The 57,255-nt window shown below is 47.1% G+C and carries 51 protein-coding genes; 28 read left to right on the top strand and 23 right to left on the bottom strand.

Translation table 11 applies throughout. The features are described 5' to 3' along the window. Positions 1-47: 47 nt before the first annotated feature. On the top strand, positions 48-914 hold the full coding sequence (locus ACJJIE_RS08065) for a NosD domain-containing protein (protein ID WP_444894237.1): 867 nt from the start codon (positions 48-50) through the stop codon (positions 912-914). Positions 915-1,093: 179 nt separating this feature from the next. On the opposite strand, the gene pgmB is transcribed toward ACJJIE_RS08065, so the two are convergent. The 3 genes from pgmB to ACJJIE_RS08050 all read right to left on the bottom strand — a co-directional run bounded on the left by pgmB (position 1,094) and on the right by ACJJIE_RS08050 (position 4,470). After that, positions 1,094-1,792: a beta-phosphoglucomutase gene (gene pgmB, locus ACJJIE_RS08060; protein WP_444894236.1), complete on the bottom strand. Its 699-nt coding sequence runs from the start codon at positions 1,790-1,792 to the stop codon at positions 1,094-1,096. Next, positions 1,792-4,209, bottom strand: coding sequence for a glycoside hydrolase family 65 protein (locus ACJJIE_RS08055; RefSeq protein ID WP_444894235.1), 2,418 nt, complete (start codon positions 4,207-4,209; stop codon positions 1,792-1,794). Before ACJJIE_RS08055 ends, pgmB begins: the two co-directional genes overlap by 1 nt. Before the next feature lie 63 nt (positions 4,210-4,272). Next, entirely contained in the window at positions 4,273-4,470 is a 198-nt protein-coding gene (locus ACJJIE_RS08050) for a hypothetical protein (RefSeq protein ID WP_444894234.1), read from the bottom strand. Positions 4,471-4,571: 101 nt separating this feature from the next. Here ACJJIE_RS08050 and ACJJIE_RS08045 point away from each other — a divergent pair, with 101 nt between their 5' ends. The 3 genes from ACJJIE_RS08045 (at position 4,572) to ACJJIE_RS08035 (ending at position 8,495) form a co-directional block, all read left to right on the top strand. Further along, positions 4,572-5,831, top strand: coding sequence for an MFS transporter (locus tag ACJJIE_RS08045; RefSeq protein WP_444894233.1), 1,260 nt, complete (start codon positions 4,572-4,574; stop codon positions 5,829-5,831). 71 nt (positions 5,832-5,902) lie between these two features. Then, the gene (locus ACJJIE_RS08040; RefSeq protein WP_444894232.1) at positions 5,903-6,982 is read left to right on the top strand and encodes a LacI family DNA-binding transcriptional regulator; all 1,080 of its coding nucleotides are present in this window, start codon (positions 5,903-5,905) and stop codon (positions 6,980-6,982) included. Between the two features lie 115 nt (positions 6,983-7,097). Then, a complete protein-coding gene (locus tag ACJJIE_RS08035; RefSeq protein ID WP_444894231.1) occupies positions 7,098-8,495 on the top strand; it encodes an MFS transporter in 1,398 nt (465 codons plus the stop codon). 1 nt (position 8,496) lies between these two features. On the opposite strand, the gene ACJJIE_RS08030 is transcribed toward ACJJIE_RS08035, so the two are convergent. The 8 genes from ACJJIE_RS08030 to ACJJIE_RS07995 all read right to left on the bottom strand — a co-directional run bounded on the left by ACJJIE_RS08030 (position 8,497) and on the right by ACJJIE_RS07995 (position 15,178). After that, a complete protein-coding gene (locus ACJJIE_RS08030; protein ID WP_282933290.1) occupies positions 8,497-9,096 on the bottom strand; it encodes a hypothetical protein in 600 nt (199 codons plus the stop codon). 252 nt (positions 9,097-9,348) lie between these two features. Beyond that, entirely contained in the window at positions 9,349-10,110 is a 762-nt protein-coding gene (locus tag ACJJIE_RS08025; protein ID WP_444894230.1) for an amidohydrolase family protein, read from the bottom strand. Between the two features lie 21 nt (positions 10,111-10,131). Further along, complete coding sequence (locus ACJJIE_RS08020; protein ID WP_282933288.1) at positions 10,132-11,082, bottom strand: alpha/beta hydrolase; 951 nt, start codon at positions 11,080-11,082, stop codon at positions 10,132-10,134. A 99-nt stretch (positions 11,083-11,181) separates the two neighbouring features. Continuing rightward, the gene (arsH, locus tag ACJJIE_RS08015; protein WP_444894229.1) at positions 11,182-11,904 is read right to left on the bottom strand and encodes an arsenical resistance protein ArsH; all 723 of its coding nucleotides are present in this window, start codon (positions 11,902-11,904) and stop codon (positions 11,182-11,184) included. Between the two features lie 239 nt (positions 11,905-12,143). Then, entirely contained in the window at positions 12,144-12,734 is a 591-nt protein-coding gene (locus ACJJIE_RS08010; protein ID WP_444894228.1) for an SMI1/KNR4 family protein, read from the bottom strand. A gap of 124 nt (positions 12,735-12,858) precedes the next feature. Further along, the gene (locus tag ACJJIE_RS08005) at positions 12,859-13,365 is read right to left on the bottom strand and encodes a P-loop nucleotide/nucleoside kinase family protein (RefSeq protein ID WP_444894227.1); all 507 of its coding nucleotides are present in this window, start codon (positions 13,363-13,365) and stop codon (positions 12,859-12,861) included. 247 nt (positions 13,366-13,612) lie between these two features. Then, entirely contained in the window at positions 13,613-14,176 is a 564-nt protein-coding gene (locus ACJJIE_RS08000) for a hypothetical protein (RefSeq protein WP_444894226.1), read from the bottom strand. Positions 14,177-14,494: 318 nt separating this feature from the next. Next, on the bottom strand, positions 14,495-15,178 hold the full coding sequence (locus ACJJIE_RS07995) for a ribbon-helix-helix domain-containing protein (RefSeq protein WP_444894225.1): 684 nt from the start codon (positions 15,176-15,178) through the stop codon (positions 14,495-14,497). 841 nt (positions 15,179-16,019) lie between these two features. On the opposite strand from ACJJIE_RS07995, the gene ACJJIE_RS07990 reads away from it, so the two are divergent. Together ACJJIE_RS07990 and ACJJIE_RS07985 are read left to right on the top strand one after the other, a co-directional pair. Further along, a complete protein-coding gene (locus ACJJIE_RS07990; protein WP_444894224.1) occupies positions 16,020-18,194 on the top strand; it encodes a jacalin-like lectin in 2,175 nt (724 codons plus the stop codon). Positions 18,195-18,340: 146 nt separating this feature from the next. Continuing rightward, positions 18,341-18,790, top strand: a complete 450-nt coding sequence (locus ACJJIE_RS07985) for a phosphate-starvation-inducible PsiE family protein (protein ID WP_413665304.1) — start codon at positions 18,341-18,343, stop codon at positions 18,788-18,790. Between the two features lie 125 nt (positions 18,791-18,915). Here the strand turns inward: ACJJIE_RS07985 and ACJJIE_RS07980 are convergent, their stop codons facing one another. Next, positions 18,916-20,001 (bottom strand): NAD(P)/FAD-dependent oxidoreductase, encoded by a 1,086-nt coding sequence (locus tag ACJJIE_RS07980; protein ID WP_444894223.1) that lies wholly within the window; start codon positions 19,999-20,001, stop codon positions 18,916-18,918. Between the two features lie 135 nt (positions 20,002-20,136). Between ACJJIE_RS07980 and ACJJIE_RS07975 the strand changes: the two genes are divergently transcribed. Then, positions 20,137-20,997 (top strand): LysR family transcriptional regulator, encoded by an 861-nt coding sequence (locus ACJJIE_RS07975; RefSeq protein WP_444894222.1) that lies wholly within the window; start codon positions 20,137-20,139, stop codon positions 20,995-20,997. On the opposite strand, the gene ACJJIE_RS07970 is transcribed toward ACJJIE_RS07975, so the two are convergent. Next, a complete protein-coding gene (locus tag ACJJIE_RS07970) occupies positions 20,928-21,839 on the bottom strand; it encodes an EamA family transporter (RefSeq protein WP_444894221.1) in 912 nt (303 codons plus the stop codon). The genes ACJJIE_RS07975 and ACJJIE_RS07970 overlap by 70 nt on opposite strands. A 119-nt stretch (positions 21,840-21,958) precedes the next feature. Here ACJJIE_RS07970 and ACJJIE_RS07965 point away from each other — a divergent pair, with 119 nt between their 5' ends. Both ACJJIE_RS07965 and ACJJIE_RS07960 read left to right on the top strand, forming a co-directional pair. Continuing rightward, positions 21,959-23,359 carry an aminotransferase-like domain-containing protein gene (locus ACJJIE_RS07965; protein WP_444894220.1) on the top strand — a complete coding sequence of 467 codons (1,401 nt, stop codon included), beginning with the start codon at positions 21,959-21,961 and terminating at the stop codon, positions 23,357-23,359. Positions 23,360-23,494: 135 nt separating this feature from the next. Continuing rightward, a complete protein-coding gene (locus ACJJIE_RS07960) occupies positions 23,495-24,265 on the top strand; it encodes a hypothetical protein (protein ID WP_444894219.1) in 771 nt (256 codons plus the stop codon). Positions 24,266-24,330: 65 nt separating this feature from the next. Here ACJJIE_RS07960 and ACJJIE_RS07955 read toward each other — a convergent pair whose 3' ends face one another. Then, positions 24,331-24,711: a VOC family protein gene (locus tag ACJJIE_RS07955; protein ID WP_444894218.1), complete on the bottom strand. Its 381-nt coding sequence runs from the start codon at positions 24,709-24,711 to the stop codon at positions 24,331-24,333. Between the two features lie 561 nt (positions 24,712-25,272). Here ACJJIE_RS07955 and ACJJIE_RS07950 point away from each other — a divergent pair. After that, complete coding sequence (locus ACJJIE_RS07950; protein ID WP_444894217.1) at positions 25,273-27,141, top strand: carotenoid oxygenase family protein; 1,869 nt, start codon at positions 25,273-25,275, stop codon at positions 27,139-27,141. A 121-nt stretch (positions 27,142-27,262) separates the two neighbouring features. Beyond that, positions 27,263-28,846, top strand: coding sequence for a D-arabinono-1,4-lactone oxidase (locus ACJJIE_RS07945; protein WP_444894216.1), 1,584 nt, complete (start codon positions 27,263-27,265; stop codon positions 28,844-28,846). A 155-nt stretch (positions 28,847-29,001) separates the two neighbouring features. On the opposite strand, the gene ACJJIE_RS07940 is transcribed toward ACJJIE_RS07945, so the two are convergent. Beyond that, complete coding sequence (locus ACJJIE_RS07940; protein ID WP_444894215.1) at positions 29,002-29,850, bottom strand: alpha/beta fold hydrolase; 849 nt, start codon at positions 29,848-29,850, stop codon at positions 29,002-29,004. A gap of 204 nt (positions 29,851-30,054) precedes the next feature. Between ACJJIE_RS07940 and ACJJIE_RS07935 the strand changes: the two genes are divergently transcribed. Beyond that, the gene (locus ACJJIE_RS07935) at positions 30,055-30,846 is read left to right on the top strand and encodes a nucleotidyltransferase domain-containing protein (RefSeq protein ID WP_444894214.1); all 792 of its coding nucleotides are present in this window, start codon (positions 30,055-30,057) and stop codon (positions 30,844-30,846) included. A gap of 181 nt (positions 30,847-31,027) precedes the next feature. After that, positions 31,028-31,747: a hypothetical protein gene (locus ACJJIE_RS07930; protein WP_444894213.1), complete on the top strand. Its 720-nt coding sequence runs from the start codon at positions 31,028-31,030 to the stop codon at positions 31,745-31,747. Positions 31,748-31,816: 69 nt separating this feature from the next. Here ACJJIE_RS07930 and ACJJIE_RS07925 read toward each other — a convergent pair whose 3' ends face one another. Then, on the bottom strand, positions 31,817-32,026 hold the full coding sequence (locus ACJJIE_RS07925; RefSeq protein ID WP_444894212.1) for a helix-turn-helix domain-containing protein: 210 nt from the start codon (positions 32,024-32,026) through the stop codon (positions 31,817-31,819). Between the two features lie 240 nt (positions 32,027-32,266). Here ACJJIE_RS07925 and ACJJIE_RS07920 point away from each other — a divergent pair, with 240 nt between their 5' ends. Then, positions 32,267-32,968 carry an SIMPL domain-containing protein gene (locus tag ACJJIE_RS07920; protein ID WP_444894211.1) on the top strand — a complete coding sequence of 234 codons (702 nt, stop codon included), beginning with the start codon at positions 32,267-32,269 and terminating at the stop codon, positions 32,966-32,968. A 176-nt stretch (positions 32,969-33,144) separates the two neighbouring features. On the opposite strand, the gene ACJJIE_RS07915 is transcribed toward ACJJIE_RS07920, so the two are convergent. Continuing rightward, positions 33,145-33,633, bottom strand: a complete 489-nt coding sequence (locus tag ACJJIE_RS07915) for an Lrp/AsnC family transcriptional regulator (RefSeq protein ID WP_282933267.1) — start codon at positions 33,631-33,633, stop codon at positions 33,145-33,147. A 637-nt stretch (positions 33,634-34,270) separates the two neighbouring features. Here ACJJIE_RS07915 and ACJJIE_RS07910 point away from each other — a divergent pair. Beyond that, a complete protein-coding gene (locus ACJJIE_RS07910) occupies positions 34,271-37,783 on the top strand; it encodes an indolepyruvate ferredoxin oxidoreductase family protein (protein ID WP_444894210.1) in 3,513 nt (1,170 codons plus the stop codon). Positions 37,784-37,807: 24 nt separating this feature from the next. On the opposite strand, the gene ACJJIE_RS07905 is transcribed toward ACJJIE_RS07910, so the two are convergent. Both ACJJIE_RS07905 and ACJJIE_RS07900 read right to left on the bottom strand, forming a co-directional pair. Further along, entirely contained in the window at positions 37,808-38,479 is a 672-nt protein-coding gene (locus ACJJIE_RS07905) for a ChrR family anti-sigma-E factor (protein ID WP_444894209.1), read from the bottom strand. Positions 38,480-38,486: 7 nt separating this feature from the next. Further along, the gene (locus ACJJIE_RS07900) at positions 38,487-39,101 is read right to left on the bottom strand and encodes a sigma-70 family RNA polymerase sigma factor (RefSeq protein ID WP_444894208.1); all 615 of its coding nucleotides are present in this window, start codon (positions 39,099-39,101) and stop codon (positions 38,487-38,489) included. 254 nt (positions 39,102-39,355) lie between these two features. On the opposite strand from ACJJIE_RS07900, the gene ACJJIE_RS07895 reads away from it, so the two are divergent. The 11 genes from ACJJIE_RS07895 to ACJJIE_RS07845 all read left to right on the top strand — a co-directional run bounded on the left by ACJJIE_RS07895 (position 39,356) and on the right by ACJJIE_RS07845 (position 50,116). After that, entirely contained in the window at positions 39,356-39,784 is a 429-nt protein-coding gene (locus ACJJIE_RS07895; protein WP_413665319.1) for a nuclear transport factor 2 family protein, read from the top strand. Further along, positions 39,785-40,564 (top strand): SDR family NAD(P)-dependent oxidoreductase, encoded by a 780-nt coding sequence (locus tag ACJJIE_RS07890; protein WP_444894207.1) that lies wholly within the window; start codon positions 39,785-39,787, stop codon positions 40,562-40,564. Then, on the top strand, positions 40,564-41,814 hold the full coding sequence (locus ACJJIE_RS07885) for an NAD(P)/FAD-dependent oxidoreductase (RefSeq protein ID WP_444894206.1): 1,251 nt from the start codon (positions 40,564-40,566) through the stop codon (positions 41,812-41,814). The genes ACJJIE_RS07890 and ACJJIE_RS07885 overlap by 1 nt, the downstream gene beginning before the upstream one ends. A gap of 13 nt (positions 41,815-41,827) precedes the next feature. After that, the gene (locus ACJJIE_RS07880) at positions 41,828-42,625 is read left to right on the top strand and encodes a DUF1365 domain-containing protein (RefSeq protein ID WP_444894205.1); all 798 of its coding nucleotides are present in this window, start codon (positions 41,828-41,830) and stop codon (positions 42,623-42,625) included. Next, entirely contained in the window at positions 42,622-43,890 is a 1,269-nt protein-coding gene (locus ACJJIE_RS07875) for a class I SAM-dependent methyltransferase (RefSeq protein WP_444894204.1), read from the top strand. The genes ACJJIE_RS07880 and ACJJIE_RS07875 overlap by 4 nt, the downstream gene beginning before the upstream one ends. Positions 43,891-44,688: 798 nt before the next feature. Beyond that, positions 44,689-45,147 (top strand): BP74-related protein, encoded by a 459-nt coding sequence (locus ACJJIE_RS07870; RefSeq protein WP_444894203.1) that lies wholly within the window; start codon positions 44,689-44,691, stop codon positions 45,145-45,147. A gap of 221 nt (positions 45,148-45,368) precedes the next feature. Then, positions 45,369-45,884: a DUF2878 domain-containing protein gene (locus ACJJIE_RS07865; RefSeq protein WP_444894202.1), complete on the top strand. Its 516-nt coding sequence runs from the start codon at positions 45,369-45,371 to the stop codon at positions 45,882-45,884. Further along, positions 45,877-46,611, top strand: coding sequence for a hypothetical protein (locus tag ACJJIE_RS07860; protein WP_444894201.1), 735 nt, complete (start codon positions 45,877-45,879; stop codon positions 46,609-46,611). The genes ACJJIE_RS07865 and ACJJIE_RS07860 overlap by 8 nt, the downstream gene beginning before the upstream one ends. Positions 46,612-46,778: 167 nt before the next feature. Further along, positions 46,779-47,174 carry a YMGG-like glycine zipper-containing protein gene (locus tag ACJJIE_RS07855; RefSeq protein ID WP_444894200.1) on the top strand — a complete coding sequence of 132 codons (396 nt, stop codon included), beginning with the start codon at positions 46,779-46,781 and terminating at the stop codon, positions 47,172-47,174. A gap of 472 nt (positions 47,175-47,646) precedes the next feature. Beyond that, positions 47,647-48,666: an NADPH-dependent aldehyde reductase Ahr gene (ahr, locus tag ACJJIE_RS07850; RefSeq protein WP_444894199.1), complete on the top strand. Its 1,020-nt coding sequence runs from the start codon at positions 47,647-47,649 to the stop codon at positions 48,664-48,666. Positions 48,667-49,738: 1,072 nt separating this feature from the next. Continuing rightward, positions 49,739-50,116, top strand: coding sequence for a hypothetical protein (locus ACJJIE_RS07845; protein ID WP_444894198.1), 378 nt, complete (start codon positions 49,739-49,741; stop codon positions 50,114-50,116). Between the two features lie 1,240 nt (positions 50,117-51,356). On the opposite strand, the gene ACJJIE_RS07840 is transcribed toward ACJJIE_RS07845, so the two are convergent. Next, complete coding sequence (locus ACJJIE_RS07840) at positions 51,357-51,938, bottom strand: TetR/AcrR family transcriptional regulator (RefSeq protein ID WP_444894197.1); 582 nt, start codon at positions 51,936-51,938, stop codon at positions 51,357-51,359. A 120-nt stretch (positions 51,939-52,058) separates the two neighbouring features. Between ACJJIE_RS07840 and ACJJIE_RS07835 the strand changes: the two genes are divergently transcribed. Further along, entirely contained in the window at positions 52,059-52,808 is a 750-nt protein-coding gene (locus ACJJIE_RS07835; RefSeq protein WP_444894196.1) for an SDR family NAD(P)-dependent oxidoreductase, read from the top strand. Positions 52,809-52,901: 93 nt separating this feature from the next. Continuing rightward, a complete protein-coding gene (locus ACJJIE_RS07830; protein ID WP_444894195.1) occupies positions 52,902-53,849 on the top strand; it encodes an alpha/beta hydrolase family protein in 948 nt (315 codons plus the stop codon). 170 nt (positions 53,850-54,019) lie between these two features. Here the strand turns inward: ACJJIE_RS07830 and ACJJIE_RS07825 are convergent, their stop codons facing one another. The 3 genes from ACJJIE_RS07825 to csrA all read right to left on the bottom strand — a co-directional run bounded on the left by ACJJIE_RS07825 (position 54,020) and on the right by csrA (position 57,082). Beyond that, positions 54,020-54,523 carry a TlpA family protein disulfide reductase gene (locus tag ACJJIE_RS07825; RefSeq protein ID WP_444894194.1) on the bottom strand — a complete coding sequence of 168 codons (504 nt, stop codon included), beginning with the start codon at positions 54,521-54,523 and terminating at the stop codon, positions 54,020-54,022. After that, positions 54,523-56,631: a TonB-dependent receptor plug domain-containing protein gene (locus tag ACJJIE_RS07820; protein WP_444894193.1), complete on the bottom strand. Its 2,109-nt coding sequence runs from the start codon at positions 56,629-56,631 to the stop codon at positions 54,523-54,525. Before ACJJIE_RS07820 ends, ACJJIE_RS07825 begins: the two co-directional genes overlap by 1 nt. Before the next feature lie 262 nt (positions 56,632-56,893). Then, positions 56,894-57,082 carry a carbon storage regulator CsrA gene (csrA, locus tag ACJJIE_RS07815; protein WP_444894192.1) on the bottom strand — a complete coding sequence of 63 codons (189 nt, stop codon included), beginning with the start codon at positions 57,080-57,082 and terminating at the stop codon, positions 56,894-56,896. Positions 57,083-57,255: the final 173 nt, after the last annotated feature.

The raw sequence follows: 57,255 nt of genomic DNA, 5'->3' as shown, positions 1-57,255 counted from the left end.
GGTCTACTTTATAGGTGGGCGTTTATAATTTCGTTTGAGGAGATTTTATGAAAGATAGATACATCAAACGGCCTTCAGGTTTGATTCGTATGTTGTTTGCAGGATGTGTATTGATTACATCCTACGGCGCAAAGGCTGATGTCTCCTGCGGTGATATCATTACTACAGCTGAAGTTCTCACGGAGGATTTGTCTTGTTCATCAGCGTTTGACCTTGCACTGACGGTCGTTGGACCTGGCGGTTATCTTGATTTAAATGGATTTACTATTGAGTGTGATTTTGATGTTGATGGGATATTTCTAGATGGCACTGGAGTTGTTGTCACTGGGGGAGCTTTATCAAATGGTAAGGTGCAAGGTTGTGGGTTCGGTGTAGAGGCAATCGGAAACGGGGCGCATACGGTGACAGGTATAGCCTTTGAGGGCAATGCCGTTTCAGTTGCTTTTGTGTCAGACAATAATACATTGTCTAACTCGGTAATCTCTGAAACTACGGAAATTGGAGTAGCTATAAACGGCAGTAATTCTACACTTATTGCAAATGAAGTCTCTACATCTACCAGTGCTAGTGGAGCTTGGGGGGTGATTCTTCAAGTGGGTGCGGACAGCTCTTATCTTTTGTCGAATATGGTATCTGGTTTTGATCAGTATGGAGTGATTGTTTGTAGTGATAGGAATGTTATCTCGCAAACTGTTGTAGAAGGCAATGGAGTGGAAATTACTAATACTGCAACTGGTGTTTATTTACCGGGAGATACTTTTGTTTGCGATGACGGTCAAGAAGGCAATACCATTGTTAGTAATGAAGCGACTAACAATAATAATGCGGACCTTGGCGATAATAACTTCCCATGTGTGAACTCTTGGGTTGGGAATACGGCTGATGCTGTTGAGGGCGCTTGCTTTGAAAATTAGAGGTTGAATGTCTCTAATAAGCATGGCTGCTACTTTTTACATCTCCAAAGCAATATGTAAGTTGTAGAGGAGTAGCAGCCTTTAGCTATTAATAATGGAATAGCAATTTGGTAGAAAGACTCTATCTGAGCTAAATGCTTGCTCTATAAATAGGCTTTCACTCTTGTGCTTATCTCACTTCATTCGTTAACAGCCAAGCCTTTATTTTGGCGCATACCCGATTCTGCTAGTACTGATAGAAAGAAATCATTTGGCACAAATTGTTCCAGACTGTCCAGCGTATAGTCTGCGTCCTTTAACGAATCTGGATTACCTATGCCTACAGCCGTCATGCCATTTGCGAACTTAATTGCACTGACTCCAGCGGGCGCATCTTCAAAAGCAATGCAAAACTCTGGATCAATTCCGAGGCCTTTGGCGGCGGCTAGGAATATATCTGGTGCAGGTTTAGGTGCAGATTTTTCTGGGTCTGCAATAACAGAAAAGCAACGGGATATTCCCAGGGCTTCCAATACCGCCGGTGCGTTTTTACTCGCTGAGGCGAGGCCGACCGGAATATGCTGAGAATTTAACCATGCGAGCAGTTCACCGGCGCCCGGTAACAGGTCTGCGGGGGATAGGCTGCGGATTAATTCCTGGTAGCGGCTGTTTTTCCTTGCAGCCAGTGCAATTTTTGCTTCTTCAGTGTAATTGCTGCTTTTTTCCCCGAGAATCACCTCAAGGGAAGCCATTCTTTCCAGGCCCTTTAAGCGCTCTTCAGTATCCGCTGTCCAGGAAAGGTTGAGCCCTTCAGCCAGCTGTTGCCATGCGATCAGGTGGAGACGTGCGGTGTCTGCAATAACGCCGTCGAGATCAAAGATTGCTGCACGATAGATCATCAGGATACCTCCTCCATCGGTGCTATTTGAATGGTTTCTGTTTGCCCTGGTGTCTCCAGGAATAGAATTTTCTTGCCGTGATGAAGGCTGAGCGCTTCACCTTTCACCAAGGTGTACCTGGCGCTGTAAGAATCGACATCGATTGCGATCGTGCGGCCACGGAATTGCAACCGGAAACGATAGCCGTCCATTCCATTGGGCAGGTATGGATTGAAGTTGAGTTCATTGCCGTGCAGGCGCATTCCTGCAAATCCCTGGACCATACACATCCAGGTACCTCCCATGCAGGCAGTGTGTATGCCGTGCTGGGTATTGTTGTGGTGGTTATCCAGATCCATTCGCGCAACTTGCTGGAAGTAATTCAGCGCTTTATCCGGATACCCAACTTCACTGGCAATAATGCTGTGAATACAAGCGGACAAAGTGGAGTCGTGTGTGGTGAGCGGTTCGTAGAAGTCGAAATCCCGCCGCTTCTGCTCAATTGAAAATTCTGAACTCTCCAGTAACAGGCCAAGAACGACATCCGCCTGCTTACAAACTTGGTGTCGATAGATCACCAGGGGGTGATAGTGAAGTAACAGCGGGAATTGATCGGCAGGCGTTTCGGCAATATTCCAGCGGGGTTTGTTTAGAAAACTATCGTCTTGAGAATGTATACCCTGCTTTTCATTGTAGGGCAGATACATGCTTTCTGCGGCCTTGGCCCAGTTATCAATTTCCTGTTTGTCGAGTTGAATACGCTGGGTTAACTCATCGCATGCTGCAGGATCGAATGATTTTAACCACTGTAATACTTCAACAGCATATTCAAGATGGGCCTTGGCCATCAGGTTTGTGTAGAAATTATTGTCAACCAGGGCAGTGTACTCGTCTGGTCCGGTAACCTCATTAATGCAGAACTGGTTGTCGCGAAGTGCGTTGAAGTGGCCAATCTCCAACCACATACGCGCGCCCTCTATCACGACTTCTGCGCCCTTGTTGCGCAGAAAATCGACATCACCGGTAACCCGGCAGTAATGTCGCACGGCGTAGGCAATATCCGCATTGATATGGTATTGCGCAGTGCCTGCCGGGTAATAGGCTGAGCACTCCTCACCGCCGATGGTGCGCCAGGGAAACAGTGCTCCCTTTTGAATCGACATTTCCCTCGCCCTTTTTCGTGCGGCATCGAGGATTGAGTAGCGGTATTCCAGTAGACCGCGCGCTAATTCGGGTTGGGTGTAGAGGAAAAACGGTAGTACATAGATTTCTGTATCCCAGAAATAGTGACCGTCATAGCCGTCACCGGAAAGTCCTTTGGCTGCAATATTGGTATTGCCATCCCGACCTAGGGATTGGAACAAGTGGTACTGGTTGAAACGTATTCCCTGCTGCAGGGCATCATTTCCACTGACCTGAATATCGGACTCAAGCCAGAAGTTGTCCATTTGGGCACGCTGGGTTTCGATATGGTCCGCAAAACTTTTAGCCGCACAGCGCTCCAGGTAATGATGCAATTCGCCAGCTGATATCGGCTCAGCATTTTGCTGTGCAAAGTAAGCGACGTACTTGGTTAGGCGAATAGGGGTGTTGCGGCGGGCAGCAAAGCGATAGTCAACCGAGACGCAGTCTTCACTGCGGAGGTTATTGGACGTGTAATCGCTGTCACTCTCACAAAGGTGCAGGGCTGCGCATCGTATAGAGAAGCCACTGCTCTTAACGGATAGAGGCAGGGCTAAATAACCATCTTCAGCTGTATTTTCCAGCCATTCGATATCTCCCCGGTCAATAGGGGAGGCAAGGCGTGGGTCCTCACTGCGTTCTGCCTGGGCAAGGTCACCATCAAGGCAGGATTGCAGGTGTACCTCTCCGTCAAAATCGATGGGAGTGAGTTCCAGTTGCAGAGCTAATAGGTTTTTCTCACTGAGGGAAACCAGGCGCTGCACTTTGAGTTCAATGGTTTTTCCTTTTGGGGAGCACCAAGTGAGTTTTCTCTCGCTGAACCCCGCGGCCATGTCCAGCCGGCGCTCGTAATTGAGTAGCTCGCCTTGGGCGAGACTAAAACGTTCTCCATCCAAGCTGATATAAATGGTCTTGCCGTCGGGAACCGTCAACATCCTCTGGTTGTTGCGCGCGTAGCCATAAGCAGACTCACCATAGGTGATAGGTTCGCTGGCGTAGACTCCATTCAGGTAACAACCATCCGTAAAGGGTTCTGGATCGAAACCCTCCTCAAAGGTACCGCGCAAGCCGATATAGCCATTACCGAGGGAGAATAGGGTGGCATTGAGGCTGTAATCTTCGGGCTGGAAGGTGTCCTCCACCAAGTCCCAGGGGTGGATCTTGTGTTTGATTTGTTGTTTTTGCTTCATACCACTTTCACTGGATTGGAGATTGGGTTCTAGGGCCGGGTCTGCTGGGCCTCCGGCTACTGGCATTCAGTCTATCCGTAGTTGATGTCTTTTTGCAATCGATTGCAAGATTGAGATTGAGCCTGGCTGTTACTGGAAGATGGACCTGATTTTCATCTCCGAAAAGTCTGTAACCTGCTGAAAAATAGAGGTTATTTTCTTTTTCTGGGTCAATTGCCAGTTGTTTTGTGACTGATCGGCATAAGGCATTCCCAAATTTTCATTGATTTTTATGCAAACGATTGCAAATTTTTGCCAGACTGATACATACTGGGTCTCTTCAGGCATTGGGGCGAAGTCGCCTTTCTCCACAAAGTCTGGGTAAAAATTGTACAATAACAGGTTGGTACGGCTGACTGCCTAAACCACAGAGCCAGATAGAATCCACTATGAAGAATCAGCGCATACTCTTATCTCTATTCGCTATCTACTTTGTCTTTGCCATTTTGTTGAACAGCGTGGGTACTGTGATCCTGCAGGTAATCAATACCTATGGGGTGAGTAAGTCTGCTGCGAGTGTGCTGGAGGGATTCAAGGATATCCCCATCGGTATTGTGTCTTTCCTGATTGCCTCCCAGCTTCCCCGACTGGGGTTTAAGCGGGCGATGCTGACGGGACTGGTAATCGTCACCCTGGCTTGTATAGCTATGCCCCTGTTACCCGGGTTTTGGACGGCGAAGTTATTGTTCTTGTCGGTGGGTGTTGCGTTCGCATTGGTAAAGGTTGCCGCATACTCCACCGTGGGATTACTAGCGCAGGGCCGCAGCGCACATGCGAGCCTTCTAAACACCCTGGAGGGGGTGTTTATGGTGGGGGTTCTCAGTGGTTACTGGCTGTTTAGCGCTTTTATTGATTCATCGAACCAAGGGTCGACTGCCTGGCTCAATGTCTATTGGGTGTTGGCGGTGGTCTGTGTGATTGCATTTGTATTGCTCTGGTGCACAGAGCTGGATGAATCCGGGGCGCGAATCGAAGAGGCTAGCCCGAAACAGGACTTTATCGCGATGATAAAGTTGATGGCCAAACCCCTGGTATACATCTACGTGATCTCAGTATTTTTCTATGTATTGATTGAGCAGGGGATAGGAAGTTGGTTGCCGACCTTTAATAATGAAATTCTCAAGCTGCCGGCTGCAATGAGTGTTCAGGCTGCAAGTATCTTTGCCGCAGGGCTGGCGTTGGGGCGACTTGGTGCCGGTGTGATGATGCGCAAAGTACACTGGTACCCGATGCTGAATGTCTGCTTAGTTGCGATGGGATTACTGGTGGTCGTTAGCTTGCCTCTGGCGAGTAATATTGTGGCGAATCCCGATGTAAACTGGCTTAGTGCCCCAGTGGCGGCTTTTGTTTTACCACTGATTGGCTTGTTTATGGCACCTGTATACCCAGCTATCAATTCTGTGATGCTCAGTTCATTGCCCACCCACCAGCACTCTGCAATGACAGGTTTACTGGTGATTTTTTCTGCGCTGGGCGGTACAACGGGCTCACTGATTACCGGGTCGGTTTTCGAGGCTTTTGATGGCCAGGTGGCTTTCTACTTATCCCTGGTACCCATCACAGTAATTCTGATTACCCTGTTCTTTTTCCGTCGCGCCGTAGAGCGGGGGGATGAGACGCTTGAGGCCTCAGCCCCCCTGGCTGGGTAACAGGGTGGTTTTACAAACTTGGGCGACGGGCCTAAGATGGCATTTTTCCCGCGAACAAGGTGAAGTACGCCATGCCCAAGGGGTCCTCCTCTCCCGTTTCCATGTCCGATATTGCTCGGTTGGCGGGAGTTTCTGAATCTACTGTTTCGCGAGCGCTGAACGATAATCCATTGATTAACGAAAAGACTCGCGAACGTATTCAAAAAATCGCGAGCTCCATGAATTACAAAATCAATGAGAGCGCGCGAAACTTACGCCTGCAACGCAGCCATACAATTTCGGTTGTGATTAATACGGGGCGCAGTGGCGGCCAGACATTTTCTGATCCATTTATGATCGATATGATTGGTTCAATTGCTGATCGCCTTGCGGTGCATAAATACGATTTACTGTTTTCCAGCAGTATCGCCAGCCGCTCGGATTGGCATTCTTATCTGATGAGTTCCAGGCGGGCTGATGGCGTTATTGTGATTGGCCAGGGGGTGGACGATACCCCTCTTCGAGATCTGCAGCAGCAGGGGGACCCTCTTGTTGTCTGGGGAGGGACCTCAAGGCAGGGGGCCGAATATTGTATCGTCAGTAGTGACAATCAAATGGGTGGACGTCAGGCCACAGAACATCTTCTGAATTTGGGGCGGCAGCGTATTCTCTTTCTGGGCGATACCGCGCACCCTGAGGTTAATGGGCGCTATGAGGGGTACTGTGTGGCCCTCGATGGGGCCGGTCTGTCGGGTTCTATCAGGCAGTTGGCAGCAGGCTTTTCCAGCGGAAGTGGTTATCAATCCATTGTCGAGTTGGTTGAACGGGAAGGGCGTAGTTTCGATGGCATCTTTGCTGCCAGCGACAGTATTGCCATGGGGGCGATCAAAGCGTTGCAGGCCAGTGGCTACAAGGTACCTGAAGATGTTGGCATCGTTGGCTTTGATGATATTCCGATTGCTCCATTTTATACCCCTCCGTTGACCACCATACGCCAGAGTATCCACCGGGGGGGGGAACTGATGGTGGAGAAGATGATGCAACTTCTCTCCGGGCAATCGGCGGAGCCTGCTGTGCTGCCCACAGAGTTGGTAGTGCGAGGTTCTTGTGGCGCCAATCCGGATTACCAGCCTGTAGAGGAATTCTTTCAGGATGGGCAGGGCGACGGCTAGGTAGCTCCCTCGCACCTCTGTTCTTGTTCGCCATGAGGAGCAAAGCTAGTGTCCCTGCCGTTCACTGAGATTGAGCCACAATTGTAAAACTGATCTCTGTGGCTGGACTCAAAGCATGGCAGGCGAAAAAACTAAACTGACCAGAACCCAGGTATTGGGGTTATTTGCCCTGAGTTTGGCAATATTTCTGATCGGGAATGATCTCACGGCATTTTCTGTGGCAATTCCTGCCATTGAAAAAGACTTCAACTCCGACATCACCACTACCCAGTGGATTATTAATGGTTATACCTTGGCTTTTGGCGTGCTGCTAATCTCAGGTGGGCGCCTGGCGGATATGCTTGGCCGGCGTAAGATTTTCTTTATTGGCATGGCCGCGTTTGCATTTTTTTCCCTTCTCGGTGGTATAGCCACCAATATCCCAATGCTGCTGGCAGCGAGGGGGCTAATGGGCATCGGCAGCGCCCTTATGTGGCCGGCAATCCTGGGGTTGATTTACGGTATGTTGCCGGAAGACCGCTCGGGATTTGCGGGAGGTTTGGTGATGGGTATGTGCGCCGCTGCAAATGCGATTGGCCCGGTATTGGGGGGCATTCTTACGGATTTACTAAGCTGGCGTTGGATATTCTTCATTAACTTACCGGTGGCTGCATTGGCATTTTTTGTCTGCTGGAAAGTTATCCCGGATGATACGCCGGAGAATGTCACAGAGCGTATTGACTACGGTGGTGTAATTACCCTTACTTCATCGCTGTTTTGTTTACTGTTGGCTCTGGATTTAGTCGTGGATATCGGCTTTAAAAACCCGATGATTATTGCCTTAGCCTTGGCCACCTTTCTCTTTATGGGGGCATTTATCCTGGTGGAGCGCCATGTGGGCAGGGATGCATTAATTCCCGTAGATGTTGCTACAAATCATGGTTTTTTTGCTGCAGGAATTGCCACTTTATTACTGTCTGTCGTGTTCTTTGCTGCATTGGTATACGTTCCTCAGTATTTGAGTAAGGTTCACAATCATTCGGCGATGTTTTCGGGGATGGGTCTGCTTCCTATGATGGTCTCATTTGGTTTGGTGTCTTTTATTGCCGGTGGGCTATACGAAACTGTAGGGGCAAAAACCATCGTCTCATCAGGTACTATTGCCATGTGCATCGGTATGTTTATGCTTTCTCACCTGCATAAAGAAACAACTTTTGTACAGATGATACCGGGGCTGGTGGTTCTCGGGGCGGGCATTGGTCTTTTTTACTCTGCCATCACCACCGCTGCGATTACGGTTGTTGCGCCAGAGCGAGCGAGCTTGGCAGGAGCAATTCTCTATATGTTCCAGATTGGTGGGGGGGCAATAGGCTTGGGTATGAATACAACAATTGTGGCAATGGCTCCCAATATTTCTACGGGGATCGATCGTGCTTTTACGGTAAATGCCTATCTAGCTATGGTGGGGTTGGTAGTGTGTCTGTTATTTGTTTCAGGGAAGCCTGAGGATAAGCCCCCCCTGTCGGAAAAGTAGTTTACTGCTCGCTTAAATCTTTATTGCCTATTTCTGCAAAATTCACATTCGTGATGATGCCATTTGTGTTGTAACTAAGAATTAGTACTTTTTGATAAGAAGCCGGTTGGAAAATAGCCTTATTGGTCTGGCTATACATATAAACTTTGGCTTTCTCGGACTTATTGCTGATCAAAGGGTACTGGTACTCACCGGAAGGTTTACCCAGTAGATCCAGCGCTTCGAGAATACTGGTTTGGCCTTCACTGATAAGTGGTACTTTTGACTCATCAAAGTCAGTAGAATCTTCGGCGAGAGAGCTGACAAAATCCTGTCCGACTAATTTATCATTGTAAAAGTAGAAGCCCTGATTGCGGGTACCGCTAATATTTTCGCTAACCGCCTTTTTACCAGTAGTGGGGTAGGCATAAGCGAGTGTTAAAACTTGTTGATTGTTTTTTACAAATACGCCTTTTTCATAGGGTTTGCCGAGCTTTTCTTTAATTGTCTGCTCAGTATCTACACCGAGTGTTACATCGTTTTCCCCCAGGGGCTTGGTGCCAATACCGGTACACCCGGATAGCATTAATAGGAAAAAAATAACCGTTACCAGTCCTTTCACTACAACCTCCTGCACTGTATTTCCCAGGTTTTTGGCGACCTCGAATTTTCGGCGCATCCTACAATCGGCATGTATTAATTACCAGTAATTTGTAAAGCAAATCGATGTCCCGAGATTACAGCGCTATGACAGGAATCGAGCGGGCGCGGAGAAGTGCACTGATTAAGTCACATTGTACGCTTCTAAAAAATTACAGCGTAATGAGTGACATCTGTATTAGAACTCAGTTCCTGAAATTGCCTCATTACGCTATTACTTTTTTAAGTAAAACTGAAAAGCGTTTTTCACCAGGACTTTTTCTGCTAGTGACTCATCGAGACTGTCGTGAATTAACAAAATGTCTTCAGGCTTGAAAGGGCGGGGTGCTCGAGTGGAGGGAAGATCAGAGCCGAACATCAGACAGCTGGGGTTGGCTTGGCAGAGTTCGAGTACTGCCACTGCTGGATCGAAGTCCAGGCGGCCGAAGCCGCTCGCTTTTACCTTAACCCCTTTTTCTGCCAACTTGAGTATGGTGGGAAAGCCACGCTTACTGAGCCCCATATGATCTATAGAGAGTGCCGGCAGCGCGATTAGCTTGTTATAGAGACGGTCCAGCGCAGATGACTCAATGTAAAGCTCGACGTGCCAACCGGCCAGTTCAAATACACGTCGAGCCAAGCTGTCGAGGCAATCCACTTGCTCCGAGCTGCCCCGTACCAGATTAAAGCGCAAAGCTCTAACCCCGTGTTTGTGAAGTGACAAAATGACGGTGTCGGGAGTATTTGCGGATAGCTGGGTTACCCCAACATAGTGTTCGCCCAGCTTCGCCAGGGCATCAATAAGGTAGGCTTGGTCTTGCCTTTGGAATGAGCCGGAAACCACTGCGCCACCCACAAGCTGGTAATTTTGTAACTCGCGCCGGTAGTCGTCCAAGGTAAATGCTGGCGGCAAGTAACCGTGATTTGGGAACAAGGGGAATTGGGGGTTAATGATGTGGAAGTGGCTATCAAAAATTTGCAGCTTCTGCGCTCTCATGGTCTGGCCCGCCAGGCTGGTTTAGATTTCCTGTATGATCCGTATACGATCTGTAAAAGCTCGCTGTGAGACAGGAATATCTGGGGCAAAAAGTTCCCAAGAGTGAATCACGCCGGGCCGAACATGTAGCTCTGTACTCACACCGGCATCGGTAAGTAGGCGCGCGTATTGAATATCTTCATCGCGAAAAATATCCAGTTCGCCAACGTCGATAAATGCGGGGGGCAACCCTTTGGCATCTAACAGGCGCGCCGGAGCCGCGTGAGGACTGACGGTGGGACTACCTACCTGGTTGCCCAGGTAAGCGGTCCAGCCTGTGAGGTTGTCTTCGTAGGTCCAAGTAATAAATGGCAATAATAAGGGGTCGGGAGTAACCGTCCTGTCATCCAGCATTGGGTATAACAATATTTGTCGTGCCAGAGGCGGACCTTTCTTGTCGCGAGCCATAATTGTCAGGGCTGCGGCCAGCCCACCTCCAGCACTATCTCCCATAATGCCAATTCGCACTGGATCAACGGAGAGCTCCTGTGCGTGTTGTACAAGCCAGATAAATGCTCGATAACAATCATCAATCGGTTTAGGGTAGGGGAATTCTGGGGCTTTCCGGTAGTTTACTGAGAGGAAGGGGACACCACTGGCGGCCACATAATTAGCAACAACCAACTCGTAGCGCGAGATATCGTGGCAGATAAGCCCGCCCCCATGAATATAGAAAATAGCTGACCCTGGATTGCTATTCGTCTTTTGATACCAGCGCAACTGTATCTCATCTTGATCCGCGCTTTTGATTGCGAAGTCCCGGAAGGACACACCTGGGGGAAAGCTGTGTCCCAGAAATAGTGCCTGGGTGACTACTTCGCCATTCCTGCGGCGAGTTTCCACGTCCCCAATAGGTGCTGCAGCAAGGGTATCCAGCAAGTCACCGAATTTGCTGAGGGCGGTAGAAAAGTCTGGGTCCAGGGAGAAGCTCATTGATGAGTATCCTTATCAGAGTTCCTATCAGATCTGGGCCCTCAGCCAAGCGTGGGCCCTTGCTAAATGTGGACCTTTAAAGGGGAAATGTCAGCATCCTCAGCAGGGTTCGGCGACACCGCTTTCCGTCATTAAAGTCTCAATTGAGGCCATTGTGGATGCCGGTTGCTGCGCTTTGTTCTCGCTATACCGCTCGGTCAGGTAGTCACCTTGGTTACGCATCAGCACAGTAGTCTTAACAAGCTCTTCCAGAACGTCGATCACTCGGTCTCTAAATGGAGAGTCCTTAAGTTGCCCCCGGTTATCAAATTCCTGCCATGCCTTGGCAATAGAGGATTGATTGGGAATCGTGAACATACGCATCCAGCGGCCGAGAACCCTCAGGCTGTTGACTGTATTAAATGATTGGGAGCCGCCGGAAATTTGCATGACTGCCAGGGTTTTCCCCTGGGTTGCCCGGCTCGCTGATTGGTCTAGCGGCAACCAGTCGATCTGGTTTTTGAAAACGGCAGAAAAATTTCCGTGTATTTCTGGGCTGACCCACACTTGACCTTGGCTCCAGGCAGACCATTCACGAAGCTGTTGAACCTTTGGGTGATCCTGGCTGACGCCGTCATATAGGGGCAGGTCAACGGGGTCAAATAAGCGTACATCTGCACCAAAATGCTGCAATATTTCAACAGCTTGGTTGGCTAGTAAGCGGGAATAGGAATTGGGCCTTAAGGATCCGTACAACACTAGAATCTTGGTGGGTTCACTACTGGGAGGAGAGTCCGCCAGGTGATTAAGAATATTGCTGGGGGTGTGGTTCGGTAGCATCATGAGTTACCTCAAAATTTCTATATTTCTATAATAGTCGAAATAATTGATTTGGCAACACTTTGCTCTTGCAGCTTGACCTAGCGCAAAGAGAGTCATTCACCTCCTCTTAGGAGAAAGAACTGGGCAGTCGAAAAATGTGGGGCGGTAAGAAGTTCTGGAAGCCAAGGGGGGGTGACTGGCTTCCATCTTTGTAAATCCAGTAGTAGGTTGCAGGGGTATAAGGTGCCCCTGCTACGATCTTAGTTAGGCTCTTTTTTCATTTCGAGAAAATCAATCCCATCCTCTTTGGCACCTTCCTCAAGAGCATATTTACCTGACTCAAGGTCACTAGCAAATTGAGAATACATATTAGTGATGGATGGACTGCGTAAGAAAGCTGATTTGGAGTCGTACTCAAGCAGAACAATTTGCCCATTGCTACCATTCTTATCTGCTTCTAGGTCAACATAGAGCGTACATGTACTGCAATCATCACCAATCGGTATTCGTTTAGTGCTGAAATCAAAAGAGTCTGACTTAATTCCGGGGTCTGCATGTTTTAATGGCAGCTTTCCATAGTGAAGCTGTAGTTCAATATTGGTAATTACATCAGAGATAGGAAGAAATTGAAGCCCATAGACTAAGTTAGCAATAGCACTTGATTTTATGCCATTATGAATTTTATAAAGCTCATATAAATCGCGGGGTAGTTTATAACCAATAACGGACTCTAGCTTTTCTATTTCGGTCCCAGTAGCGGGCAGATTTAAAGCATCATAGATTTGTGGGGCATTCTTTTTTAACCAGATATGAATACGGGACCATGATTTTGATAGTGTTTCTGATGACATAAATTCTTTGTATCATAAGGTAAAAACAGCATAAAAAGGATAACATATTTTCTTTGTTTAAAGTCGGATTCAATAGAGACTTTCTTTTTAAGTGTACTCAAGTGTGCTCATACTCAGAGAATAGTTACTTACTTATTTCTCTTTGCTCGATCACCTCAATATTGAACCTCTCTGATAAGGTTGGTTCTTCAAAGTACTGATTAACTTGTTTGAAGGTCTCTGGATTATCAAAGGTGGCTCTTTCAGTGTGTGATTTTTGTCTTTGGGTGATACGCTGTAAGCATAATTCATCCTCTGCTTTCAAGTAAATTAATTGATGGGGAAAGAAATTATCCTGAAGTATCTCTTTGAACCAGGATCGTTGTCTTCTTGTATTACCTGGAAAGTCCAGTATTACAGAGGTGCCATGCTTTAAAATATTCTGGATATGAGGCTTGATTATTGATTTTAACCTTGAAGAATATTCTATGTAGTTTGAGAGTGAGCAAATTTCACGAGGGTATAAATTTGAAAGCCACTCATTTTCGGAGATAAGGATAGCTCCCGTATTTTGTGCCACTTCTACCGCCTTGGTACTTTTTCCTGCCCCCATCTTTTCACAAAATAAAATAAGAGTTCCGTTCTCTTTCATCGCTCTTTCTGTTTGATCTGTAAGGTGAGTTTTTTCTTGATAAGAATCACGCCTGAAATTTAAAATTTGGTAAATAATGGGAGCAGTTGAGGGGGTGAGTACGGTGCTTCGGAGGGAGGATGGATTTCCAATACCTGAGTGCGACTATAAATTTAAAGTAATTGTGCGGATTTAGAGTGAAGGTCCAATGTCTTAGGTGCTCACACCAAACTCAATGACGAGTTTGATATAAGCACCTTGTCTTTGACTAGCTACGGCACTTGATAAAGACCATGGATTTTGACCAGCTTTCGGTAGCATCGAATTCTTTTATCAGAGGATCTTCAGTAGCTCCCGTGAATTTTCTTAACCCATGGGAAATCATATAGATAGGTATATAGGATGGGGGCTCTGAATCTGTTAAGTATGTACACACTTCGAGCTTCCTTGCGCCTCCTTTATCAAGAGAGTTGATGCTGGAGAATAGTTTGGTACGATCCTGGTCAGGCAGAGAGCCAAATTCCCTATTAAAAATTACTCTTAGTACATTATGCCCAGTTTTGTCACTTACTCTCTGTGTATCGAAGTAGGCAAAGGCACTCGCAATCATTAAGAGCTCAGCAGCATTATCAAATTTGGCCTCTTCTGCGCATGTTTTGGCGGCAGCAGTAATGTCTGTCGGTGTGTGAGTGGATTTTACTGATGTTGCACTGATGCACCCAAGAGGAGGCGCTGTGGTTTGACTGTCCTTGGTAACATAATTGTTGGCCTGCACGCCGTGAGTAAATACGAAGAGCAGTAGAGACAGGATTAGAGGCAGCGTTTTTCTCATGTGTCGAGATTCCTTAACTGGATGCCTCCTTAATCATAGACTCGGAAGTGCCAGCAGTATCTCAACCCCTAGAAAATTTAGTCAATAAGTGGTGTGTGATCTGAATGAAACCTGCCGTCTGGATGTGAATTTATACATTTCAGGGGCTACGGAAGAAAAGGTTCAGGCAGATATGGCACTGGAAACGTTAATTGAGGGAGTGTCGCTTTAGCCGTAAAGGTTTAGTACCTGCGAGGCTTGGCGACACATCAATATCTTCAATGTTGTCGAAAATTTTGTTTTAAAGGTTTGAAGTTAACCTTGTTGAGGTTTTGAAGCCTATTCTGTATTTGATTTCGTAACGTTTGAACCCTGAAATAGCAGTTTTATCAGGTCCTGCGTGATAGCTTCCTGGTGTTCGGTCCTCAAGTCTTTCATATATTCAGACTCTCCTGGGACTACTATTTCCGGCAATATTTCTTTAACGGCAGCGTCGCCGTTCCACTCTATGGTAGCTTGGCTATCGAAGCTGGTTCTAAATTTTATGTATTTGTCTTTATCAATAAAAACATAGCTGTTTGAGAAGTACTCAATATCGTATTTGTTAATTAGGGTGAACGAAGATTTCTTTCCTGTGAAAACCTTTTGTCCAGTATTAAAGCTAAAGTTTTCGATGGTCTCGTCGGATCTGGATTTGTAGTGTCCTTGCTCTATAGCCATGTCAATTTCATCTATAATGTCGCCCATTTCAATGGAGATTGTTTCGTCTGTATCGTCCCATGAAATACTGTCGATTGGGTATATATAGACATTAATAATATCGGTAGGGTATTGCTTGTTGTCGTATTTTAGTGCGATGCCTAGCATGGGTTCATCGAAGATACTACTTTCAGTGAGAACAAAGCTCTTTGTCTCCTCCGGGGTAATAAGGTCCTGTTGGTAATTGCTTGCGTTGTTCGGACGTATCGATCCACATGAGGCTATAACGAGGCTAATTATTACAAAAAGTGCTTTGGTTTTCATTCTCTCTCCCTGATAAGGCTGACTATTTGATTTGAGGCGTTTAGTTCTGTTTATGCAATACCTGAATAAGATGGCCACTCCCTGAGCGTGCGGATCAATACTGTATTTGACTTATGACAATACAGAAAGGCGTATTTTTCATTGCCTGCTTACTGTTAAGCTCTGTTTTATGGCGATTAATTCCTAATTACGACTTATTTTTTTAAACGCCAGAATTGATTCTGACAAATCCCTGATTTGATTGCACGGATTTTTGAGGGGCTCGTCTATACCCTTGTTATCGTTGAATGCGGAAAGTAAATATCCCTCGCTATTAAGGACCTGGGAGCAGAAGGTATTTATTAATGATTTCTAATAATGAAATAAGTGCTTGGTTAGTGGAATGTTGTTTGTGAGTTGGCGGGGGAAGCATCTGGCTTAATTTTTTAGACTTGGCGGTCGTAGTTGGCGGTTAAGGCTTTTTGCTTGAATGTGGGGATGGTTGGTTTTTGGGGACTTTATTAATGGCGCATTTTTCACAAAAGAATAGAAAATTACAAAGTTGCCTTATGTTCTTAACTGACTAGTCACAATCTGTATTTACTATTTGTATCTTCTGTAAGTAAGTCTTATTTCGCAGGTTTAAGTTGGAAATAGATATTTGTCAGAATTGAGAAATACGTAAATTATGAAAGTGTAAAGTAGGGTAAATGACCGAAATTGACTGACTGGTACTGTTGTAATTTAACTATTCGTGACAGGTGTGCACGCTTGTTCTAATTGATCAATTCAACTGGGGGGAAATAGTTACTGGATTTTTATTTGTGAGGTAATTATTAAGATACTTATCAGGAAAAAAATAATGAATAAAATAGTTGGTTTGGTATCAAGTTTAATTTTGGGATTATCTCTGTCGATGTCCGTCATGGGTGAGATTGATTCCGGCGATGATAAAGTGAAGCGCTTGGATTTACAGGGGCAGATTGATACAAAGGCTCCTTTATCAAAGACCTTGTGGGCTGGGGCGCATAATGCCTACGCATCCTATCAGTGGGATCAGGGTGTTTATACCGATGTAAACCAGTGGTACGCGCCGGAGAAATTGTTCAGTCGCGGAATACGCCTGGTCGAATATGATACTTATCCTGCTTCGAGTGTCAGCTCAACACCGCACCTGTGTCATATGGGCCTGGAAGAGGCCACTATGTGTATTTATATGTTTGGCACAGCTGCAACCTTGGGGGATGGGCTGGATGAGATTAAGGATTTTCTTGAAGATAATAATGATGAGGTCATATTCCTAAAGTTTGAGGCCTACGATTCTGATTACCACCAGAACTTCCGCAATAAGATTGGTGAGAAAATTGAAAGCAGGTTGGGGGATCTGGTATTTAAGCCTACCGACTGGGGCTATACAGAAGATGATTGCGCCTCCCTGCCGGCGCAAACACTGACTAAACAGGATGTGTTGGATGCGGGACGCAACGTTATCCTATTTATTCAGGTGCCCAGAGAGTATCCGCACACTGGTGATAACAATCTGTGTGATTACCATGACGAGTCAAACACATCGAAATTCAGACGCAATGTCTGGATCGGTGTGGATGAGATGGATGCATCTGGAAACCTCACTTCCAATGAGCCACTTGCACAAAATTCCAGCCAGTTAACAGCAGATATCGACGGTAATGCTAGCGCAACCAGCCACTACAACAATGGGAATTTAAGTGTCGCCCTGGATGCAACAACGGAATATAACAAGGATGACATCAAGTATTCAGGCAGTGAGATCCTGGAGAAAGCAGTATCTGGGTATAACATGCTTGAGTTGGCGCTGGTGGAGGCCAATGCGACCACTATAGGTGCTTCTAAAGCACCCCAGATTGAAGATTTTACGTGGTCTTGGCGGAATGACTCTCCCAGTGGTAACAATAGTTGCGCCTGGTTAAGTAATGACGGTGAAATTCGCGACTATAGCTGTAGTACGGAGCGAGTGTTTGCCTGTGTAGACGATGAGCGAAACTGGCACATCAGCAGTGCATCGGGAGCCTGGAGTGAAGGTTATTCCGCCTGTGAAGCCGATGGCTATCGCTATGGAATGCCTTATAACGCTTTGGAAAATGCCGCTCTCTATGCCAAGAGGAATTCAGAAGGTGTAACTACCTCGGTTTGGGTGAATTACTACGAACCATTTGATGGGTTCTGGATCGCCAACCAAGACAGCTACTCGGATTTTGGCTACATCAAAAAAGATGTTGTGGGTGGTACCGGAGGTGATGCGTTTGATTCAATCGACCTGGTAAAACGTAAGCTACTCGGCAGCGGTACTATGAATCTGAAATCTGTCCAGATTCGTTCCGGTGGTCGAATTGACGGTTTTAGAGCTTGCTATGAATTTAAGCAATCCCTAAGCCATGCCACAGCCAGTGATCATGAATATTGTATTGAATACGGTGATGGAGATGGTGGCTCGATGGGGAGTGTGCTGAGTTTTAACTCCGCCAGCAGCGAGTATCTGGATGACGTTAAAATTTGTGTCGACGATGAAAAGCATGAAACAGGTAGTGTTTACTACCTTAAATTGACTTCGAGCAATGGCTCATCTATTTCCGGGGGGACTCAGCAGGGGACTTGTACAACTTATTCTTCCACTTCATCCCAGCAAATTTTTGCTTTCCACGGGCGCCACGGTGATGAAATCAATGCTTTGGGCGTGCACAAGTTGTCCAACAGCTTGGTAAATCCAGGGTACTACGCAACCGAGTGGCTGGACCTGGATGATCCCTCCTCAGGTGGCATTGATTATGAGAGCTTTAACGAACACAAGTCAGCGGGAAATATAAGCAATAGCTGTGCTGTCAGTGATGTTGCTGGTATTGAGGCAAGGGTTGTTGATACGAAGTTGGATTATTCCTTAACCGGCGAAAGCATGCATATAGGCGATATCGGCACTAATTACCGCTTCTTTTGTGCAACAGAGGATTGTAGTGACTACGAAGTAAAGTATTTCTTCACTAACGCAGCCTGCCTACCTTAACGACTCACAATATCCCGGCGGTGAATATGCTGCCGGGATTCCTGTTACTACTCACTCACTAAAGGAAGCTCTCTCGGCTGAATACGGGGATTTCGCCTATAGTCGAACTCAAGCAATGTGCGGTATCAATCGGCAGAGCGAAGCCCATGAAATATGACGAGATACATGAGGATCATGCTGATCCCCTGATCAACCAATTACATCGAGCAATAAAATATGCCGTTAAATTTCTCGCCATTCTTATGGTGTTGGTCATATTCTGGACCATTGCGGATGTCGTCTATGTACTTTATGAAAGGCTAATGGAGACGCCATTCCTATTGCTGGATATGGAAGATATCCTCGAGACTTTTGGGGCCTTTCTCGCCGTTCTTATTGCCATTGAAATTTTCACTAATATCCGACTCTACCTGGGTACTAATGTGATACCGGTGCAATTGGTATTGGCTACAGCCTTAATGGCTGTAGCTCGGAAGGTTATTGTGCTCGACTTAAAATTTGTTAATGCGGAGCAAATAGTTGGAATTGCCCTGGTGACTATCGCCCTGGGAGTTTCCTACTGGCTGGTGAGGGAGAAAAGTAATAAACCTGGTTAGTACTTGTGATTTTTTGTCCTTGATAATGCTCACTTTATGATTTTATTTTTTGTATTTATACAGTTGGCTAAAATAGAATCATATCGTTAACTGCATTAATAGCTACTTACAATAGTTAGCCCGAACTAAGAGAGCCGGGCATTTGGCTGAGTGCCAAACCCACGATAAACCTTATTAATGAATAAGTCTTTCTGCTTCAATCGCACGAGGTGGTTGCAGGTTGTTACTGCGAAAGGTAGCTGCACTAATCCTTGCTTCTGGCCAATGGGAACTAGTGCCATTAGTGGGTTTCGTTTATAGCTTTTGGTACTTTTTCCTTTTCTATTTCTGGCGATGGCCTTTGCCAGGTATTCACCTTGCTGAGAGGCGAGGTAGCCCAGTTTGGCCTCACCAATATCGGCAATGTCTCCGAGTGCATACAAGCTTGGTTCGTCAATAACTTGAAGTCTGTTATCGACTTTCACAAATCCCTGCTCATTAAGGATATGCGCTAAGTGCGGTTTTAGGTAATCATTGTTGGGCAGCGCACCAATTGCTTCAAAAACCAGGTCTGCATCGCTGGCTTGGCCATTGTTGAGATTTATATAGCGGCCATTTTGATTTTGGTAGCGGCTGTTAAACTGAATTTCTACACCTAAATTCTCTAATTGTCTCTGGGCTTTGATCTGTGCTTTAGGCTTGAAGTTGTCCAATAAGACCTCTTTATTGTGTGTCAGAATTACGTGAGTGCTCGGCATAGCGTGCGCGATCTCTCCTGCCAATTCGACACCAACGACCCCTCCACCTATCACCATGACTTTCCTTGCTTGTTTCAGTCGCTGATGCTCGTTCAACAGTTCTTGGTTTCTGGATTGAATATCCATTGCGCAAAGGGATTTGGCCATTGGCATACTCGGATATCGGGTGCCGGAGGCGAGTATGGCACTGTTGAAATGTAACTCTGTTCCATCTGCCAAACGCGCTGATTTCGCAGACATTTCCATTACATCTCCCTGAATGAAGCGGCCATAGAAAAAGTCCCTGTAGTACTTGCGCGCTTGATTCCCGGTACTGGATGGATCGGTTACATTGCGCAAGGTGGCAAAAGTGACTTCAAAATAATCTTTTTTGTCTACCAGAATGGTATGGAGCCCATGTCTTTCCAGTGCTTGCGCGACAGACACACCGGCGAAACCACCGCCTACTATCAATACTTCCGCTTTAATTACCATATTTTTCAACCATTAGAGGGTGTACAGGTCATTTGAATCCATTTTATGGTGTAGCGAATATGCTGTGAATGTGTGATTGTGAGACTCTGATGTGCATATTTGCACATGCTGAGCATTGGGGGCTTGAGGTAAATAATGGATAAATGGACTGAGTTAAGGACCGCTTACAAGCTGGCCAAACTGGGCACTCTGAGTGCAACGGCCCAAGAGATTGGTATTCATAGGTCCACTGTGATGCGCCATATTAATGTATTGGAGGAAAGCCTTGGGGTTGTACTATTTCAGCGTAATGACAAAGGCTATATTCCAACGGAGGCGGGGCTGGAGGTTATGCGCCTGGGAGCGGTGACGGACAGCCATTTTTCTCAGTTGTCATCGCGGTTGCAAAGCAAAGAGCAGAATTTGCAAGGCAACCTCACCATCACTTCTGTCGGCGAAATGGTAGACCTGTTGATGCCGATAATTAAACAGTACCAGACGCAGCACCCAGGTATGCTTGTCAATTTAATCGGGGATCTGCGCAATTTTAACCTGGAGTACGGTGAAGCTGATATTGCGATTCGTGTCGGCGAGAAACCAACGACACCCGATAATATCGTGCTGCCATTTTTCACTACAGAATTCGTTTTCTATGCACACAAATCCTATATTGAAGAGTATGGGCTTCCCGATAAAAGTAATCTCCAAGAGCACAGGTTTCTGGCTTTAGGTGATCGCCCGTTACACTTTGGCTGGAATGAATGGATTTATAATCATATTCACGATCAAAATATTGTGCTGACCGCTTCCAGTCAGCAAATTCTTAACCAGGCAATGCTTTCTGGCTGTGGCATTGGTGCCATGCCGAGAATCCTGGCTAAAAAATTTGAAGACATTATTGAGATTCCTACGCCTGAAAGCTGGCAAGTCTCAACTTGGATACTTGTTCATCGCGATATGTTTAACATGCCAAAAATCCGTGAGTTTCTTAGCATCTTAAAGCTCTGGCGAAAATGAACAATACCAAGTGCCAGCCCAGAGAAAATCATAATAGCGGCCATTAACTTTTCTGAACCAATCGATTCTCCAGTTAATAACCAACTGAAAAAAAGTCCAAAAACGGGGCAGAGTAAACCTAAAGGCGCAACAGTAGACAGCGGGTACTTAACGATTAACCGGTTCCAGAACCAGTATCCCAGCAGGGTGGTTGGGTAGGCCTGAAACAATATGGAGAAAATCAACTTTCCACTAAGGTTGTTTTGAATTTCATAAAATACAGCCGCACCATTTTGAATATAGGTAGCAGCGAACAGTGGCAACGGTGCAAAAAATAGCCCCCAGACAATAAAGCTAAATACTTGCTGTGTGCCACTGGCCTTTACAATGAGCCCACTGATGCTCCAGCTGGTAGCCGCTATTAGGATAAGTGCAATACTAATAAGGGGCACAGTGCCATCTTCAACCATCAAACTTAGTAACAGCCCTCCTAAGGCAAGTAGAGCCCCAAGAGCTTTCTGCGGGATAATCTTTTCTTTCAGGAATACCCAGCCGAATAGTAAGCTAATCGCAACATTTACTTGCAAAAGAAGTGAGGCCATTCCCGCAGAGAGTCCGCTAGAGATTGCCCAGGTGGCCATCCCCCAAACCCCACAGCCAAAAGTCAGGCTGTAGGCCAGAACGTACTTCCAGCTGACTGTCGGCCTGGAAACGAAAAGCACTGCCGGAAAGGCGGCCAAAGAAAAGCGTAAAGCCACCAGAAGGAGTGGGTCCAGATCTTCCGTTCCCATCTGAATAACAATGAAGTTGAAGCCCCACATTGCCATTAGTAGCACACCAAGTAATAAATCCGAGTACCGCATCAGCCCCTCCAATTTGTCTCGGGGCTAACTATCCAAGAAATGAAAAAAGGTATACAGATGCAATTTCTGTATAAAATAGGTATACAGTTTGGGTGGAGACGGAATCGGAGAGGGGATAGGTGCGGTATAAAGAGCTTGCCGAACGCTGTATAGAGGATATTCAGTCAGGGAGAATACCAAGCGGTCATAAACTACCGTCCCTCAGGCGGTTCGCTGCACAAAACGAAGTGAGCCTGACAACAGCCCAAAGCACCTACTACTTGCTGGAGGAGCTCGGCTGGGCGAAGGTTCGACCGCAATCTGGATTCTTTGCCTCAGTTCCTCCCAGCAGTAACCCGCCTCCCATAATGCCCGCATTCACCTGCCGAACAACAGATCCAGTAAATCACGATTGCTATTTCCGTGGGTTGGGAACAGGGCCATTGGGTGTTGCGTCTTTATCTCCAGAGCTATTGCCGTTAGATTCCCTGGAGCGCAGTATGCGGCGGGCAACCCGAGAGGCTGGCGCCAGTATGCATGGCTATCCGGTTTCCTCAGGGGAGCCGCTTTTGCGCAGTGCGCTTAGTGCACACTTTGCCAGTTATGATTTGCATTTCTCTGCCAATGAATTAGTAGTGACGAATGGTTGTATGGATGCCGTCCGCACAGCGATTGCCATTACGACTAAGCCCGGTGATGCGGTTGCGATCAGTTCTCCTTGTTACAACGGTCTTCTTAATCTGTTGGCGTTGATGGGGCGAAAAGTTGTTGAGATACCGACTGTTGAAAACGGTTTAGACCTCGCACAGCTAGAGCGCTATATGCAGCAGGGATTGGTCCAAGCGGGTCTTTTTAGTAGCAGTCATATGAATCCTACGGGTGTGTCCCTGAGCTCGGAGCAGAAAGAGAACCTGGCCGCACTGGCTGGTAAATATCGGGTTCCAATTGTCGAGGATGATGTGTATTTGGAGCTCGGATTTCAAAGAAGTCTGCCCATGCCCGTGCGCTACTGGGACCGGAGCGGGTATGTGCTTTGGTGTGGCTCTATCTCCAAGACATTGAGCGCAGGCTATCGCCTGGGGTGGTGCTTACCAGGAAGGTATCGAAAACAATATGAACGCTATCGATTTACCGAAAGTTTCGGTGTGAACTTGCCCGTCCAATTAGCGGTAGCCGATTTCATCGGTACCAATCAATACTCCCGTCATGTACAAGGGCTCAGGCAAAAGCTTGCCTTCCAGGTCGCATCCTATCGCAACTACTTAAGTTCATCCTTGCCCGATGAATCGCGTATCAGTGACCCCCATGGAGGAATGGTGATTTGGTTGCAGATCCCAGGGTTGGACAGCCGGAGTCTTTGCCGTATGGCTTCCGAAGAAAATATAGCCTTGTTGGGCGGTGCAGATTTTAGCTCGCTTGATCTCTACGGTGATTGTGTGCGGGTGAATTGTGGTTGGCCGCTTGAAAGTAAAGATGGAGGGAAGACTGAGGCCGGATTTCAGCTGGAACGTTTTATCGAGTTAACTCACTCATGCCGATAATTAATATTATTCAGATATTCACAACCTTGGAAGAAGGTACCTGAACTTTCATATCGTTACACTGCTTTTGATAGTTTTTTTTCCTCTGCTAGAATCCGCGTCCCTTTTAGGATGATTGTTCACGGAGGACATCTAATGGAAACTCTTGCCACTTTTACAGCAGCGATTGCTATTGCCGGTGCGGTTCCCGCTCAAGCAGAACAGACTTTTGAACTGCCTAAGTTTAGTCAGTGTTCTGTAGCAGCTTCTGCAAGTAATACTAATGATCGCGAGGTTTATCGCATCTTTTCAGACTTCTATTATGAAATAGAAGACTCTCGAGAGTATGCAGTTAAGGCTGTGCAATACTGGGCTGAAAGCTTTGCAGAAGACTGTGCCGGGGAGACAACTCAAGTCAGCCTGGATATGGTTCAGTGTGATAATTTTATTGGCGGTGCGCCGGTTTGTAGAATAGAAAGTGATGAAGGTGATTACGTCATTGTGAAAGACTATGTTGATTCAACCAACGTAGTACTCTCTCAACATGATCAACAGAATTGGCCAGGAATACATTCTTCGAATGATCAGGAAACTCTGTGGATGGCCAGACCTGAACTCTGCTATAGCGAGCTTCTGGAAGGGGGTATTGATTCACAGGCATATTACCTGGATGCCTATAACTATCGCTACTTTGGTGATTACCGCTATGTATTGGCAAGGAGCAGCCGCGATTTAGTGCAAACTCTTGACAGCCAATACAGTCAGTGTGAATACGATGCTTCGGGAATTGAAGCCTACAAAATGCAGTGTTCTGAGACCTCCCAGGGGACGAAGGTGTGCGCAACTGCACATACTGGCGCCGGCTATTTCGTATTCGTGAGTGACGATCATCACGGCATGCACGTTATTTTCAACCGCTGGGACTGATTACTCTATTAGTCCACTTATACAGCGCCTCCCTGTAAAGGGAGGCACCTGATTGCGAACCCTAATTAGCTTGCTCTATACAGTGCGCAGAGCTTATTGCCAGCAGGGTCTCGTAAGTAGGCGAGGTATATTGGGCCTACGGCGCTATCCCGTACGCCTGGAGGCTCTTCGCAGCTGGTACCACCGTTGGCAATACCTGCAGCATGCCAGGCATCAACCTCTTCAGAACTGTTTACTGTAAAGCCAATAGTGCTGCCGTTGCCATGGCTTGCGGGCTCCCCATTGATGGGTTTGGTGATGGCAAAAATACCGTTGTCATTAAAATAAAAGTAGCGGCCACGATCATCAATAGTGCCGGGTTTGTAACCCAATATTCCAAAAGTGGAATCGTAAAATACCTTTGATTCCTCGATATCGTTGGCCCCGACCATAATATGACTAAACATTAATGTCACCTTAAATTAATTTTAGGGTAGTTGTGCATAAAATATTGTATACCAATACAATTAAACATCAATGAATAATCATTTTCTCAATGTCTAATAGAATTGTCATATATCCACTGCTTCCTAGCTGTACCTCTTAGGGGGGCTGATGCAGCTTTCGATCTGTTGGCGCATATATATGAGGTGCCTCATGGATATATTAAATATTGTGCGATTCAATGAGTGTTAATATTTATTTTAAATTCTGTTGTTGATATTAGTCTGGTGGTTGTTTTGGGCGATATCGGATTTCTTATCGATATTTTTTTGTTTGACTGATTGGTATTTTTTATTGTCCTGTTTGATAGGTTTTGTTTTCTAGTTTGGTTTGTTTTTATTGTTGTATAAAGGTTGATGGTGTGAATTTTAAGGGGTTAAAATTCTAAAGGGTTGATTTGATAAGAATAATAAGTGGTTTTCGCCTAAAGGTTTATTTTGGGCGTGAATTGCGCCAATTATTTAATTAAAAATTTAATTTTATGGTCAGATTAAGCTGCCGACCGTATTTTTTAGGGATAAAAAATGAAGCGTCGAGATCTATTGAAGGCCGCAGGTGTAATGTCTGCATCACCGCTTATGGGAGTGGCATCAGTTAAGGCTGGGGCAGGCCATACTTTGGATGGCTATAGTTTCCCAGAGTCAATAATGGTTGGTGATTTGTCAGATTCCTCCGGAGTGCTCAGTGTAATACAGGGAATCTTACCCGATGATGTTATTGGCCATCTTCTTATGGCTGAGGGTATTCCACTGGCGTCCAACCATCTTACACCTAATGGAAAGGGAGCTTTGACCCGGCTCGACTTTACTGGGCGGAGCAATAACAGTGAAGTTCCCTATACCCGAAAAATGATACGTACCGCGTCTGCGATAATGCAGGAGCAGGATTTAACAGGTTTTGATAAATTCAATTTGTTAGGTGGGACAATATACTCAAGCCCGAATCTGGGATTTATGAACTACTGCAATACGGCCCCCAACTACATGGGAGATAACCGTTTTGCAATGAGTTATGAAGGGGGTATGCCCTATGAGTTTGATGCTACAACTCTAGAGATGGTAACCCCTATTGGAGAAGTGGATGAATGGAAATCGAGCTTACCTCCGCTGCTTGAAAATCTAACCCCAGAAAAGTGGCTATTTCCCCAGGTTCGGACCACCGGTCACCCTTTCTTTGATCTGGAAACAGGTAACTGTATCACCATCAACTATGGTGGAAATATTGGTGATTCTGGTAGCTCAGGATTTATTCGATTAATTCGCTGGGATCGAGAGGGTGCATTTGAAAGTTGGAACATTCGGGATCGTCAGGGTAACAACGCCTATATTGCTGCAAGCTCACACTCTCTTGGAGTAACGCGAAATCATATCATTGTCTTTGAAACTGCAGCGAGAGTTGAATCTACCCGAATTATTGGAACAAGAATAGTTCTGCCTCAAGAACACCGGACCCGGTGTTGGGTTATTCGGAAGGCCGATATGGTGCCGGGTGCTGATACTATTATCGCAGATTACCTGGAGCTCGGCTTTGATACTTCGGACATTGTCTGCAACTACGATGACAATGCGGGTGAGATTACCCTGTATGGCCAATATATGGGGGCAATGGATAAATCTGAGCAGTTATTCCGCTTTGAAATCCTGCAGAAGGGAGGTTTGGTACCCAAGTGGTTGTCCGGATACCCTGCAGCACCGCTGGATGTTGGAGGTTTGGTACGTGCCCGGATTCGAGTTAACTCAAATTCAGCTATTGAGATAAAAGAAGATTACCGGGTTATTCGGGATGATGCGCTTTCCTGGGATATGAATGATCCGGCTTACCGTGGGCACTTCCAGTTCCCTGAAACCTTTGAGCACCTTTATTGGGCTGCTGTGGGTTACAGGCCTGACCATATATCTATGCGGGTTTCCTGGGCATATCGCGATTATCCTGAGCGCCACTACGGCTATTGGAATATGCCTGAAGAAAGTCGCCCTTCCGCCTTGATTCATATGGACTGCGTCAATATGAAGATTGCGGATGCCTTTCAGTTCCCAGAAGATTGCGTAATGCGTACCCCGCAATTTATGGCCCGCCCGGGCTCCACGGCCCAGAACGACGGTTATGTGATTGCAGCAGTTGTACGCAAATATCCAACGACATCCGATTCCAATGGTAAAGAGTTTTGGATTTTTGATGCGGCACGTCTCAGCGGTGGGCCAATTTGTATCCTAGCTAACCGATCACTGGAATTTGCAACCACGAATCATGCACTGTGGGTGCCATCCATTGGTCGTCGCCCTTTATCAGCCTACCGGTCAAATTATGCTGATTTTCTTCGCAGTAAGGCGCCTGATCACAGCAGTAATGTTCGGGACATTATCGATGGGGAGCTGCTTCCCCGTTTTGGTTGATTTATCCACCAGTCTACGTTAATGCAATAAAGGGAGTTTAGGTATGTGTGCAGAAATAATAACCAAATCCAAACATTTATTGAGGTGGTGTAAAAAAGCTCTTTGTATAGTGGGCGTTTTCATGGCTGCTACAAGTGTTGCAGAGCAGCTACCGCCACCAATTGAAGTGCCTGAGGTATTAAAAAACTACCAGGATACTCAGGATTGTTTCCCTGGTGTTATCCATGATCCGACCAGTATTGATGAAGTTCAGCAGATAGTACGTGATGCAGCGGATCAAGGCCGTAAAGTGATGACCGGGAGTCGCCGATTCAATAGTCAGATTGATGCGGCCTGTGCAGGAAATGGAGAGGTGCAAATCACTCTGGAAAATATGGATCAGGTCGTTAGCCTGGACAAAGATAACCTGTTGGTTACTGTCCAGGCTGGTATGAGATTCCGGGATTTTACCGCTTATCTTCGAGAGCATGAACTAAGCGTGCCCATGGTGACAGAGCTGGCCATATTCACGATAGGCGGTATGCTGGGAAGCGGTACTCACGGTTCAACTTTTACACAAAAAAGCAGCATGATCTCTGATTATGTCACCGAATTGAAGTTGGTTGATGGCAATGGGGACTTACGAGTAATCAATGGTGAGATGCTCAATGCCGCCAGGGTAAACCTAGGTGTTTTAGGCGTAGTTGTTGAAGTGACCATAGAGGTTGAACCTGGCTATAAGGTACAAGCAAAAGTAAAGGGGTATCACAGCGATGATGAGCTGGAGGATGTTGTTCTTGATTTGGCTCGAGATAATCATTCAGCAAATGTTGCCTGGTTCCCGGGATTAGGGCGTTATACCGTAACAACTTACAACAAGGTACCTTTGTCTACTAAGGGTAATGCCTACAACGCCCAGGCTGATGTGTCAGACTTTTCCGAATATTTATTTGGATTGATATTCGATAGCCTTCATGAAGCCGACAGTGCCACACTGCAGTGTTTTGCAGCCTCCCTTCGCCATACTGCACGCTCCAGTTCCTATTTCAGGGATGTTGATTCAGGCCTGAAGAAGTTGATCAAACCCACTGGGCATGCGGATCTGATGCAGCACTTTGCATGTAAAGAGCCCGACAAATGTGTCTGGGACAACCTTCCAATTGCACTTCAGGAGGTCGCGATTCCCTTTGAAGAGCTGCCCAACTGGATTGGAGATGTCCGCCAGATTATTGCAAATAGTGAAAAAACCTGTTTCCCACTGAATGGTATTTATTTTCGTTTTGGCAAGGCTTCCGATAGTTATTTAGGGATGACAGCAGGCCGTGATACAGCGTTTGTAGGAATTGAATATACCTTGCGTCAACGAGGTGAAGCTGTGCCCAAGAACTACTTTGTCAATTTGGAAATTGAGCAGATGTCTCTCAGGAAGTATGGAGCCAGGCCTCATTGGGGTAAGAATTCAGTCGCTATCTTTGAGGATATGGCCGCGCGCTTCCCTAAATGGTCCCAGTTTATGGATGTGAAAGAAGAGTTGGACCCAAATAATATGTTTTCCAACCCCTTCTGGGATCGGGTAAGTGGGGCTGATCCGTTGGAGAATTATTTAACCCCTGGCTGCAATCCCGATGGTCAGTGCTATTGTCAAACAGATGAACACTGTGAAGAGGGTTCCAGCTGCCAAGCGGGAGTTTGGTATTCAGACGCAAGGATTTGTAAAGCTGATTAGAGCGCCTTAGGGGGGGATAATTCCACCCCCTATATTTAATTGATAGTGAGTAATAATAAGAGGCTTTTAACTGCTGAGCGGGAAAGAATACTCGAGAGACTAAGCCTACAATCGGTTTTCATGCCTTATAGGTATTCTTTCCCTGCTCTTTATAATTAAGTTACAATTTGCTGGTCACAGCAATTGGTAATGTGCTCCCTCACAAGTTGGCAGAAGCGTGCAGGATTTTCGAGAGGTAGCATATGATTTGCTGAGCTTACCTCTTGTGGATGGGTGCCTGGGATTAATGTTCCCGCCGCAAGCGATACAGTTTTAAATAGCTGGCGAGTATTGTTGCCGTAGGCCACGGAAACTGGAATAGATATGCCTGATAGGCTACTAGAGTTCAGTGCGGGTTGTTCAGTTTGATTAAGCTGTAGAGGCAGGGTGTAGGCATTATCCAGCTGCTGTACACGATATTTAAGGGGCTGCTGAGAGAAGTAGCCTGCTTGATTCCCAGAGCCGTTGATTAGTAGCTTAACGGCAGTATCCAGCCCACCCTCAGCTGTTGTTTTGAAAATTTCTGCAAACATAGTTTCAGCATCTCGGCGATACTCTTCCATGTTATTGCTTTCAATGTATCCCGGATATCCAGGCTCATAAAGGTACAGACTTTTGATTAATTTAGGTGCCTTTATGGCAGCATTTAAGCTTACATCGGCACCATAGGACCATCCTACTAGGTGGGCAGGGCCTATATCTAGGGCCTCAATCAGCCCTACTAGGTCTTCTGCATGGGTATCAATTCCAAAGGGGCCTTCTGAAGGGTTACCCGGGTTACCGAAATGCCTTTGGGTGAATGAAATCGCTTTAAATTCATTTGATAGAATTTTGCAGTGTTCTTGCCACATACGAGCATCGGCCAGTGCACCATGTACAAAAACAATGGGTTCTCCCTGCCCCTCCTGGAAATAAGAGATAGAGTGGTTGTTTACAGTGATAGAGTCTTTTGGATTTCCGTCCATGGGGCTAGCTTCCTGGGAGCCACTTTTAGCGCTTATCATAGTCTATAGGAGCTTTATGCTTAACATTTTCTAGTTCAGTTGTTAGGAGAGAGAGACAGCTGCCCTAATGGCTCTCTTATGAGAGTAAACCGATAGGTCTCCTAAGGGTAATCAACGAGTTTTTCGGGTATAGTTGATTTGTTTTGACGTAGCAGGTGGATGTATATGGAATCGCTGATAAAGGACCGCTTGAAATCACTGGAAGTAGAGCGAGATATTGAAATTATCTATGCTTGTGAGTCAGGAAGCCGCGCATGGGGATTTGAATCCCCTGATAGTGACTGGGATGTTAGGTTTATCTACAAACGTAATATTCAGCAATATCTCACGATAGGTACTCCCAGAGATGTTGTTGAGGTTCCATTTGATAAGAAACTTGGCGATGAACTGGACTTGGTCGGCTGGGATATTAAGAAGACTTTAACTTTAATGAGGGCAAGTAACCCCACTTTAATCGAGTGGCTATTTTCGCCAAAGGTCTATTTCAGAAATGAAGATATTTTGGGGGCACTGCAGGATTTGGCTCTAAAATGCTGGCAGCCGCGAGCATTAGCTCATCACTATGTCAGTATGGGGTTTAATAATTACTCCAGGTTTGTTCGAGAGGATGATCGAGGCTTTAAAGAGATTAAGGTCAAGAAGTTACTTTATGTGCTGCGCTCACTGCTTAATGCGCTGTATATAAAAGAGTTTAAAAAAATTCCTCCTGTGGACTTTAGTCATATGTACACCGAGTTGTTGCCTTCCACAGGAAATGAGTGGCTTCTGGATATTCTTTCCAGTTTGATTTTGAAAAAGAAGGAGCTTGAAGAGGGCGATTTGATAGCCGTTGATGGCAAACTGGATGGCTGGATACAAGCAAATCTGGATAGATCTGGTGCCAACTCTATAGAGGAAAGGCCAAAGTTGGATCTTCCAGAATTTGACAGGCTTTTTCGTAAAGTGCTGGGCGTATAGCCTTTTAAATCGGGCGGATTGGAATTTTGTGCATAGGCGGTGCGCATAGGGTTTGGCGAGTAGCGGGAAGAGCAGTTGTGGGGATTAGCCCGAATTAACAGGTAACTATATAGCCACCTGTTACCTTGTGATAACGTTATATCTCACCTAATTTCGAAAGGGATTCCCGATGAATATATGTATGAAAGTGCTACTACTGGCTGCCTTATTCACTCTGGGTGGCTGTGCCTCATATACTACTCCTGGAGGCTCGGTGCATCTGAGTGAGCTGACGGATGCCGATATCAATGAATTGATGTCTAAAGAGCCAGCAACGCCATTCCCTGCAAATATCTCGGTTGCCCGAGTTCAGGCATCAGGGTACCAATCTTACCGGCTCAATAGCTTTGGCACAGGTCGCTATAGTGTTGTTACGACTCGGGAGGTGGAGACTGAGGGGGATTTTCTTCGTTTATCGCAGCTACCGGCAGTATCCAATGTAGCGCCGCTTAATAAAATCCTTCTGCCGACTAATCTAGACTCAGTACGGTCACTTCGGGAGGCTTCGGCGCGGCTAAAAGCTGATATTTTGCTGGTGTATACTTTTGATACTTCTTTTCATGCCGGTGAGCAGAAATTTGCACCACTCAATGTTATCTCCCTGGGTTTTTTAAAGAACAAGGAGGTAAAGGTAACAACCACAGTCTCGGCAGCATTTTTTGATGTCCGCACCGAGTATCTGTTCGGTATTTCTGAAGCCACAGCAACAGACAGTACGAGTGCTAGTGTTTGGAGTACCTCGGATGCGGTTGATGATTTACGGGTTGCGACAGAGAAAGCCGCGTTTCAGGACTTACTGCCAGAAATTGAGAAGGCCTGGGCGGGTATTCTGGCTCAGTACGCGAATTTTACCTTGGAGTGAATGGCTTGCTTCACTACTGAGAAAGGTTAAACCGGGTGTTAGAGAGCCCAATGGGCTCTCGTAATAATCTTACTCGTCTGGTTTAAACTCAAGAATATCGCCAGGCTGACACTCAAGTGCTTCACAGGTTGCCGCCAAAGTATCAAACCTTACTCCTTTCACTTTGGCGCGCTTCAATAGGGATAAGTTGGCTTCGGTGATTCCAATCTGAGCCGCCAGTGATTTCGAGCTGACTTTACGTTTAACCAGCATAACGTCCAAATTGACAATAATTGCCATGCTGAATAAACTCTTTGTTTTCTTGGTCAATTTGTTTTGCGGCGCGAAAGGTATAAAGAATGCTCACCAAAACAATTAGAGTAAATATCCTGCCTATATCAAACTCAATGAGCAAAGTAAGCTCATTGCCGTGCAAGTGGGATAGGTAGCTAATCCATTTATGTAACCTGTGTACCTAGTCGGGCATCGTGGAGTGCGGGCCTACCCCAATTACGAGACAATATTGAGCAAGGGATAAGAATGAATAAAGTAGCCGCACTAATAATACTGTCTATGTTAGGCTCATTCTCTATTGCTGAAGAAAGAATTATTGCTGTTGAAGGCTCGGGAGTGGTCGAGGCTGTGCCTGATCTTATTCGTATTGGGTACAACGTATTCAGTCTGAGTAAGAACGATCCATCTGAAGCCAAGGCAAAAGTTGATGAGATTTCATCTTTGTCAGTGCAATCACTGTTAAAACTTGGTATTGCCGAAAAAGACATAACATCCTCTTCACTGAATATCGAAACAGCTGAAGATTATAATGATAATGGAAATGCCTTTATCATAGGTCATTTGGTGCGTAGGAATATTGATATCGTCATCCGAGATGTCAGCCTTTACGGTGAGGTAATCCAAGCCCTGGTAGATAGTCATGTATCAGAAATAGATAGCATAAAACCAGATGTATCTAACTATGAAGAGTTAAAGCGAGAGGCTTTGGCTAATGCGGCTCAATCAGCAAAATCTAACGCTGAGTTCTTGGCCAAGCAGTTTGGGGCTGAATTAGATAAGGTGCACCAAATAGGCAAGCAGAATATACGTCGCCAGTACAGCCTCGAAGAAGTCGTAGTAACTGGCAGCAAAAGACGTGCCTCAAATATAAAAAGCACACAGTACGAGTTCAAGCCAGGCAATGTAAAAGTATCATCGGAGATTTACGTCGAGTTTCAGCTCAAGTAAAGCTCTCGAGAAGGACTGCCGTACTGGTAGTCCTTGTGGTGCCCTATCGAGAGGGGGCATAAAGCTAAGATAACGCTCCTTAAACTGTTATCTTTTCTCAATAGCTTGAGATGGTAGCTTTATGACCGTGACGTAATCAACAAAAGGCAGTTGCAGTTGATTCGATTAGCAGAAAGTTAATTTTGGCTTTCCAGCAACTGATCCAGCGGCAACTCAGTGCGGTAACGCACCTGCTTTAAAGAGAAGCTGCTTTTAATATGATCGATGCCTGGGAGTTCAGTGAGTTTTTTATCCAGGAATTCCTGATAAGCCTGCAAATTGGGTACAACAACTCGCAGCAGGTAGTCGAAATCACCGGTCATCAGGTAGCACTCCATCACTTCCGGCCATTGGCCGATAACCGATTCGAAGTCCTGCAACTCTTTTTTCACTTGGTGGTTAAGAGTAACCTGGATAAATACACTTACCGGTAACCCAACCTTTTCCGGTTCAAGCAGGGTAACTGCGCGTTTTATAAACCCTTGCTCGTTTAGATTTTTAACCCGCCGTGAACAGGGGGAGGGTGAGAGGCAGACTTTTTCTGCAAGCTCAATATTTGGAATGGTGGCATCCTGTTGAAGGATTTCCAGAATTTTCTTGTCGATGGCATCCAGTAAATAGGCCATGGTTATATTCCGTATCTCATCTCTCTGAACGTACGCCGGTATCGCCGGCTGCTAATCATCAACCTGCCAGTGAATCTTTGCTTCCCAGCGTTCTCCGGTAAATTGTGTGCATTGCGTACATGGTTTTTTTTGGTTTGTTATGGCAGTAGCTTCCTATACTGCGCATCTTTTGTGAGACCTTCTCGTTTTTTATTAATTTCCCGCTTATGGGTACGTTGCCGAACCGGTTGATACTGGTTAGCTGTAAACGGACGGAAACTGATATCCCCTGATCAGTTCCAGGCTATGCCTCTCAAAAAGCAGAACCTTTGGCGCTTATTTAGTCACACAGAGTGTGAAGGCCAGAGGCGAGCACCATAAGAGGGCATGTCCTTTCCGTTGTATCCCCCAAAATACTTCATTTTGAGTGATTTGTTGCCAGTAGCTGGTCATCTTTAGCGAGTTATGGCGGCATTATGCCTGAGTTGGGCCAATTTTGGTATGACCTGCTCTGCCGGGCAGTGTTAATTTTAGCGCTATTAAACAGCTCTGGTCTGTTCTGCTGTAACTCGGGAGATGCCGCGAATATTTTTGCGACATGTTACTGGCGTCGAGAACCGGAGTGATGAAAGCAATAAAGATAAAATAGGTGGTACCCATGGCAATGGTCGAAGGCGATCAGGAATTGGGCTTTGATAGCGAGTATTCGCTGAAAGCGGCTTTTACCCGTGAATCTGGCCGTGTATTCCTGACCGGAATTGACGCCCTGGTTCGTTTGCCCTTAATGCAAAAGCGCATGGACGAGCTGGCGGGCCTCAATACAGCTGGCTTTGTTTCCGGTTATCGCGGTTCCCCATTGGGCGGTTACGACCAGGCCCTGTGGCGGCACAAGAAGCTATTGGCCGAGCGGGAAATCCATTTTGAGCCGGGCATTAATGAAGACCTGGGGGCGACCAATATTTGGGGCACCCAGTTGCTGGATCACTATCGCCAGCAGGCAACGAAAGACGGCGTCTTTTCTATTTGGTATGGCAAGGGCCACGGTGTAGATCGCACCGCAGATGTTTTCCGCCAAGCCAATATTCAGGGCACCTCAAAACTAGGTGGTGTTTTGGCGTTGTGTGGGGATGACCACACTGCAGAATCCTCCATGTTTTCCCACAATACCGACCAGATTTTTGAGTCGGTAATGATGCCGCTGATATTTCCGTCCTCCATTGATGAGTACCTGACCCTGGGCCTCGCGGGCATTGCTTTATCCCGTTTTTCGGGCTTGTGGGTGGGTTTTAAGGCAATTACTGAAACTGTAGAGGCCGGTGCTTCCTTGATTGTGCCGGAGTTGCCCCAGTTTACAATTCCAGCTGACTTCCCAATCCCGCCACACGGCCTGAACTACGATCCCCACCTGAATTGGCCTGCGGAGCGCCTCGAATATGAGCGCCGTATGCTGGAGGAGCGTTTGCCTGCAGCCAAGGCATTCGCCTATGCCAACCGCCTGGATAAAACCACTCACAGTGCGGAGCGAAAACGCTTCGGCATTGTAACGGTGGGTAAGGCCCACGGTGATTTGCTTGAGGCTTTGAAACTGCTCAACTTATCAGAGGCAGATCTGAACTCAGCCGGCATCTCCATCTATAAAGTGGCGATGTCCTGGCCGCTGGAGCCTAGGGGCATCAGTGAGTTCGCCAAGGGCATGGAGCGCTTGCTGGTAGTCGAGGAGAAGCGTCCCCTGGTGGAGGATCAGCTGAAAAACCTGCTCTACGGTTGGGAAGATAGTTATCGTCCGAAGGTAGTCGGTAAGAAAGACCTGGATGGCAAGGACCTGTTGCCGGCAGTGTGGGGCTTTGGCCCGGATCAGGTGGCCAAGGCCATTGCCCGCTGGCTGGTGGATACTGAACTGGCGGCACAGCTGATTCCCCTGGCAGAAAAACTGGGGGGCAATGTCGCTGCAAAGGCTCAGGGCTTGTTGGCTCGTGAACCCATTTTCTGTGCAGGTTGTCCTCATAACACTTCCACCAAATTGCCAGAAGGCAGTTTGGGGAGTGCCGGTATTGGCTGTCATATTATGGCTTTGGGTAAAGGCCTGCGCACCGATACCTATTCCCATATGGGAGGCGAGGGCGCCCAATGGGTAGGACTGCACCGTTTCTCCAGCGCCGAGCATATTTTCCAGAATATGGGCGATGGAACCTACAACCACTCCGGGCTATTGGCCATTCGCCAGGCCGTGGCGAGCCAGGTGAATATCACCTACAAAATTCTTCTGAACGATGCGGTGGCCATGACCGGTGGCCAACCCGCCGATGGCGAAGTTAATGCTCCCTCCCTGGCTGCACAGTTGCTGGCCGAGGGGGTTGGTACGGTTATTCTTTTGACCGAGAACCCCGACCACTGGCGCGAACACCGCAGCCAACTGCCCACTGCCGTAGAAGTTCTTCCCCGCTCTGAGCTGGACGCCGTGCAGCGTCGCCTGCGGGAAACTGCCGGTGTGACGGCGATTATTTATGAGCAGGTCTGTGCGGCCGAGAAACGCCGCCGCCGCAAGAAAAAACAGATGGTCGATCCATCCCAGCGATTGCTGATTAACCACCGGGTCTGCGAAGGCTGTGGCGATTGCAGTGTGCAGTCCAGCTGTATTGCCGTGGAGCCGCTGGAAACCCCGTTGGGGCGCAAGCGCCAGATCAACCAGTCCAGCTGCAACAAGGATATGCGCTGTGCCGATGGTTTCTGCCCGAGCTTTGTCACTGTGGAAGGGGGAGAACTGAAAAAGCCCCCGGTGCAGTCCCTGGCGGATGCCTTAGACGTGGCTATTGCCGGATTACCTTCTGCGCCGGTCGCGACTCTGGCCCAGCCACTCAGTATTTTGGTGGCCGGCATTGGTGGCAGTGGTGTACTTACCGTGGCGGCACTGCTGGGTATGGCGGCGCACCTGGAAGAGAAGGGCAGTACAACTTTGTACTTTACCGGGCTCTCACAAAAAAATGGCGCTGTAGTGGCTCATGTGAAAGTGGGAGAAAACCCCGAGGCGATTACCACCGCTCGTATTCGCGATGGCGCGGCGCAGTTGTTACTGGGCTGCGATATGGTCACCGCCGCTGGCCAGCGGACCAAATTTGCCACCGGCGAAATGCGTGCCCTGGTAAATACTGCTGAAGTACCGGTAGCGGCCTTTGTTCGCGACAACGAGCTGGCATTCCCCGCCGATGCGACCCAACAGAGTATTGAGTCCCTGTGTGCGGAGTATTTTGCCTTTGATGCGAATAAATATGCCCAGGCACTGTTTGGCGATACCGTAGCTAGCAACTTGATGATTATGGGTTTTGCCTGCCAGAAAGGACTGCTGCCAATCGGTGAAGCGGCCCTGGAACGGGCCATTGAGCTCAATGGTGTGGCGGTAGAGAATAACCTGCGCGCTTTCCGCGCTGGCCGTTTGCTGGCGGAAAACCCTAAAGCGATCGAGCAATTGGCAGTCCCGGCCAAGCCGGTGAAATTGGTAGAGCCTGAGGAGTCGGTGGAGCAGTTGCTGGAGCGATTGGCGGCAGAGCTTCGCGACTATCAAAGCCCGGCCTATGCGGCAGAATTCCTTCGCCATATAGAGGCGCTGCGCAAAGCTGAATCTTCACTGCCAGCTGCTCGGGGCGATCTTACCCGTATGGGTGCGCGCAGCCTTTATAAAGCGATGGCTTATAAAGATGAGTACGAAGTGGCGCGCCTCTACACCGGTGAAGATTTCAAGCGACAGCTACGTGAGACATTCAGCGGCGACTACACCCTGAAATTCCATATGGCGCCGCCGCTTCTTGCTCGCCCCGATAGCAGTGGTCGCGTACGCAAAATGCAGTTTGGCCCCTGGATGGGCAAGCTGATGCCGCTGTTGGCTAAGGGTAAAGTGCTTCGCGGTACTGCACTGGATGTCTTCGGTTACACCCAGGAGCGCCGTGCTGAACGGCGCTGGGCCCAACAGGTGGCCAAAGCAGTTGATAGCGTGGCCGCGCATCTGTCCGGCGAAAACCTGTCAGAGGCACAAGAGCTGCTCGAAATCCCCCTTCAAGTGCGTGGCTATGGCCATGTGCGCGAGGAAAAATTCGCGGCGGTCAGCGATCGTTGGGATGAGCTTTCTGCAGTATTTGTGGATGGGGAGCAAGAGCCGACTTCTCTGGCGGCGTCCTAGACGCCGCAGCTCTTTTAATCGGTGTCAGCCCGGACGAAACGGGATAAGGCGGTTTAGCAACCAGCCGCTGACACCGGTAATCGCCACCGGTGCCTGTACCGCAGAGAAGCACAGGCACTCTTGATCTTCTGTGACCGTCGGGCGGTGTACGTCGCCGGGTTCCCGCAACAGAAAGTCCCCTGGACTATAAACACCATCACTGTCAGAGAAGCTGCCGTACAGAACCAGGGTGAGTTCGTAGCCCCGGTGATCGTGCTCTGCAACTTTGCCGCCACAACTCAGGCGATGAAAGCTCACTTCATATTGATCCTGCCCGGTTTTCAGTCGACACATTTTTAGGGCGGGCGCGATAGTTTTCCACTTGATCGGGGGATTTTTCTCCAGCAGCTTGTGCACGACTGGCGGTGCATCCGCCAGCATGGGCTCCGTGGATTTGGATCTCTCGGAAGCCACTTGTTGCTCCGGTTCAGCGGCCTGATCAATACGTCCCATCAGGCGTTGGAAAGCCTCATCGTTTACGGCCTGTGGTGCACAGGACTCCAGAATGGAGCCACCCAGGGTGTTCATGGTTTGATACTGAGCGCGACACTCGGCACACATTTGTATATGGGCGGAAACGACCAGGCTGGCGCCTTTGGGCAGGCTGCCGGAAGCGTATTCAAGGAGTAAATTTTTATCGGGGTGGTGGCGAATCATACTAAACCTACTTGGCCAACCTCGCTTGTAACTTCTTTAGGGCCAGTCGCACGCGGGACTTTACCGTGCCCAATGGTAATTCCAGCTCCTTGGATATCTCACTGTGGGATTTTCCCTCCATATACGCCTTTTCCAAGACGTGGCTCTGTTCTGCTGGCAGGCTGTGCAGGCCTTCCGCAACTTCCTTTTCGTTGCGTCTTCTCTGTAGAAATATCAACGGTTGGTGTTCGGGGGTTTCATCCCAAACATCCATGGCTTCAATAATCTCGGCGTTTTGATGACGCCCGTTGCGGCGCAACATGTCGATACGAGTGTTGCGCATAATAGTGAATATCCAGGTGCTGGCAGAAGCCTTACTGGCATCGAAGCTGGGGGCCTTGCGCCAGACTTTAAACAGGGTTTCCTGAACTAGCTCATCGGCGGCTTCAGCGCTAATTGCCTGGGTGGTGCGGCTGTGATGGAAACCCTTAATTAGTGGGGCAAAGTGGTGAAAGAGCTGCTCAAAGGACTGGCGATCACGCTCCGCACCGACTCGCGTCAGCAGGGCACTCCAGTCCTGGTCCTCTCTTTGTGGCAGTTTCACCGGGCCTATTTCACTTTTTGCTTGGGGGCTATGCGCCATGTTAACGGTCTTTCTGTCGTTGTCGATACTCACGCAATCAAGCATGTCTGGAAATTAGAGTTGGGAGCTGTTGTGGTACATCCATGTACCACATTCTGCAACAGGCTCTCAGGGGGAGACTTCCAAGTTGTCTGATAACTACTTACGCAGAGAGGGCATAACTGGATCACTCTGGCCTACCTTTTATTGAGCGGTGATCCACCCGGTGGGGTGTGGCGTATTTATCTGCAGCTAGAACAGTAAGGAATCCGATGATGAGCGCGTTGATTGAGGAGCTAGAGGAGTACTACAAAGACTTCCTGATGCAGGAAACTGGCAGCCTTGGATCACTATATAGCGACGATGTCATTTTTTGTGACCCGTTGCATCGGATAGAGGGATTGCCTGCTTTAAAGAGTTACTTTGCGGGAATGAGCAGGGGGCTTACCCAGTGCCGCTTCCAATTTGATGATCTGCCGGTGGTGGGCGAGGGCAGCGCCTGCCTTTCGTGGACCATGCACTACCGACACCAATCACTCAAAGGTGGACGCCCATTACAACTTCGTGGCTGTAGCCTGTTGCGTTACACCGATAAGATTCACTACCACGAGGACTTTTACGATATGGGCGCCATGGTCTATGAGCAGGTGCCTGTATTGGGCTCCTGTATTGGTTTTATCAAATCGCGCATGGAGCGCAACTAAGTGTCCCAGGGGATTAGCGATAAAACCATCTGGATCACAGGTGCTAGCTCGGGTATTGGTCGAGCGCTTACATTGCGCCTGGTGGAGCAGAATAATTTTGTGATTGCCAGTAGTCGCAGGCTGGATGCGCTGACGGAGTTACAGAACATAGCCCCCAGCCGCCTCAGGGTTTTGGATTGTGATCTTAGTGACGATGCGGTGATGCCGGGTGTTGCTCGGCGATTAACGGACTTCACAGATCACCTGGATATGGTGATTGCCTGCGCTGGTACCTGTGAATATGACGACGACCTTCAATTGGATGTCACCATGTACCGACGGGTTTTTGATGGCAATTTCTTTGCCTTGGTGAATACCTTGAAGTGCGCGCAGCCACTGTTAGCCGCAAGCCGGTCTCCGGTATTTGCCGCGCTCGGCAGTCTCTCGTCAGTGGTACCTTTTCCCCGCGCCGAAGCGTATGGCAGTTCCAAAGCGGCGGTGGCCTATTTTCTGGAGTCGGTGCGCGCCGATACCAGCCTTACTTCACTTCGGGTGGTCCATATTCGCCCGGGGTTTGTCGACACCCGCCTTACCCAGCGCAATGACTTTGACATGCCTTTTTTAATGACTCCAGACCAGGCCGCCGAACGCATTGAACAGGGGCTCTGTGGTGTCGGGCATACAGTCGATTTTCCCAAACGGCTCAGTTGGCCTCTGCGGTTTCTGGGTTTTTTCAGCTCAATCTGGTTCCGTTTTTGCGCACGCAAAATGACAAGAATCCGCACACTAAGGAAGAATTGATGCGAATCGCTATTGTTGGCAGCGGCATTGCCGGTCTTACTGCCGCTTATCTATTGAATCGAAAGTACGATGTCACCCTGTTTGAAGCACAGGCGCTCCTGGGAGGGCATACCGCTACGGTTGATATTGACGAGGGGGGACGCCGGTTAGCAGTGGATACCGGCTTTATTGTTTACAACGACTGGACCTATCCGAATTTTATTCGCTTGCTTAAAGAGCTGGGAGTTCAATCCCAACCCGCCTCCATGGGCTTTAGTGTGCGCTGCGATCAGGAGGGGTTTGAATATGCGGGTAACAATCTCAACAGCCTGTTTGCACAGCGCTCGAATATCGTCAACGCTGGGCACTGGCGTATGCTATGGGACATTGTGCGCTTTAACCGCAATGCCCTCCGCGACTGGCAGGAGGGGAGGCTGAGCGAGACATTGACCCTGGGTGAGTATCTACCTGCGAACGGTTACTCTGCGGAATTCGCCAATCGCTATTTGGTACCTATGGGCTCTGCTATCTGGTCTGCCAGTGTGGCGCAAATGCTGGAGTTTTCTGTCAGTTTCTTTGTCCGCTTCTTTGCTAATCACGGCTTGCTCAACCTGGTGCGTCGCCCGCAGTGGCGAGTGATCAAGGGCGGGTCGCGTGAATATATTGATCCGTTAATACAATCTTTCGCCGATAAAATTCGCTTATCTACGCCCATTGAGGCGGTGCAGCGCTGCAGGGAAGGTGTGAATGTTCGCACCGCAGCAGGGGAAAATTTGGAGTTTGATGCCGTTGTTTTCGCTTGCCACTCCGATCAGGCCCTTCAATGTTTGACCGACCCCAGCGGCAGTGAGCAAAAAATCCTGGGGGCTATACCCTATGCGAAAAATGCCGTGGTCCTGCATACAGACAGCACCTTGCTACCCCGTCACCGTCGCAGTTGGTCGAGTTGGAATTACCAATTGCGCAGTGAACAGGATGCGCTGCCTGTTTTGACATACAACATGAATATACTTCAGGGCTTGAATACCGAGAACACCTATTGTGTCACCCTGAATGCCGAAGAGCTTATCGATCCCAAGTCTGTGCTCGGTCGTTTTGAATACTCCCATCCCCAGTTCTCTGTAGCCGGAACACGAGCGCAACAGCAGTGGGATAGTATTAATGGTGTTAACCGCACCTGGTTCTGCGGTGCTTATTGGGCAAATGGATTTCATGAAGATGGTGTAACCAGTGCGTTGCGAGTGGCTCGGGGGTTGGGTGTCGACTGGTAAGGAGGCCGGTATCATGGAAAGTGCGATTTATACCGGGTGGTTGGAGCACCGGCGCTTTGCGCCCAGAGCTCACCAGTTTCGCTATCAGGTTTTTATGATGTACGTCGATCTGGCAGAGGTGGAAGCCATTTGTCAGCTCTCACCTCTTTGGTCCTCCCAGCGGCGAGCACCTGCGAGATTTTGTCGCAGTGATTTTTTTGGCGATGAATCCCTCAGTCTTGATGAGGCGGTTCGAAAGCGGGTGGAGGAGGAGGTGGGAGAGCAGCCTTCCGGACCTATTCGCTTGCTGGCCAATTGGCGCTACTTTGGCTACAACATGAATCCGCTCAGTGTTTACTATTGTTTCGATGCTGAGGGCCAGAATGTGGATTGGCTGCTCCTGGATGTGCACAACACACCCTGGAAAGAGCGTCACAGCTATGTTTTGGATTGCCGTAATAATACCAAGTTGCAAAAAGCGACCTTTGCAAAAATGTTTCATGTCTCGCCTTTTATGCCCATGGACCAAGGGTATCGATGGAGGGGGACAAAACCTGGAGAAAAGCTGACAGCTTACCTGCAAAATTTTGATGCGAGTGCCGATGATACAGAAGACGGCACTCGCCCAATGTTTGATGCAACCCTGAGTTTACAGCGTTGCGAAATTAGCGGCCGATCACTTAATTCAATATTGATCCAGTACCCCTTGATGACCGTAAAAGTTATAGCCGCCATTTATTGGCAGGCACTGAAATTATGGGTCAAGCGTATCCCGGTATTTTCGCACCCTCGCGACGACGCCGAGGTTCAGGCAGGAGATAAACAACTATGAGAGCAGTTCAGGAAGTTGATCAGGCTTCGTCGTCAAAATCAGAAGTATCGGCACAGTCCTGGCTCGTTCGCCTGGCGCGCAAGCTGGTGTTGGAAAAACTCAAGGGTATTGATCGTGGCCACTTGTTAATCGAAGAGGGGGAGCAATGTTACCACTTTGGCCAGAGGCCAGAAGAAGCAGAGATATCGGCACATATTTGCGTACATGATCCATCCAGCTATATACAGGTGCTATTAAACGGAACCATTGGTTCTGGAGAAGCCTTTATGCAGGGCGCCTGGACCTCAACCAATACCGTGGACCTGATTCGCCTGATGGTGGACAACATGGAATTGGTGGAAGGCATCGATAGTCGTTGGAGCTATTTACCTCGATTAGGCCTGCGCTGGTTACATCAATTAAATGCGAATAATCGCAATGGCTCACGCAAGAATATTTCTGCACACTATGACCTGGGCAATGAATTTTTCCGGTTATTTTTAGACAGGACCATGCTGTATTCATCTGCGGTCTACCCGTCTGAAAATGCAACTCTGTTTGAAGCCTCTAATCACAAACTGGAACTGATCTGCCGAAAGCTAAAGTTAAAACCCTCTGATCACCTCCTTGAGATTGGTACTGGGTGGGGTGGTATGGCCATTCATGCTGCCAAGTACTATGGCTGTAAAGTAACAACCACTACTATTTCCCAAGAGCAATATGACTACGCACGTCAATGGGTAAAGCACGAAGGGTTAGAAGAGCAGGTAACCCTTTTATTACAGGACTATCGGGACCTGAAAGGTCAGTACGATAAAATTGTATCGATTGAAATGGTGGAGGCAGTAGGGCACGAATTTCACAAGACCTTCTTCGCTGGTTGTAGCGAATTACTCAAAGAAGATGGCTTGATGGTGATGCAGGCAATTACCATTCGCGACCAGCGCTACCACGAATATCGTAAAGAGGTCGATTTTATTCAGCGATATATCTTCCCTGGTGGCTGCCTGCCGTCTAATCAGGTTATCGCGGCCCATATTGCCAATTCAACAGATATGCAGATTGTTGGTCTCGAAGATATCACCGCCCATTACGCCCGCACATTAAGTGACTGGCGCAAAGCATTTTTTGAGCGAATTTCCAAAGTGCGCGAATTAGGTTTTGATGAGCGATTTATCCGAATGTGGGAATTCTATTTATGCTATTGCGAAGGGGGATTTTTGCAGCGAGTGATTGGTACTGCCCAATTTGTGTTCGCCAAGCCCCGGTACTTAAGGGGCTTCTGAACAACTCCTTGATGCCGCTGTCTCGCAGAGCGGAGTGTGAATCGCTCTGCAATCCCTGAAGTGCCACAGCTATTGCATTGTAGCTTTTCCAAGGACTAAGCCTATTCGCGCCCAGCTGAGCCTAATATCTGCAGTCTTCAAGCTGTACGGAGTTATCCAGATTCTCCTTAGGTGGATTCTGTTAGCTTATCATGTAGATAAATATTCTATTGCTAATTCTATATAAGGAGGGGGAGAGAATGCTCTGTTGAATTTTATGAATTTCATCCGGATTTAATTTGTTTAATAGAGTGGAAGATAGAGTCTTTCTATCTGATGTTTGTCAGTCAGGTTTTCAGTCTGTTGTCTTGGTAAATCTATCTGTGCTTTGCTTTTTAATCTTGTATGAGAATTGTATAGGTGGTCTGCGCTTTATTAGTTGCGCATGAGGTGGAACTGCCAGGGTAGGTGAAGCGTTTGATAATTAAAATATAGGATGTGTTGAAATTTTATGAGCTAAAATCAGTCTAGCTATCACATTATTCTATAAGATTAAGTTATTTTCATTGTTGTTTTATTGATGCTGGCGAAGCTGTGGCTACTTGCGTTTTTTTAGGGTTCAGAAATAGTTGATAAATGTTGGCTTGTTGAGTGGGGGAGGTTGTTTTAATTGTGCGTGCCGTTATTTTGTGTTGGAATTTTTTAGTTCTTAAAATTTATTCTTCGAGGGGAAATGTGACTTGGCTGACATTCTGATATTTTTTGCTCCATTATCATCATTTCCGCGATCTGTATTACTTTACTCAATAGAGGCCGTTAATGATGAAAAGCATAGTTCTTTCTTTATTTCTAACCTTACTCTCTGTGTCTGTTGCAGCTTCAGAGGTGGTTTCTTTTTCAGCGTCAAGCCGTATAAAGGTAGCGTATTTTGAAGTGTCATTTAATAGTGATCCTGAAGAAATATTTGTTTTGCAGTTAACAGATCCAGATAAAATTAAGGAGGCCCGAAGAATACTCTCAAATGGAGAGGAGTCCTTTTATCACTTTATTGGTTATGTGGTTCCAGGGGAAACCTTTTACAATCCAGACTGGAGTTTTCATGTGGATACTGACTCTATAGATTTTGCTGAGATATCCATTGAGGTTTGTGATTCTTCAGCACAGTATATAGAGGACAACTGGGAAGAAGTCGGTGGCGCTTTTCTGCCAGGTAATATCTGGTGCCCCTGGAGTTCTACTCTGGTTAGAGAGCTTCATCTTTACTCTTTAGGACTGTAAATAGAACTTTCCATTCTTCATGAATGTATGATCCCTTATAGTTTACCTATGAGGGATCTCTAATAATATCCTGATTAATTCTGGTGTCTATAATAGGCATAACTTTCTTCCGGTAAGCTCTGTAGGTGAGTCTGAAAAGGAAAGTGTTGGTAGGAGGTATAACTACTAAAAGACAGTGCAAGTTATCGCTGTGCTGTCGTTTTCCCTTGGAGGAAAGTGAAATGTGGCGTTTTGTCGCGAATGCCTTACTTTTCGATATCGCCTGGCCACTGTGTGTCATAGTGGCCAAGGTGTGGTTGGTGGTTCCCTTTACTCTGTTCAACCTTTTTGTACATCTGCGCTATATCGCCAATTTGCCCAGGGAACCTCTTTGGTTAGCGGGGGTGTTTATCTTTGGTGTGTCTATAGACTCTATCTTGTTTCATTTAGGGGTGATGCGAAATGACAGCGGTTCGTCCTGGCCTCCCTTATGGCTGATTTGTCTGTGGTTGAACTTTGCCATGACCTTGCGATACAGTTTGGTCTTCTTACAGAAAAACCTATGGTTGGCGGTAATCCTGGGTGGTTTTTTTGGACCATTTAGCTACTTTACCGGTGCATTCCTAAATGGCACTGTGGAATTGCACAGACCTCTGTGGCAATCCCTGGGAACACTAAGTGTAATCTGGGCCTGTATCCTGCCGTTGTTTGCCTATTTGGCAAGAAGGATTTGTCACAAAGAGGTGAGCAATGCTTGAATTTATTACGATGTCGGCTATTGCCGGAACTAACTGTCACTATGAAGGGCCTTACCTGGTAAAAGGTTTGGCCTATGATCCGGATAATCAACAGTTGCAATACTGCGAATATTATACTTCGCAAGATAATGGTGAAATAACAGTTTTCTACTTTGCACCCCAGGGTGATTTGATAGCAGAGAAAACCCTTCGGGAGCGAAATGGCCCCTCAGCTGGTCGCAGTGCCTTACCTAGTGCCACTCAAATAGATCGGAGGCATGGTGAAGTTCGCGAGGTCCTTTGGGATGACGGCCAGTGGATGATGCGCTATAGAGCCAACGAGGATGAAGCTTGGAAAGTAAGTTTGCGAGAGGCACGAAGTGTTGATGTAGTTGATGCAGGCTTTGACACCTATGTGCGTGACCACTGGGACTTATTGTCTTCAGGAAAAACTCTTAAATTCAATTTTGCTTCGCCATTGCATGGTCGATCGATAAAGTTGCGCGCTAAAGCAGTTTCCTGTAGTCAATCCGCTAGTGATCATACCTGTATACGAGTGGATGTTGCCCAGCCTCTTATCCGCCTTTTCGTAGAGGACTTAAATCTTACTTACGATACAGACAGCCGGCGGTTAAAGAGCTTTAAGGGCATAGTAAATATCCTCGATCCACAAGCGAAATCTCAAGAGTTAGAAGTGTTTTACCAATATTCAATTCTGCCAACAGGAACCCTGCCTGCAGATCCATAGATAGAAGGCGCTCTGCACTGACAGCTATACGCCTATTGGATTTATTGCCCAACGGGTCATTCATTTTTAGGCGCCTGACTGGCGCCAAGTTCTACCAGCAGCTAAACCTAAAGAAGAAAAGCGTGACAAGCTCACTATCCTGTGGTGAAAGCGATATGGGGTGTTTGATGAAGACTGCTATTTCTGCAACTGCTGGAATTATGATGTCGCTGCTTTACGGCTGTGCTGCTCAGCCAGAGCAGGTTCCCGGTGCCGGTGGAATTGTTATCGATACCTGGGGCGTTAATATGAATCAGTATCAAGCGGACCTTGCAGAGTGTAAGGGAATCGCTTACTCCACATACAGTGACCAAGGGCGTAGAACAGCTGCCGGAGCTGCAGGTGGAGCAGTAGTCGGTGGTGCGCTCGGTGCATTAGTCGGCGATAGTGGCCGTGCTGCGGTAGCTGGAGCCGGTGCCGGCGCGCTTGTCGGGGGCTTGTCAGGAGCAGGTAGTGCGAGCTCAGAGGCTACCTACATCATTAAGAATTGCCTGGTTGGTCGCGGATATCGAGTATTGAATTGATCTTCTGCGTAAAACTGCGGTCCAATTTTCCATCAGTCCTCTGCTATTCAGCAACCTCACAGGACTTGGCACTGGCCGGGGGAAGTACCCCCGGCCTTTTTTCTGTTTTGCAGCTCTAAGGAGCCTCTGAACAACTCCGTGATACCTCTGGCATGCAGAGCGGTTCACAATCAAGGCGCGGCTTCGCAGGAATGTCTAGACCTTTCAAGAGGTCGCAACGCGGAGTGTGGATCGCTCTGCATGCCCCGAAGGGCGGGCCTTGAAGGCCGCAGAGGCATTACGGAGTTATTCAGAGGCTCCCTAATTCCAATCTTTTATTTTTTACCGGTTATCACTTTTAATTTTTATGCTAGATAGTAAGGCCGCCGGCTTACTAGAAAATAAAATTTTAAGAATGTAATAAAGTCCACAGCTGAATGGCGTCTAAACTTTTAAGATAATTTTCGATTTCCTTTTCTTTTGGGAGTTCGCCATGTCTACTGCATCCACTATTAATGCCTATGCAGTCTTAGAGTCCGGCGGTCCATTTAAGACCTACCAAATTGCAGCAGGAGAGCTGGGTGCAACAGAGGTTGAATTGGAAATTATGTACTGTGGCATCTGCCATAGTGACTTGAGCATGATTGAAAATGAATGGGGTATTGGACAGTATCCGATGGTTGCCGGTCACGAAGTTATCGGCCGTGTCACTGCGATGGGTGGGCAAGTAGCTCATCTTAAAAAGGGTACTGTTGTTGGGTTAGGTTGGAATTCTGGCTACTGTGAAACATGCCATACTTGCCGAATTGGTGACCTCAACTTATGTAGAGAGGCAAAGTTCACCATACTCACTAATGGAGGCTTTGCTGATAAAGCCAGGGCGGATATGAGTAGCCTGGTTGTTATTCCTGATGGTGTGGATTATGCATCGGCCGGCCCCCTTTTATGTGCGGGTATTACCGTATTCAATCCATTGGTCCAATTCGATATCAAACCCACTGACAAAGTGGCTGTAATTGGTATTGGTGGCTTAGGGCACCTTGCCTTGAAGTTTTTCCATGCCTGGGGGTGTGAAGTTACCGCGTTTACATCCAGCGAGGAAAAACGTAAAGAGGCCTTGGCTCTGGGCGCTCATAAAACTCTGAATTCCCGTGATCCCGCAGAGATTCAAGCGGCGGCAATGAGCTTTGATTTTATTCTGTCAACTGTGAATGTCAGTCTTGATTGGGATCTGTATATCCAGGCTCTAAAACCAAAAGGGCGTTTGCACTTTGTTGGAGCTGTAACTAACCCAATACAATTTACTCTATTTCCATTATTGTTTGGACAGCGCTCAATCTCAGCATCTCCTGTCGGAAGTCCCGGCGCGATCGAAACCATGCTTGAGTTTGTAGCGCATCATAAGATTAAACCTGAGATAGAGATTTTCCCAATGAGCCAGATAGAAGCGGCATTTGAGCATTTAAAATCAGGTAAGGCTAAGTACCGGATTGTTTTGTCGCAGGAAGGGTAGGGTTGTATTTATATTGTAGTTGTAGTATTTGCTAATTGGTGCTTTTAGGGGTGGCAGTTGTCATGGTGCAAGGCGGGTGCTCATGTTCTTAACAAAAATAGAGATATGTAACAACAACTCACAAATCAGGAAGTATCAATCTTTGCATAGGAGTACCAAGTAAAATAGCTCTTAGAAGGTCTTTGGAGCAAGTTAACTTGGGGCCGAAGTCGTGAGCTGGTGAGGCATAAAGCATTTGTAATTACGACAAATATAGATTTGATCTAAGGGGCCCGTGGGGGTGATGAATTTACAAATCGGCTCACATGTTAACGCTTCCGTAGGGGGGGATTATCTATCAATTAATATATATAAAGGAATACTTTTATAAGATTGCATGTAAATTCAACCAATGACTAAGAAGAACTTTGAATTATTTCATTACTACTTAAAAGCTAGAGGTGAGCCTTACATCCACCAGTTGAACCAACCCTGCTTTTTAAGATTTCTTTCTTTATCCGCAACTGCCTATTTTCGTGCTGTAAATGTCTCAACGCTGAACCTTCGCTAGTATACAACCTTGAACGGATTCCTGCTTAAACTCGTTTATTCTTTTCATCGATTGCTGGATGAATTTCTATTGATCCTATCCATCAATAACCGACGCACTGCCGAGCAGTTAGTTGCTCCTCAAATGCCTTAAGACTGAGCTGGCCAATGGCGCTGCGACGGCAATTTTATATACCCAAATACGGCCTCTCGCGTTAAGGACCTTGTGAGAAAGCGATCGCCATGGAATTGCCCCTACTTTAATTAAGTGGAAAAAGTGTAGTCTTCTAATCTCCTTGGCCTCCGAACCCTAAGCATCCTCACCCTCAATTAACTGCCTGCGTTGTGAACTATACAGATTACTTATAAAGACATATACCTGGGCTTTCCATTAGCCATGAACACTACTTTATTAAAATCGAAATAAAATAAAGAGCAGGTTTCGACTATAAGGTGGTCTTCTCACGATTTTTTACGTTATACTTCGGCCGCCAAACTGAGCGAATCATGTATATCTAATTACAAATGGACGGTAAATATCGATATGATGAAACAAGTAAGTAGAACAATAGCAGCCTTGGCTTTTCTATTAGGCTCAAGCATTACTTTTGCTTATGGGGATGGCGATGACCCTCTCTGCACCTATGGCTGCCTTATGTCATCTAGTGCGGAAATTACTGAAATAAGAGCGTATACCCACGTCGGAGATCTAGTCGTCGCCGTTGACACGGGGTTTGACGAGTGCCCAGAAGGTGGGTTTGTTGAGAGTAACTCCGATAATCGTGCAGAATTAACATCACTGCTGTTGAGTGCTTTTCATGCAAGCACTCAAGTGAAACTTCAGGTCTATAGAAGTAATGAATGGGGTGCTACATCAGGAAAGACACATTGTATGATTAGGGCTGTAAGACTGTACCAATAATAGGATTGGACAGTAGCTGCGGTCTGCCATGGCCTTTGTTGGCCATGGCATTAATTCTGTAGCGATTGATTTTCTTGCTTAGTCAAACTTAGGTGTTAAAAATAGTACTGAGGTGCAAATTATATTCATGTTGACTGCATTACTTCTTCCTTAGTGCATCATGGCCGAATCTTCGATGATATAAATAACTCACTCAGATTAATTTTTGCTTAAGAAGGATTATGTAGGCTTATAACTCAGTAGGCTTTTGCTCCTCAAAGGGAAAATTATCAAACTCAATGCGCCGATAAGAACCTCTACGAAAACGAATTTGTGCTTAGTTTTATTTAACTGCTCCATTTTATCGATTGCTTCATTCGGGTCTTCGTATATTTGCTTTATTTCCTGCGCTTCATTTATTAAAAATGCCTGAAAGGCTGATATGTGTATATGGTTTTTATTGCTGAGTGTAACTCAAGCTGGTGGTTTAAAAGTTAACTGGCATCAACTTCAGAGTCTGTTTTCATTTCAGTTTTTATTTGTATAATAGGTCTCCTTGTTTCTACCTCTCCGTATTGATATTGGCCACAAAAATTAGATGCACCTGAAAAATTTTTTAAAAAAATATGCAAAAGAAAAAGTAGAAGAGTTCAAGCTAGCTTGGCACAAAGTCTTTAACTCTTTTCATATTCTTTATCTTTGTATCTTTATTTACTTTGGTTGATTGGGAGGTGCGAGGCCATGCCAGGTAGCAGCAACTTCAAACCGTCATATATATTGATCCTACCCATTAACAACGGATACACTGCTAAACGGTTACCTTAAATGCCTCAGGGCAGAGGTAGCAATTGGCTCTGTGAAGGCGATATCATTATAGTCTACCTCTATATACTCAAATATTATTTTTCGTATGAAGTACCTTGTAGGAAAACGATTATCATGAATTGACTTTACTTTAAGGGAGTTTGGCTTCAAGTATTAAGTACAATTTCGATATAGCTCCTTTCCATCAAAGGCTTGATTCTTAGCCAGAAGTGGGGGGCTTGAAAGGGGGGGGATATACGAGAGACCTCTAAATACTTGAACTAAATATAAAAGTAGGTTTCCTTTCAATTCACGATTATACGTATGGGCTGACTTCTCTAAATAAAATCTATGTATCCTCATAACGCAATGAATACGCTCATTGTTCTAGCGTGATTGTCACAGCCACTCTTTGAAACTAAGAGCCTCTAAAATAGTTTTTGTGCAAAAGAATTTATCACTCTTTAAATCTTAGCCCATCAGCTAATAGTGAGACCATACGTTGAACTTGCCCAGATGAGTCTTCAGATGAGGACATCCCTAATCTCGCAATTCCTCCAAGTAGTTCATCTGCAGTTATATCTGAACGAACATCTCCCGATTCTATTGCTGCACCTAACACCATAGACAGGGTAGGCCTTAAGTGCTGGTCAAAATAGCTTGGAAGGGTTTCAAAGGCTGGATCACCTGAGTGCAATACTTCGGATAGCCCTCGCTTAGTGGCAAAAAAGGTCGCAAATGTTTGCATACAGCTGGCCAAGGCTTCAAAGGGAGGTAGGTGTTTTGCTTGTTCTTCCACTTCTTCAGAGCAGCTATCGATCTCCCTGCGGAAAACTGCCGCGATCAGGTCTGCCCGCTTTGGGTAGTGCCGATAAAGGGTGCCGACACCGACACCGGCCTTACCCGCAATCTCCCGCACTGGGGCATCTACGCCTGAGGTGGCGAATACTTCCTTGGCTGCCTGGAGCAGGGCGTCATGGTTGCGCTTGCCGTCTGCTCGCTTACGTTGGCTCGAATTAGTGTCATCAGGTTTTGGCATATCTACCCCTTGCTAAACGGAACATTGTTCCGTATATTTAATCGGAACGTTGTTCCGATTTTGCCATAGCCATTTGCTGGAGCCAATGGCCCATGAGCTGTATCTATGTGGAGACTGACGATGCACGGTAGACCAATTGCATTAATAACTGGTGCCAATAGGGGAATAGGATTACAAGTCGCGAGGGACCTGAGTGCTAGAGGCGTTTCTGTCTTAGTTGGGGCTCGTGATTTGAAGCTGGGGCAAAAAGCCGCTGATTCCATAGGCGAAAGCGCTTGGCCTATTCAGCTAGATGTTACTGATGAAAGCAGTATCCGAGCTGCAGCCAACACTATAAGAAAAGACTTTGGGCGTCTCGATATATTGGTTAATAACGCGGCGATTAGCCATGCAGGGGAGGCTGGAGTCACTCTGGCGGAAATCGGCAAAAAGACTCAGGTTAGCGCTGTAACTTTGGCTGAATTACGAGAAATATTTGAAACTAATGTTTTCGGGGTTGTAGCGGTTACCCAGGCAATGCTACCTCTTCTCAAACTCTCTCCTTCTGCCAAAGTAGTTAATGTTTCTAGCGGTACTGGCTCGTTGATGAGCCATTCAAATCCCAACAATCCGGCACGAAAAATGTTTGGTGCCTACTCCATGTCAAAAACTGCGCTAAATGCTGTAACTATGGCTTTCTCAATTGATCTTGAAAAATCAAACATAAAGGTAAATGCCGTATGCCCTGGGTTTACTTGCACTGGCTTAAATAATTACGAGGGTGAGCAAACTGTAGCAGAGGGGGCGAGGGAAATTGTGCGTGTCGCCCTTCTGGGCCGAGAAGGGGATTCTGGTACTTTTACTAGCTTTAATGGTTCTATGCCATGGTAATTCAGTACTGATTGCAAATACCAGTGGCCACTTTACTGAGTTCTATTAACCCCATCGATCAAGTGGGAAATTAAAGTTGAAGGAGAACAATTTATGACAATATCAGATCACACATCAGTAAAAAAGCAAGGCCCTTTTGTTACACATCATGCTGTATTACTGCCTGACTCGGTCAGGGGGCAAGAGCTAAAGGTTCGTGTAATCGCACCGGTGAATGGTGAAAACTTACCAATCGTTATCTTCGCCCATGGATACAAATCACCACCTTATGGATACGCTCCAATAACTGAATTTCTCGCCTCTTTGGGTTTTGTAGTTCTGCAACCGGTTTTCCTGGATTCTGAGGTGCCAGACGATGACCCTAGAGTGCCTGAAATCTGGCAGTATCGAGTATCTGACATGAAGAGAGTTCTGGATGAGCTGGACAGTATCGAGAAAGCTGTTTCCATGTTGCGGGGCCGTCTAGATAAAGAAAAGGTAGTTGCTATTGGGCATTCCTATGGAGCACAAACTGTAGGTATGTTACTGGGGGCTCGGGTACTAAATGAAGACAATATTCCTGGTCCTGATTTATCAGATAAGCGGGTGAGAGCGGGTGTTTTACTTTGTGCAACTGGAACGGGCGGAGAGAACCTATCCCCTTTTGCGGCCAAGTTCTTCCCATTTATGAATCCAAGTTTTACGGAAATGACTGCTCCATGCTTAGTTGTTGCAGCGGATCAGGATGATTCTCCATTAAGTACCCGTGGACCAGATTGGTTTACAGATGCTTTTACTTTGGGAACTGGTGCAGAGTACTTGTTGACCCTTGTGGGGGCAAAGCATTTACTGGGTGGAATTAATGGGTATGGCGTTATAAGTGAAGAAGAAAATAATCCTGCCCATGTATCAATTGTACAGGCCGCAATTTCCGCGTACTTAAGTAAGCAGTTCTATGAGAAAAACTCCGATTGGGAGGCGTTACTAAGCACGCTAAAAAGCCAAGATCCAACTATTGGTTTTGTAGAAGAAAAGTCAGCTAACACTTTTATGGGTTTATAGCCTGGATGCCAAAAATAATCCTTAGATCTTCTTGCCACAGATCTAAATTAGGGGGAATAGCTAAGTGAGCTGACATCTACAGCGTCACTGCCTATATCTTCAATCTATAAGTACTTAAGATCTAGCAAGGTTCCTATCTCAACAAAAAACGTAGTATTCAGTTCTCTAATTTATGAGGCTTTCCCGGGAGCACTTTCACATTTGAAGTCAAAGGTGCTCTCCAAAATCGGCTGTAGTTTCTTATCCGGAATATAACCCCTTAGCCAGCTGAGCGGTTCTCCGCTGGAGGCGATAAGGAAGCTAAATGGAGTGCCGGGAGTTTCGCCCAGTACTTGTTGAAGCTGTGTGCTTGCCTGAAGCATAGGGAATTCCGGGCGTAGCTTTCGATATTCGGCCAGTAGGGCTTTTCGGGAGCCATTGATACCCAGGGCGATGGGCTGAAACTGTTGGGGGCACTCGCTGGTCAGCCGGTTGAGTACTCGAACCTGGCGAAAGCACCAGGGGCAGTCAGGTTCAACCAGTACTATCAAGCTGGGTTTCCCTTTGAATTGCTGCAAGTTGATACGCTCGGGGCCGGCGAGGCTGCGCAGTTCAAAATCGTAAAGGGAAATGGCAGCTTCTGTTGCGCCAGCAGGCGCAAACAGAAGTGTGATTAGTGCGAGCCAGGTTCGCATTATAGGTTCCAGTCGAAGCCCAGGTAATATTCACGCCCTCGTAGCGGGCCGTAGATATAGGCTACGTCGTAGGCACCACTGGCATCCCAGAATAGAGGGCTCTCACCTTCCTCAACCTGGGTGTAATCTGTCAGGTTATTTCCGCCCAGATACAGGCTCAGATTTTCAGTGACGTCAAAGGTTAATTTAAGATCTACTGTCCAATAGGCGTCTGCGCTTGTGCTTTTTAAAGTGGAGTCGCCCAACTGGTTGAAACCTTCGTAGCCAAATTCATCCAGATCCCGGGAGCCTACCCAGGTAGCGCTGGCATATAGCATCCAGTAATCGGCTTTGTAATCCAGATTGAATAGTGCACGCTGCTCTACTGGAGCAATGGCAAAAGATTCCCGGAAAACATCGTCGTAGTCATAGGTCTCCAGTGTGCCACCGATGGACAAATTTTCGGTGAGCGCATAGCCGAGAGTGATATCGGCAGCACCTACGGAGGCGCTTTCCTGCATCTGGGTAAGCAGTGGTACTCCATCCTCGGTTTCGCTCAGTGCTGCGAGGTTATCTACTTCGGTAAATGCCAGTGACAGGGTGCTGTTGAGGCGTTCTCCCTCGAAGCTCAATGCATAAGTTGCGGATAGAGATTTTTCAAGGTTTTCGATCTCGATGGCAAAGCCATCACCGGCATCAAGAATGCCGTGATCTGTTTCGAAAAAGGATAGGGGGGCTCGGTATCCTCGTCCCAGCGCTACCCGGGAGGTCCACTGGTCGTCGTGCAGATAGCGGAGGTCTATACGCGGGGCGACCACCGTTTCATCGATCTCTGTGCCGGGTTTTTGCTCGGCGACAAAGTCGGCTTTGGCATTGTCTACGCGTATGGCCAGTGCCACTTCGAGGTCCGGTGAAACGGTCCAGGTGTCCTGTATGTAGAGGCCGGTGGTCTGGTAGTCGAAACTGTCTTCGATGTAATTATCGCTTTCCTCTCCTGCGACAGAGTCGGAACGCATGGATTCATCGCGAAGATCGACACCAAAGGTGAGCATGTGCTGATCGTTAAGGATCAAATTATTGCGCAGGTCGAAGTAGTTGAGTGTGTCTGTAGCGGTGTAATCGAATCCTTCGTAGAAGGAGTCCTGCTTGTGCTCAGACCAGGCGACAGTAAACAGCGTGTTATAGGATTCGCTGAATTCGTGGAGCCAACTTGAGGAAATTTCACTGCGAGTGGTGGAGATCCATTCGGTGGTTTCCCAGGGTTTACCAATGTATTGCTGCCGCACATCGTCGTTGACAAACAAGTGGTCAGATTCCACACCATCGTAGCCTTGTAGGACGGAACCAATGCTGTATCCCTGAGGGCCGCCAAAAATACTGGAGTCGGTATAGGCTGTGCGCAGTACCACGTTGTCCCGCTCACCCAGGTCATGGGAGAGGCGAACTACGTAACTGGTGTTCTCTTGCAGCGGTGCTTCGCTAACACCGTTGTCATCATTGTCCATCTGGTGGTGCTTATCATCCTGAATGACCAGCGATGTACGGGTGCGTTCATCATCGCTTACATAGCCGCCCATCATGCCTAGAAAGTAGCTGTCGTTGTCCTCCATAGAGGCATTGATGTTGAGGCCGGTTTCCTCGACTTCCTTGGAGATGACATTGATGGTTCCACCGATTGCTTCGGGTGCGAGCAGCGATGCTCCCGCACCTCGGGCCACTTCGATACGAGAGACACCCGTTGTGGCCAGTGCATCCACTGCGTAATAGCCAGCCATCATGGTGTGAAGAGGAACGCCGTCGGTGAGGATGGTGGAGTGCTCACCGCGCATACCGTTCAGCATTATTCGTTTGACCCCGCACATGGAGCACTCATTGGAAACCCGAACACCGGGGGACTTTTCAATAGCGTCAGTGAGGTTAACTGCCTGCAGGGATTTGATCAGACTTTCATCAACAACCTCAGTTTTCTGGATTGCATCCAGCAAAGCTCCGCGCTCATAGAGGCGCTGGCGCACACCGACTACTACGGTTTCCTCCATTACAGTGGGCTGATCTGAAGGAGTTTCAGTGGCGAGGGAGGCGGGTACTGCGGCTGCGAGTGCGGTAGCTAGCAGGGTTTTGCGAAACATGAGAGAACTTCCAGCAAGTAAACTGTCGAACATGATAATGATTCGCATTTGCGTGGCAAGCGAGCAAAGGTGGTAGTTTTAGTGACTTTGGATTTAGCGGGCCAGGATGTATGGGCGCTAACTTAGGGGGGCACTCAAGGAGCCTATGGATTTCTTTTGGGCTGGCTTAGTGAGTTGCTCTTTGTGAAAGAGCTGGAAAACCTTGGCCGATAGATTGTGGTTGAGGCCCGCTGTGGGCCCTCATTTAAGGGGAAGTTGATTCTCAGCGTTTTCTGTTACTGAGTTTCTGCTCCCTTTGAATACGCATATAAATTTCTTCGCGGTGAACCGCTAGGGATTTGGGGGCATGGATCCCGATCTTCACTTGGTTGCCCTTAACCTCCAGTACTTTGAGTGAGATGTCTGTTCCAATTCTTAGGTTTTCACCAGTCCGACGCTTCAAGATCAACATATTTTTTCCTACTGAATTTCAAGCTATTTTTTTGGCTCCGAAACCGGAAGGCTTAGAAAGTCGTGATTGCAGGAAAGGCAGGGGGAGCGCGAGAACGGTAAGCATAAAAGAAGAAAAGGCGGGCACTACGCTCCCAGGGCTTGGGAAATCGCTCCAAACTACTGGATCTTCTC

The organism is Microbulbifer maximicatervae (SeqCode) (assembly GCF_052467325.1).
Note: the sequence above shows the minus strand (reverse complement) of the source record. Positions and strands in the feature narration are given on the sequence as shown.

What these genes read in the sequence shown, in the direction of transcription:
- ACJJIE_RS08025 (WP_444894230.1), bottom strand. Translation starts at nt 10,110, where the DNA reads ATGAGAGCGCAGAAGCTGCAAATTTTTGATAGCCACTTCCACATCATT.
- ACJJIE_RS07950 (WP_444894217.1), top strand. Translation starts at nt 25,273, where the DNA reads ATGAAGCGTCGAGATCTATTGAAGGCCGCAGGTGTAATGTCTGCATCA.
- ACJJIE_RS07995 (WP_444894225.1), bottom strand. Translation starts at nt 15,178, where the DNA reads ATGAAAACCAAAGCACTTTTTGTAATAATTAGCCTCGTTATAGCCTCA.
- ACJJIE_RS07930 (WP_444894213.1), top strand. Translation starts at nt 31,028, where the DNA reads ATGAAAGTGCTACTACTGGCTGCCTTATTCACTCTGGGTGGCTGTGCC.
- ACJJIE_RS08045 (WP_444894233.1), top strand. Translation starts at nt 4,572, where the DNA reads ATGAAGAATCAGCGCATACTCTTATCTCTATTCGCTATCTACTTTGTC.
- ACJJIE_RS07895 (WP_413665319.1), top strand. Translation starts at nt 39,356, where the DNA reads ATGAGCGCGTTGATTGAGGAGCTAGAGGAGTACTACAAAGACTTCCTG.
- ACJJIE_RS07905 (WP_444894209.1), bottom strand. Translation starts at nt 38,479, where the DNA reads ATGATTCGCCACCACCCCGATAAAAATTTACTCCTTGAATACGCTTCC.
- ACJJIE_RS08055 (WP_444894235.1), bottom strand. Translation starts at nt 4,209, where the DNA reads ATGCCAGTAGCCGGAGGCCCAGCAGACCCGGCCCTAGAACCCAATCTC.
- ACJJIE_RS07835 (WP_444894196.1), top strand. Translation starts at nt 52,059, where the DNA reads ATGCACGGTAGACCAATTGCATTAATAACTGGTGCCAATAGGGGAATA.
- ACJJIE_RS07915 (WP_282933267.1), bottom strand. Translation starts at nt 33,633, where the DNA reads ATGGCCTATTTACTGGATGCCATCGACAAGAAAATTCTGGAAATCCTT.
- ACJJIE_RS07945 (WP_444894216.1), top strand. Translation starts at nt 27,263, where the DNA reads ATGGCTGCTACAAGTGTTGCAGAGCAGCTACCGCCACCAATTGAAGTG.
- arsH (WP_444894229.1), bottom strand. Translation starts at nt 11,904, where the DNA reads ATGATGCTACCGAACCACACCCCCAGCAATATTCTTAATCACCTGGCG.
- ACJJIE_RS07955 (WP_444894218.1), bottom strand. Translation starts at nt 24,711, where the DNA reads ATGTTTAGTCATATTATGGTCGGGGCCAACGATATCGAGGAATCAAAG.
- ACJJIE_RS07825 (WP_444894194.1), bottom strand. Translation starts at nt 54,523, where the DNA reads ATGCGAACCTGGCTCGCACTAATCACACTTCTGTTTGCGCCTGCTGGC.
- ACJJIE_RS07860 (WP_444894201.1), top strand. Translation starts at nt 45,877, where the DNA reads ATGCTTGAATTTATTACGATGTCGGCTATTGCCGGAACTAACTGTCAC.
- csrA (WP_444894192.1), bottom strand. Translation starts at nt 57,082, where the DNA reads ATGTTGATCTTGAAGCGTCGGACTGGTGAAAACCTAAGAATTGGAACA.
- pgmB (WP_444894236.1), bottom strand. Translation starts at nt 1,792, where the DNA reads ATGATCTATCGTGCAGCAATCTTTGATCTCGACGGCGTTATTGCAGAC.
- ACJJIE_RS07865 (WP_444894202.1), top strand. Translation starts at nt 45,369, where the DNA reads ATGTGGCGTTTTGTCGCGAATGCCTTACTTTTCGATATCGCCTGGCCA.
- ACJJIE_RS07820 (WP_444894193.1), bottom strand. Translation starts at nt 56,631, where the DNA reads ATGTTTCGCAAAACCCTGCTAGCTACCGCACTCGCAGCCGCAGTACCC.
- ahr (WP_444894199.1), top strand. Translation starts at nt 47,647, where the DNA reads ATGTCTACTGCATCCACTATTAATGCCTATGCAGTCTTAGAGTCCGGC.
- ACJJIE_RS07975 (WP_444894222.1), top strand. Translation starts at nt 20,137, where the DNA reads ATGGATAAATGGACTGAGTTAAGGACCGCTTACAAGCTGGCCAAACTG.
- ACJJIE_RS07900 (WP_444894208.1), bottom strand. Translation starts at nt 39,101, where the DNA reads ATGGCGCATAGCCCCCAAGCAAAAAGTGAAATAGGCCCGGTGAAACTG.
- ACJJIE_RS08010 (WP_444894228.1), bottom strand. Translation starts at nt 12,734, where the DNA reads ATGTCATCAGAAACACTATCAAAATCATGGTCCCGTATTCATATCTGG.
- ACJJIE_RS07875 (WP_444894204.1), top strand. Translation starts at nt 42,622, where the DNA reads ATGAGAGCAGTTCAGGAAGTTGATCAGGCTTCGTCGTCAAAATCAGAA.
- ACJJIE_RS07980 (WP_444894223.1), bottom strand. Translation starts at nt 20,001, where the DNA reads ATGGTAATTAAAGCGGAAGTATTGATAGTAGGCGGTGGTTTCGCCGGT.
- ACJJIE_RS08065 (WP_444894237.1), top strand. Translation starts at nt 48, where the DNA reads ATGAAAGATAGATACATCAAACGGCCTTCAGGTTTGATTCGTATGTTG.
- ACJJIE_RS08035 (WP_444894231.1), top strand. Translation starts at nt 7,098, where the DNA reads ATGGCAGGCGAAAAAACTAAACTGACCAGAACCCAGGTATTGGGGTTA.
- ACJJIE_RS07845 (WP_444894198.1), top strand. Translation starts at nt 49,739, where the DNA reads ATGATGAAACAAGTAAGTAGAACAATAGCAGCCTTGGCTTTTCTATTA.
- ACJJIE_RS08040 (WP_444894232.1), top strand. Translation starts at nt 5,903, where the DNA reads ATGCCCAAGGGGTCCTCCTCTCCCGTTTCCATGTCCGATATTGCTCGG.
- ACJJIE_RS07880 (WP_444894205.1), top strand. Translation starts at nt 41,828, where the DNA reads ATGGAAAGTGCGATTTATACCGGGTGGTTGGAGCACCGGCGCTTTGCG.
- ACJJIE_RS07925 (WP_444894212.1), bottom strand. Translation starts at nt 32,026, where the DNA reads ATGGCAATTATTGTCAATTTGGACGTTATGCTGGTTAAACGTAAAGTC.
- ACJJIE_RS07840 (WP_444894197.1), bottom strand. Translation starts at nt 51,938, where the DNA reads ATGCCAAAACCTGATGACACTAATTCGAGCCAACGTAAGCGAGCAGAC.
- ACJJIE_RS07985 (WP_413665304.1), top strand. Translation starts at nt 18,341, where the DNA reads ATGAAATATGACGAGATACATGAGGATCATGCTGATCCCCTGATCAAC.
- ACJJIE_RS07855 (WP_444894200.1), top strand. Translation starts at nt 46,779, where the DNA reads ATGAAGACTGCTATTTCTGCAACTGCTGGAATTATGATGTCGCTGCTT.
- ACJJIE_RS07885 (WP_444894206.1), top strand. Translation starts at nt 40,564, where the DNA reads ATGCGAATCGCTATTGTTGGCAGCGGCATTGCCGGTCTTACTGCCGCT.
- ACJJIE_RS07830 (WP_444894195.1), top strand. Translation starts at nt 52,902, where the DNA reads ATGACAATATCAGATCACACATCAGTAAAAAAGCAAGGCCCTTTTGTT.
- ACJJIE_RS07935 (WP_444894214.1), top strand. Translation starts at nt 30,055, where the DNA reads ATGGAATCGCTGATAAAGGACCGCTTGAAATCACTGGAAGTAGAGCGA.
- ACJJIE_RS07870 (WP_444894203.1), top strand. Translation starts at nt 44,689, where the DNA reads ATGATGAAAAGCATAGTTCTTTCTTTATTTCTAACCTTACTCTCTGTG.
- ACJJIE_RS08020 (WP_282933288.1), bottom strand. Translation starts at nt 11,082, where the DNA reads ATGAGCTTCTCCCTGGACCCAGACTTTTCTACCGCCCTCAGCAAATTC.
- ACJJIE_RS07920 (WP_444894211.1), top strand. Translation starts at nt 32,267, where the DNA reads ATGAATAAAGTAGCCGCACTAATAATACTGTCTATGTTAGGCTCATTC.
- ACJJIE_RS07960 (WP_444894219.1), top strand. Translation starts at nt 23,495, where the DNA reads ATGGAAACTCTTGCCACTTTTACAGCAGCGATTGCTATTGCCGGTGCG.
- ACJJIE_RS07940 (WP_444894215.1), bottom strand. Translation starts at nt 29,850, where the DNA reads ATGGACGGAAATCCAAAAGACTCTATCACTGTAAACAACCACTCTATC.
- ACJJIE_RS07910 (WP_444894210.1), top strand. Translation starts at nt 34,271, where the DNA reads ATGGCAATGGTCGAAGGCGATCAGGAATTGGGCTTTGATAGCGAGTAT.
- ACJJIE_RS08005 (WP_444894227.1), bottom strand. Translation starts at nt 13,365, where the DNA reads ATGAAAGAGAACGGAACTCTTATTTTATTTTGTGAAAAGATGGGGGCA.
- ACJJIE_RS08000 (WP_444894226.1), bottom strand. Translation starts at nt 14,176, where the DNA reads ATGAGAAAAACGCTGCCTCTAATCCTGTCTCTACTGCTCTTCGTATTT.
- ACJJIE_RS08050 (WP_444894234.1), bottom strand. Translation starts at nt 4,470, where the DNA reads ATGCCTGAAGAGACCCAGTATGTATCAGTCTGGCAAAAATTTGCAATC.
- ACJJIE_RS07970 (WP_444894221.1), bottom strand. Translation starts at nt 21,839, where the DNA reads ATGCGGTACTCGGATTTATTACTTGGTGTGCTACTAATGGCAATGTGG.
- ACJJIE_RS07990 (WP_444894224.1), top strand. Translation starts at nt 16,020, where the DNA reads ATGAATAAAATAGTTGGTTTGGTATCAAGTTTAATTTTGGGATTATCT.